At 32.3% G+C, this 57,671-nt stretch carries 47 protein-coding genes (2 of these 47 running past the window's edge); 20 read left to right on the forward strand and 27 right to left on the reverse strand.

All coding sequences use genetic code 11. From position 1 onward, the window contains the following. Positions 1-513 carry the 5' portion of an HAD family hydrolase gene (locus tag NMK29_RS21950; protein ID WP_108804768.1) on the reverse strand. 309 nt of this gene lie to the left of the window's left edge, so only the first 513 of its 822 coding nucleotides appear in the window; it begins with the start codon at positions 511-513; its stop codon lies beyond the left edge, outside the window. Between the two features lie 99 nt (positions 514-612). Here NMK29_RS21950 and NMK29_RS21955 point away from each other — a divergent pair, with 99 nt between their 5' ends. Next, positions 613-1,035: a secondary thiamine-phosphate synthase enzyme YjbQ gene (locus NMK29_RS21955; protein ID WP_108804769.1), complete on the forward strand. Its 423-nt coding sequence runs from the start codon at positions 613-615 to the stop codon at positions 1,033-1,035. Here the strand turns inward: NMK29_RS21955 and NMK29_RS21960 are convergent. From NMK29_RS21960 to uvrC, 10 genes are all read right to left on the reverse strand, one after another. Beyond that, a complete protein-coding gene (locus tag NMK29_RS21960; protein WP_027394708.1) occupies positions 1,032-1,472 on the reverse strand; it encodes a hypothetical protein in 441 nt (146 codons plus the stop codon). The two genes, NMK29_RS21955 and NMK29_RS21960, sit on opposite strands and share 4 nt — an antisense overlap. Positions 1,473-1,565: 93 nt before the next feature. Beyond that, a complete protein-coding gene (locus NMK29_RS21965) occupies positions 1,566-4,790 on the reverse strand; it encodes a TonB-dependent receptor (protein ID WP_108804770.1) in 3,225 nt (1,074 codons plus the stop codon). Positions 4,791-4,967: 177 nt separating this feature from the next. Then, on the reverse strand, positions 4,968-6,605 hold the full coding sequence (gene pgi, locus NMK29_RS21970) for a glucose-6-phosphate isomerase (protein ID WP_108804771.1): 1,638 nt from the start codon (positions 6,603-6,605) through the stop codon (positions 4,968-4,970). Positions 6,606-6,609: 4 nt separating this feature from the next. Continuing rightward, complete coding sequence (locus NMK29_RS21975) at positions 6,610-7,866, reverse strand: peptidoglycan DD-metalloendopeptidase family protein (protein WP_234424315.1); 1,257 nt, start codon at positions 7,864-7,866, stop codon at positions 6,610-6,612. A 6-nt stretch (positions 7,867-7,872) separates the two neighbouring features. Further along, entirely contained in the window at positions 7,873-8,838 is a 966-nt protein-coding gene (locus NMK29_RS21980) for a tryptophan 2,3-dioxygenase family protein (protein WP_108804772.1), read from the reverse strand. Next, on the reverse strand, positions 8,838-9,614 hold the full coding sequence (locus tag NMK29_RS21985) for a DUF3108 domain-containing protein (RefSeq protein ID WP_108805463.1): 777 nt from the start codon (positions 9,612-9,614) through the stop codon (positions 8,838-8,840). Before NMK29_RS21985 ends, NMK29_RS21980 begins: the two co-directional genes overlap by 1 nt. 409 nt (positions 9,615-10,023) lie before the next feature. Further along, the gene (gene hppD / locus NMK29_RS21990) at positions 10,024-11,163 is read right to left on the reverse strand and encodes a 4-hydroxyphenylpyruvate dioxygenase (protein ID WP_108804773.1); all 1,140 of its coding nucleotides are present in this window, start codon (positions 11,161-11,163) and stop codon (positions 10,024-10,026) included. A 154-nt stretch (positions 11,164-11,317) separates the two neighbouring features. Beyond that, entirely contained in the window at positions 11,318-12,475 is a 1,158-nt protein-coding gene (locus NMK29_RS21995) for a homogentisate 1,2-dioxygenase (protein ID WP_108804774.1), read from the reverse strand. 181 nt (positions 12,476-12,656) lie between these two features. Next, a complete protein-coding gene (locus tag NMK29_RS22000; RefSeq protein ID WP_108805464.1) occupies positions 12,657-14,942 on the reverse strand; it encodes a patatin-like phospholipase family protein in 2,286 nt (761 codons plus the stop codon). A gap of 10 nt (positions 14,943-14,952) precedes the next feature. Next, positions 14,953-16,752, reverse strand: a complete 1,800-nt coding sequence (gene uvrC, locus NMK29_RS22005) for an excinuclease ABC subunit UvrC (RefSeq protein WP_108804775.1) — start codon at positions 16,750-16,752, stop codon at positions 14,953-14,955. 165 nt (positions 16,753-16,917) lie between these two features. Here uvrC and NMK29_RS22010 point away from each other — a divergent pair, with 165 nt between their 5' ends. The 5 genes from NMK29_RS22010 (at position 16,918) to NMK29_RS22030 (ending at position 20,238) form a co-directional block, all read left to right on the forward strand. Then, positions 16,918-17,346, forward strand: coding sequence for a RimK/LysX family protein (locus NMK29_RS22010; RefSeq protein WP_108804776.1), 429 nt, complete (start codon positions 16,918-16,920; stop codon positions 17,344-17,346). Next, positions 17,346-18,218 (forward strand): 30S ribosomal protein S6--L-glutamate ligase, encoded by an 873-nt coding sequence (rimK, locus tag NMK29_RS22015; protein WP_108804777.1) that lies wholly within the window; start codon positions 17,346-17,348, stop codon positions 18,216-18,218. Before NMK29_RS22010 ends, rimK begins: the two co-directional genes overlap by 1 nt. A gap of 6 nt (positions 18,219-18,224) precedes the next feature. Further along, on the forward strand, positions 18,225-19,202 hold the full coding sequence (locus tag NMK29_RS22020) for a succinylglutamate desuccinylase/aspartoacylase family protein (protein WP_108804778.1): 978 nt from the start codon (positions 18,225-18,227) through the stop codon (positions 19,200-19,202). Between the two features lie 3 nt (positions 19,203-19,205). Next, a complete protein-coding gene (locus tag NMK29_RS22025) occupies positions 19,206-19,775 on the forward strand; it encodes a 5-formyltetrahydrofolate cyclo-ligase (RefSeq protein WP_027394726.1) in 570 nt (189 codons plus the stop codon). A gap of 61 nt (positions 19,776-19,836) precedes the next feature. After that, positions 19,837-20,238, forward strand: a complete 402-nt coding sequence (locus NMK29_RS22030; RefSeq protein WP_108804779.1) for a response regulator — start codon at positions 19,837-19,839, stop codon at positions 20,236-20,238. Positions 20,239-20,240: 2 nt separating this feature from the next. On the opposite strand, the gene NMK29_RS22035 is transcribed toward NMK29_RS22030, so the two are convergent. The 9 genes from NMK29_RS22035 to NMK29_RS22075 all read right to left on the reverse strand — a co-directional run bounded on the left by NMK29_RS22035 (position 20,241) and on the right by NMK29_RS22075 (position 30,918). After that, entirely contained in the window at positions 20,241-20,858 is a 618-nt protein-coding gene (locus NMK29_RS22035; RefSeq protein ID WP_108804780.1) for a lipoprotein signal peptidase, read from the reverse strand. A 42-nt stretch (positions 20,859-20,900) separates the two neighbouring features. Beyond that, the gene (locus NMK29_RS22040) at positions 20,901-21,473 is read right to left on the reverse strand and encodes a hypothetical protein (RefSeq protein WP_159092314.1); all 573 of its coding nucleotides are present in this window, start codon (positions 21,471-21,473) and stop codon (positions 20,901-20,903) included. A gap of 138 nt (positions 21,474-21,611) precedes the next feature. Continuing rightward, positions 21,612-22,325 (reverse strand): DUF4097 family beta strand repeat-containing protein, encoded by a 714-nt coding sequence (locus tag NMK29_RS22045; RefSeq protein WP_108804782.1) that lies wholly within the window; start codon positions 22,323-22,325, stop codon positions 21,612-21,614. A 33-nt stretch (positions 22,326-22,358) separates the two neighbouring features. Next, entirely contained in the window at positions 22,359-23,117 is a 759-nt protein-coding gene (locus NMK29_RS22050) for a DUF4097 family beta strand repeat-containing protein (RefSeq protein ID WP_108804783.1), read from the reverse strand. Between the two features lie 33 nt (positions 23,118-23,150). Then, positions 23,151-23,942, reverse strand: coding sequence for a HEAT repeat domain-containing protein (locus tag NMK29_RS22055; protein ID WP_108804784.1), 792 nt, complete (start codon positions 23,940-23,942; stop codon positions 23,151-23,153). 4 nt (positions 23,943-23,946) lie between these two features. Further along, positions 23,947-24,480 (reverse strand): RNA polymerase sigma factor, encoded by a 534-nt coding sequence (locus NMK29_RS22060; RefSeq protein ID WP_108804785.1) that lies wholly within the window; start codon positions 24,478-24,480, stop codon positions 23,947-23,949. Positions 24,481-24,604: 124 nt separating this feature from the next. Further along, entirely contained in the window at positions 24,605-24,988 is a 384-nt protein-coding gene (locus NMK29_RS22065) for a TraR/DksA C4-type zinc finger protein (RefSeq protein WP_091406853.1), read from the reverse strand. A gap of 3 nt (positions 24,989-24,991) precedes the next feature. Continuing rightward, on the reverse strand, positions 24,992-28,396 hold the full coding sequence (gene ileS / locus NMK29_RS22070; RefSeq protein WP_108804786.1) for an isoleucine--tRNA ligase: 3,405 nt from the start codon (positions 28,394-28,396) through the stop codon (positions 24,992-24,994). Positions 28,397-28,560: 164 nt separating this feature from the next. Continuing rightward, positions 28,561-30,918, reverse strand: coding sequence for a TonB-dependent receptor (locus NMK29_RS22075; RefSeq protein WP_108804787.1), 2,358 nt, complete (start codon positions 30,916-30,918; stop codon positions 28,561-28,563). Between the two features lie 117 nt (positions 30,919-31,035). On the opposite strand from NMK29_RS22075, the gene NMK29_RS22080 reads away from it, so the two are divergent. The 3 genes from NMK29_RS22080 to NMK29_RS22090 all read left to right on the forward strand — a co-directional run bounded on the left by NMK29_RS22080 (position 31,036) and on the right by NMK29_RS22090 (position 33,096). Next, the gene (locus tag NMK29_RS22080; protein WP_108804788.1) at positions 31,036-31,671 is read left to right on the forward strand and encodes a MarR family winged helix-turn-helix transcriptional regulator; all 636 of its coding nucleotides are present in this window, start codon (positions 31,036-31,038) and stop codon (positions 31,669-31,671) included. 125 nt (positions 31,672-31,796) lie between these two features. Then, a complete protein-coding gene (locus NMK29_RS22085; protein WP_108804789.1) occupies positions 31,797-32,261 on the forward strand; it encodes a hypothetical protein in 465 nt (154 codons plus the stop codon). 46 nt (positions 32,262-32,307) lie between these two features. Beyond that, on the forward strand, positions 32,308-33,096 hold the full coding sequence (locus NMK29_RS22090) for an amidohydrolase (protein ID WP_108804790.1): 789 nt from the start codon (positions 32,308-32,310) through the stop codon (positions 33,094-33,096). Here the strand turns inward: NMK29_RS22090 and NMK29_RS22095 are convergent. After that, the gene (locus tag NMK29_RS22095; RefSeq protein ID WP_108804791.1) at positions 33,083-34,696 is read right to left on the reverse strand and encodes an Ig-like domain-containing protein; all 1,614 of its coding nucleotides are present in this window, start codon (positions 34,694-34,696) and stop codon (positions 33,083-33,085) included. The two genes, NMK29_RS22090 and NMK29_RS22095, sit on opposite strands and share 14 nt — an antisense overlap. A 58-nt stretch (positions 34,697-34,754) precedes the next feature. Further along, positions 34,755-35,435 (reverse strand): ComF family protein, encoded by a 681-nt coding sequence (locus NMK29_RS22100; protein WP_108804792.1) that lies wholly within the window; start codon positions 35,433-35,435, stop codon positions 34,755-34,757. 78 nt (positions 35,436-35,513) lie between these two features. Here NMK29_RS22100 and NMK29_RS22105 point away from each other — a divergent pair, with 78 nt between their 5' ends. Together NMK29_RS22105 and NMK29_RS22110 are read left to right on the forward strand one after the other, a co-directional pair. Beyond that, positions 35,514-36,395 (forward strand): hypothetical protein, encoded by an 882-nt coding sequence (locus NMK29_RS22105; protein ID WP_035086134.1) that lies wholly within the window; start codon positions 35,514-35,516, stop codon positions 36,393-36,395. A 142-nt stretch (positions 36,396-36,537) separates the two neighbouring features. Beyond that, complete coding sequence (locus NMK29_RS22110) at positions 36,538-38,073, forward strand: glycine--tRNA ligase (RefSeq protein ID WP_108804793.1); 1,536 nt, start codon at positions 36,538-36,540, stop codon at positions 38,071-38,073. Positions 38,074-38,176: 103 nt separating this feature from the next. On the opposite strand, the gene NMK29_RS22115 is transcribed toward NMK29_RS22110, so the two are convergent. Continuing rightward, positions 38,177-41,011, reverse strand: a complete 2,835-nt coding sequence (locus NMK29_RS22115; RefSeq protein WP_254097295.1) for a proprotein convertase P-domain-containing protein — start codon at positions 41,009-41,011, stop codon at positions 38,177-38,179. Between the two features lie 424 nt (positions 41,012-41,435). On the opposite strand from NMK29_RS22115, the gene NMK29_RS22120 reads away from it, so the two are divergent. After that, positions 41,436-44,426 carry a GEVED domain-containing protein gene (locus NMK29_RS22120; RefSeq protein WP_108804795.1) on the forward strand — a complete coding sequence of 997 codons (2,991 nt, stop codon included), beginning with the start codon at positions 41,436-41,438 and terminating at the stop codon, positions 44,424-44,426. Here NMK29_RS22120 and NMK29_RS22125 read toward each other — a convergent pair. Together NMK29_RS22125 and NMK29_RS22130 are read right to left on the reverse strand one after the other, a co-directional pair. After that, a complete protein-coding gene (locus tag NMK29_RS22125; RefSeq protein WP_108804796.1) occupies positions 44,423-44,794 on the reverse strand; it encodes a hypothetical protein in 372 nt (123 codons plus the stop codon). The genes NMK29_RS22120 and NMK29_RS22125 overlap by 4 nt on opposite strands. 65 nt (positions 44,795-44,859) lie before the next feature. Further along, positions 44,860-48,276, reverse strand: a complete 3,417-nt coding sequence (locus NMK29_RS22130) for a hypothetical protein (protein ID WP_108804797.1) — start codon at positions 48,274-48,276, stop codon at positions 44,860-44,862. A gap of 160 nt (positions 48,277-48,436) precedes the next feature. On the opposite strand from NMK29_RS22130, the gene NMK29_RS22135 reads away from it, so the two are divergent. The 5 genes from NMK29_RS22135 (at position 48,437) to NMK29_RS22155 (ending at position 54,708) form a co-directional block, all read left to right on the forward strand. Next, entirely contained in the window at positions 48,437-48,865 is a 429-nt protein-coding gene (locus NMK29_RS22135; protein ID WP_108804798.1) for a cytochrome c oxidase assembly factor Coa1 family protein, read from the forward strand. A 142-nt stretch (positions 48,866-49,007) separates the two neighbouring features. Next, on the forward strand, positions 49,008-52,238 hold the full coding sequence (locus NMK29_RS22140) for a CHAT domain-containing protein (protein ID WP_108804799.1): 3,231 nt from the start codon (positions 49,008-49,010) through the stop codon (positions 52,236-52,238). A 119-nt stretch (positions 52,239-52,357) separates the two neighbouring features. Then, a complete protein-coding gene (locus NMK29_RS22145; RefSeq protein WP_108804800.1) occupies positions 52,358-52,744 on the forward strand; it encodes an endonuclease domain-containing protein in 387 nt (128 codons plus the stop codon). A gap of 197 nt (positions 52,745-52,941) precedes the next feature. After that, the gene (locus NMK29_RS22150; RefSeq protein WP_108804801.1) at positions 52,942-53,706 is read left to right on the forward strand and encodes an exodeoxyribonuclease III; all 765 of its coding nucleotides are present in this window, start codon (positions 52,942-52,944) and stop codon (positions 53,704-53,706) included. A 42-nt stretch (positions 53,707-53,748) separates the two neighbouring features. Beyond that, entirely contained in the window at positions 53,749-54,708 is a 960-nt protein-coding gene (locus tag NMK29_RS22155) for an OmpA family protein (protein ID WP_108804802.1), read from the forward strand. 69 nt (positions 54,709-54,777) lie between these two features. Here NMK29_RS22155 and NMK29_RS22160 read toward each other — a convergent pair whose 3' ends face one another. Next, positions 54,778-55,197 carry a hypothetical protein gene (locus NMK29_RS22160; protein ID WP_027394750.1) on the reverse strand — a complete coding sequence of 140 codons (420 nt, stop codon included), beginning with the start codon at positions 55,195-55,197 and terminating at the stop codon, positions 54,778-54,780. A gap of 283 nt (positions 55,198-55,480) precedes the next feature. Here NMK29_RS22160 and NMK29_RS22165 point away from each other — a divergent pair, with 283 nt between their 5' ends. Both NMK29_RS22165 and NMK29_RS22170 read left to right on the forward strand, forming a co-directional pair. Continuing rightward, a complete protein-coding gene (locus NMK29_RS22165; protein WP_108804803.1) occupies positions 55,481-56,014 on the forward strand; it encodes a hypothetical protein in 534 nt (177 codons plus the stop codon). A gap of 106 nt (positions 56,015-56,120) precedes the next feature. Then, on the forward strand, positions 56,121-56,417 hold the full coding sequence (locus NMK29_RS22170; protein WP_211059837.1) for a hypothetical protein: 297 nt from the start codon (positions 56,121-56,123) through the stop codon (positions 56,415-56,417). Positions 56,418-56,751: 334 nt separating this feature from the next. Here NMK29_RS22170 and NMK29_RS22175 read toward each other — a convergent pair whose 3' ends face one another. Next, on the reverse strand, positions 56,752-56,970 hold the full coding sequence (locus NMK29_RS22175; protein WP_108804805.1) for a hypothetical protein: 219 nt from the start codon (positions 56,968-56,970) through the stop codon (positions 56,752-56,754). A gap of 527 nt (positions 56,971-57,497) precedes the next feature. Between NMK29_RS22175 and NMK29_RS22180 the strand changes: the two genes are divergently transcribed. Continuing rightward, positions 57,498-57,671, forward strand: partial view of an aldo/keto reductase gene (locus NMK29_RS22180; protein ID WP_108804806.1) — the 5' end (the start) only. 858 nt of this gene lie beyond the right edge of the window; 174 of the gene's 1,032 nt are visible here — the first part of the coding sequence; the start codon lies at positions 57,498-57,500; its stop codon lies off the right edge, out of view.

The raw sequence follows: 57,671 nt of genomic DNA on the forward strand, positions 1-57,671 counted from the left end.
TTCTAGGTGCTTAAGTGCTGGATATAGATATTTTTCTGCTCCTTTTTCATTGCATATAGCAATTTTTAGATATTGATCATCTATTACCTCCGATAAGTTTTTTACTATTTCGTATCTACCATAAAATTCGTCTAGCATATTTTCAAAATCTTTACCATAGTCTTCTATATATGCTTTTTTTCGTCCACATAGTATTACTTGAGAGCCTTTAAGATCTTTTGTAGCATCTAAGAGTTCTAAATAAGTTTTGCGATCAATCTCTGTGGTTTGTAATTCTTCATCTCTATGCATTGTTAAAGCACCGTTTTCTGCAATAACAATCATATCATCTTTAATCGCACTCAATTTGTGTAGAATGCTATAATATTGTCTGCCACTAGCAGCAACAAATGTAACCCCCAACTCTTTTAATTCATCAAATAAATAAAAAAATGATTGGCTTACGTCTCCCCTTGAATTGAGAAGTGTACCATCCATATCAGTAGCAACGAGTTTTATTTGGGATAAATCCATGTTATAAAAGTTAAGATAACAAAGGTATTAGAGTTTACAGTAACAATGTAAACTCTTCTTGTAAAATTTGTATTAAATTGCTTTTTTAATCTTGATATCATGATATTCTTTCAAAAAGAAATAGTACTGCAGCCTTATTCGAGAGGTTTTCATTTGATTACGGATGTAATTCTTTCCGAAATTCCAGAGATTAGCAAAATTAAAATCGGACAATTGCAGGTATTTATCAAGCATACTTCTGCAAGCTTAACAATAAATGAAAATGCCGATCCAACAGTTCGTCAGGATTTTGAAAGTCATATGAATCAAATGGTGCCAGAAAACCAATCATACTATATTCATACCTACGAAGGTTCTGATGATATGCCTGCCCATATTAAGGCTTCATTAATGGGCGTTTCTGTACAAGTGCCAATTACTGGAGGTAAACTTAATTTAGGAACCTGGCAAGGGATCTATTTATGTGAACATAGAAACTATGGAGGTTCTAGAAAATTAGTGCTAACCTTATTTGGTTCTTAGAACCAGTTTGCCCAAGGAATTCTAGATAGCATTAATAACCATGCAATTGTATAAAAAATTGCCAACATTTTAAGTTTTGGAGTGGAGGTCAATTTCTTTTTATGCTTAGAATATCCAATAGTAATAAAAACAACCATAGCTATCATCATCATAGGGTGTTCTACATTGTACAATCTTAGTAAAGGATCTCCCATGATATCGCTTACAGAAACTCCCTCTGTAAACCACATGATACTTGGAGATACAAAAAAGATTATAATTCCTATTAATAACTGAAGATGCGTAACTATTAATCCAAAAAGAGATATTCTAAAATCTTTTGGAGCATATTCTCTTTTAGTAAAAAAACCAATTAAAGCGTTGAAGGTAGCAAGGGTAACAACAAGAACAACTAGGTATGCCCAATAAGAGTGAACGATTTGTATAGCTTCGTACATAATGATGTGTTTAGTTTATCCAAAGGTAAACATAATGTATAAAAAAAACCTCGCTCAATTTGAGCGAGGTTTTCAATTCTATGTATATAATTTTTAGTTAAAGATATATCTTAAACCAATTTGCATTTGCCATCTTGATGATTGTAATCCAGCATCATCTAATTGTTCTAAACCACCTTCAAAAGAAGCAGGGTTAAAACTAAATTCTGGATCAGGACCAGCTTGTTCTGTTTCTAATAAACGAACATCACTTATAAACTTACGTTTTCCCCAATCTTTATTAAGAAGGTTAGTGAAGTTAAAGATATCTAAAGATACCTGAAGTGTGTTTTTATATTTTCCAGTATTGATATAAAAGTCTTGTAAGAATTTTAAATCGATAGTGTTACTCCAAGGGCCTCTAGATCCATTACGCTCTGCATACTGACCTCTTCTACTTCTTAAGTAATCGTTTCCTTCGATAAATGCATCTAAAGCATCCCACTGTTGTTGAGAACTTAATCCATTTTCTCCATCTCTTAAAACAATTTCGCTTTGATTAGCTGGGATATAGATTAATGCGTTGTCTCTAGAATCATCATTTAATAAATCCGCTCCTTCTCTGTATAAAAAAGAATATGGAGAACCTTGATTAGCTTCGTAGAAAAGAGCAATAGTAGATTTCATGAATCCAAGATATTCTTTTTCATAACTTACATTTGCTGTTATACGAGATCCAGCTGAGAAATCTGATCTTCCTAAAGGTATGTCTGCATTCTTACCGTTTACAGTTTGTATATTTCTCCACTGAGAACTATTCTGAGAAGAAGTTCCATCAAAAATTGATTCTGCTTCTCCGTAAGAATAAGATACACTTCCTTGGAAACCATTAGAGAATGGTTTTCTTAATGTAACAGAAGCGTTATAAGAGAAACCTTCACCTGTATTTGTTCCTAATGTAATTCTTCCATATGTGTTATCGATTAAATCACCAAAACTATCGCTATAGAAAGGTCTGTTATCAGCACCATTCAAGAAACCTTCTGCTTCTGCAATGTTTAAGTTTTCATAATAGATATTTGTAATTACATCAGTATATAAGAAATCTGCGCTAGCAATTAATCCCCAGAATGGTAATTTTTGATCTATCGCGATGTTATATTTCATAAATTGTGGTAATCTTAGGTCAGGACTAAAGATATCAATATTACCTGCTAAACCACCAGTTCCTGGCTCAACCGCTACAGGTTGTTGGTTGATATCAGGATTAAAAGTAATTGTAGAAGGATCTAAGTTAAATCCAGCAGTAAATCCACCTGTAATTCCATTATTGTTGTAAGATCCTCCAGGCCATACTAATGGAATTCTAGAAGTAAACATTCCTAATCCACCACGGATTTGAGTAGTTCTGTCATTTTTTACATCCCAGTTAAATCCAATTCTTGGAGATAAATGTGCTTTAGGATTAATTGCTTTTCCAACTCTAGCACCTTGCAAGTCTTTTCCAGCTGCTTCTAAGATAGGAATCGTTCTATTGTTAAAGTCATCATTTACAGGACCATCTTCAAAAATAGGAACATCAACTCTTAAACCAGCAGTTAATTTGAAGCTTTCAGAAATACTAACTTCATCCTGAACGTAAACACTTGGTTGGTATAATTTAAATTCTGAAGCTCCGTCAGACTCATCACCAACAGCTGTACCTCCAACTAGAGAATAACCTCTTTGGTATTCGTCAATAATTCCTGCATAGAAATCACTAACACTGTTGAAAGTGTAATCACCATAGTTAAAGGCAAAGAAAAGATTCTTTATTTTAGAAAATTCGTGCTGAGTACCAATTGTTATAGTATGTCTACCACTATAAATTTCAAAATTATCAGCAATATTTAAGATGTCTTGATCTAATAAATTAGCTGTAGAGAAAGGTTCTGCACCAAAAGTAATAGTTCCGTTACCATCTCTAATATCTACAGAAGGGAATGGGTCACCTGATGGGTCTCTATCATCTCTTACTGTTTTGTACCCTACCAATAAACTATTAGATGCCCAGCTACCAAATGATGAGTTAAGCTCTAATGTTGTTTCGTTCTTTACACTTTCGAAAAGCTCAGATCCGTTGATGAAACCAATTCTTGTGTTACCACTGTTTCTAGCTTCTAGATTATCTGCACTAACATAATTATGTTTTACACTTAATTGATTGTTTTCATTAATATTCCAATCTAACCTTACTGTAAACTTGTTACTTTCTAGTGTTCTAGTATTGTTGTCAAAACCACCTGGATTAAATCCGTATGTTGTTTGTAAGAAGTTAGAAAGATCTTGAACTTCAGATAAACTAGAATCTCCTTGGTAATTACTAAAGTTAAATGGTTGTGGAGTTTCAGTTTCTTCTCTTTCGTAATTTACAAAATAGAATAATTTGTCCTTTATAATTGGACCACCGATTCTAATACCATAGATATTAGAAGAAAAGTCTGCTAATTTTTCTCTAGACTCTCCATCACCAACTAAACTAGGAGGAGTTTTTCCTGCAAGATCTTGGTTTCTAAAGTATGTGTATGCAGATCCTTCGATTCTGTTTGTTCCAGATCTAGTGATTGCATTAATAGCACCACCAGCAAAACCTGATTGTCTTACATCAAATGGAGCAATGTTAATCTGAAAAGTTTCAATCGCATCAATAGAGAATGGATTTACTCCAGTTTGTCCTCCATCTGTTCCCGAACCAGCTAAACCAAATACATCATTACTTACACCACCATCGATGTATAATGCATTGTATCGGTTGTTTTGACCTGCTAAAGAAACTGAGAATCCGTCATCACCTTCAGTAATCTGTGCTTGCGGAGTAATTCTTACGAAATCCGCTACCGATCTAGATACAGAAGGCAGAGAGTTAATTTGTCTTTCAGTTACTGTAGTTTCAGTTCCAGTTTTACCAGAATCAAATACTCCACTACGATTAGCTGTAATTACAACTTCTTCAAGAGCATTTGCTTCTTCTTTCATTTGAGTGCTAATAGATTTAGAGCTTCCTAATTGAAGAAATACTCCGTCCTGTACGAAACCTAAAAAACCAACATAAGAGATTGTTACTCTATATGGTCCACCAGTTCTCATATTGGCGATTCTATAATAACCGTCAAAATCTGTAATTGCTCCATACTTAGTACCAGATGGTGTATGAATTGCAATTACATTAGCACCCGGAAGTGCGGCACCTGTATTATCTGTAACTTTTCCATTCATGGAAGATTTTGTAACACCTTGTGCGGACATTTCTGCAAACGTCGCCAAAAGAATTACAACAAATAAAAATGTAATCTTTTTCATTATAATGAATTGAGTTAATTGTTTGGCGCAAAAGAACGAATCTTTGTGCAATCTAAGTTTATCTAAACGTTAAAATTTTTCACATAAAAATTTAACGGTTTTAAGGTAACTCTATTTCGTATTTAATTGATTTGTAATCGATTGAAAATATTCAAAAGTTATTAACCAAAAAAATAGTTAGTTTAAATATTTTTTTAACAGTGTTTTTGTAGACGAATCGTGATCAGAAATTTGCGAATTATCGATTTCGTTTAGAATATTTGTAGCTAATTGCTTACCTAATTCTACACCCCATTGATCATAACTGAAGATGTTCCATATAACTCCTTGAACAAATATTCTTTGCTCATACATGGATACGAGCTTACCTAAACTTTTGGGAGTTAGTTTGTTGATAAGTATGGTTGTGGTAGGCTTATTACCTGTAAATATTTTAAAAGGTTTTAACTGATCTAATGTTTCTGTAGGAAGATTTTTAGACTTTAATTCTTGAACAACTTCTAATTCGGTTTTTCCATTCATTAAAGCCTCCGTTTGTGCAAAGAAATTAGCCATTAATTTATCTTGATGGTCTTTATCAGCAAATAAGGACTTTTTAAAACCTATAAATTCCGCAGGAATAAGCTTTGTACCTTGGTGTATTAGTTGAAAGAATGCATGCTGAGCATTTGTTCCTGGTTCACCCCAAATGATGGTTCCTGTTTGATAGTCAATTGTTTTTCCGTTGCGATCTACACTTTTTCCATTACTTTCCATAATCCCTTGTTGTAGATATGCAGGTAATCTATGTAAATATTGAGAATAAGGTATGATGGCTTCGCTTTCGGCTTTAAAGAAATTATTATACCATACGCTTAATAGCCCTAAAATAACAGGTATGTTTTCTTCGAAATCAGTAGTTTTAAAATGCTCATCCATTTCGTGGGCACCTTCTAATAAAGCTTCAAAATTTTTATATCCAACGGATAAGCTTATAGATAGTCCAACTGCGCTCCAGAGAGAAAAACGACCTCCAACCCAATCCCATAATGGGAAAATATTATCTTCAGAAATACCAAATTTAGTAACGTTAGGAATATTACTAGATACTGCAACAAAATGTTTGCCTACAGCTTCTTGAGAAGCTTGTTTTATAAACCAGCTTCTAGCAGTAGTAGCATTTGATAATGTTTCTTGTGTAGAGAAAGTTTTTGAAACTACAACGAATAATGTAGTTTCTGGATCTAGATTTTTTAATTTTTGATGTACATGATCACCATCAACATTGGATATGAAATGTACTTTCAAATGATTTTTATAATATTCTAAAGATTCTGTTATCATAGCCGGACCAAGATCCGAACCGCCAATACCAATATTTACGATATCTGTAAAAGCTTTATTGGTATGTCCTTTTAGTTCTCCATTGATAACTTTGTCACAGAATCCTTCAATTTTGGTTTTTACAGTGACCACTTCCGAAACAACATTTTTACCATTAACAGTTATGGTTTTATCTGATGGTGCTCTAAGAGCAGTGTGTAAAACAGCTCTTCCTTCTGTTTCGTTAATAATATCTCCGGCAAAATAACTTTGTATTGCTTTATCCAGCTTAACTTCTTTTGCAAAATCAATTAGTAATTTTTTAGTTGTTTCATCTATCCTATTTTTAGAATAATCGATATAAAAATCTTCCCATTCAATAGAGAGCTTTTCGGCACGATCTGGAGATCCTACAAAAAGGTCTTTTAGATGAGTGTCTTTAATATTTTTGTAATGGTTTTCTAGTGCTTCCCAAGCTTTTGTGGTGGTGGGATTAATAGTTGGTAATGCCATGTGGTTATAATATTTCTTGTTTTGGTTTGAATACGATACTGTCTAGTCTAGTTTTAAAAGGTTCGATATGTTTGTAAAAAGCTGGTCGTAAACTATCTTTTAAAGGTTTAGAAGCGGGTAAATCTTGCTTAAACGGGTCTACTTCTTTTCCATTTTTCCAGAAACGATAGCAAACATGAGGCCCACTTGTATTCCCTGTCATTCCTATATAGCCAATTACATCACCTTGTCTAACATATTCTCCAACTTTTACTGCTCTTCTACTCATGTGTAAATATTGTGTTTCATATGTAGAATTATGTCTGATTTTTACATACTTACCATTTCCTCCTCTACGTTCGGACTTGGTTACGGTTCCATCAGCTGTAGCTAAAATTTGAGTTCCAATCGGTGCGGCAAAGTCAGTTCCTCGATGCGGTCTTATTTTATTTCCGTAGTATTTTATTCTTCTTTTAAGATTATATCTCGAAGAAATTCTACTAAACTGAACTGGTGCTCGAAGAAACGCTCTTCGAAGATTATTTGCTTCTTGATCAAAATAATCTGAGGTTCCATTGATAGTATCGTCTTCGAATTGGAATGCGTATATAGGTTTGCTTCTATGCTCAAAGTAAGATGCTTTGATTTCTCCAATTCCTGCTGGAATTGTGTCATTTATATATTTCTCAGTATAAATTACTTTAAATTGATCTCCAGCTTGTAATCTTGTAAAATCTATGGTCCATGCGTAGATGTCTGCCATTTTATAGGCAACAAGAAAACTAAGATCCATATCATCAAAAGTTTGTGAAAGGTTGTTTTCTATAGTTCCAGAAGCTATTCGCTCTACAATTTTTACCGGTTTTGCACTTTTTCTTGCAACAATACTGTCTCTAAAATCAACAACAGTGTAATCTATAAGTCCATTTTGGTATACAAATACTTGTGCTTTTTCGGTAGTGTCCTTTGATTTAAGAAGTGTATATGCTTTTCCTGCTGTAATTCTAGCTACATTAAATGTGTCTTTAATTTTATTCGAAATTTCGAAAACTTTGGCTCTAGAAATACCGTGGCTGTCTAAAATAGCTCCAAAACTATCTCCCGGTCGGACAGTGTCCCTAACTACCATAAAATTATTAAGGTTGTATCCGAATTCCTTAACAACTGGCGGCTCTTTTATTTTTTCAATTGTTTCAGGAACTGTAACTACTGGTTCTTTTTTCTCTTGCTGACATGAAATCAATACTACCGACAAAAGTAGTATGTAACCTAAATTCTTCAACTGACTTTATTTTGTGGTATTAAATTGATGGGTTACCCATTGTTGTCCCCAGTTTTCCTGTTCTTCTGCGCTCCAAAGATTCGGAAAAAACATGATCCTTTGAAAACTTGGAGGTAGAAACTTTTTCCAGTTAGTTCCACCTGTAGCCAATACTTCGCCTTTATCTTTATTAAGATACCTGTAGGCGGCACCCATATGCATTAATAACCAATTAATATTTACATTGGTGTCAAAAGTACGCATTGCATTGATAAGCTGCACATTATTTTGCTCTTTTTCCGGAAGTTCCAGGTATTTGTGATAGATCGTACTTTGTTTTACTTGATTTGCAATACGCATCATTCTAGGAGTATAGCGATATTCAAATTGTTTAAGTGTCAATGTTTTTTCGCCGGTTTTAATATCTGTAGCTCCAGATTTCCAGTATAAATGTTCGTATATTTCTTCAAGTGAATCTTTTTCAGAAAATTGATCTCTTTCTTTAGCGTTTACAAGATTTACTAAAGGAGTGGCATATATTTCTATCATTCTGTATTGTACAGATTGAAATCCACTAGCAGGTAAAAGAGACATTCGGTATTTTAAAAATTGATCTCTATCCATTCCTTTGATCATTACATCAAAAGAGTTTATAAGAACTCTAAAATACCTATTAATTCTATCCAATTTTTTTGTAAAAAACTCTGCATTCTGCAGTTTGTCATCAATGATTTGCTTTAGTTCATGGATGATTAGCTTAAAATAAAGCTCAGTAATCTGATGATACATTATAAAGATTTCTTCATCAGGAAAATGTGTTCTCGGAATTTGTAAACTAAGCAATGTATCCAGATGGATATAATCCCAGTAAGTAAGATATTTATCATGAAGTAAACCATCTAAATAGGATCCAAGATCCTGACCGGAATTTTTAAACTTTTTTTCGAGCTGTAATATTTTTTCAGCAATCTCAGGTTTTATGGATTGGTCCATTAATCTATAACAATTTTGAGAGGGTGTTTAAGACCTTTGTAAGCTATTAGATCTGCATTAATAGATCCTACGAGAATATCAGCTTTTATTCTAATTGGCATACGATTATCATCATCACTTACCCAAACAGTCAAACTTTCCTCTTCTTTAAATACTCTTTCGGCTTGTACAATTGGACGAAACTTTAAACAACGAATTTTATTTCCATTCATTTTTATTGTTTCTCGTCCTAAAAAGCGCAATTTGAATAGGTAATTTTCATTGTCAAAAAACATATTGACAAATTGCTCATCACCTTTCTTAAGCGAAGATACATCAATATTATTTCTTAAGTAATAAAATGAAGACATCATATCCTGTATGTTGTCTTTGGTGCTGAAGGTTTCTTTCTTATTGTATTTTTTATTGAATACTTGCGCTTTTTTATTATCGTGATCAAAATTAATTTCGATATCCTTAGTATGTCCTCCCTCATTAATCTTACGAATAAACCTATAAGGTTTTATTTCGTTTTTATCTACGTATGTTTCATAATAATCTTCTACTTTAAAAAACACACTTAAAAGTCCTGAAGATTTACCCGTTCCAATAATATGGTGCACAGGCATTCCATTAAGCATTTCGTCTTTAACTTCTAAGGTAGCATAACTGGCTGTAAAAACTCCGTAACGGATTTTAAATTTAAACCATTCTCCATTTTCAAAAGACTTATGGTTTTCTTGCGCAACCGAGGAAGCTGAGATTAAGATTAGTAATAAAAGAATATATCTTTTCATAACTGTTTTGGGCATTGTTTTGTTAACGTGTATGTTATTATTATGAATATTTACAATATCCATTCCAAAAGTACTATATAATATAAACAGATAAAAATTAGTAGTATTACTTAATATTTAAAAAAGTAATAAAAAAAGAGAGCCACCACAGCTCTCTTTTACTTTTATTAACCAACTAAAAACTTAAATTATGAGAATAATTATTGTTTTTGGTATAAGCAGTAACCACTCCGCTTATAATACAAACATCAGCTTTTTTTGCATAATTATCAAACGAAAACGTTTTTTTATTATGATATTTAACAAAAATTTAGGCAGAAACGCATTATTTTTCAATAATCTCAATTTATTAACAATGCTTGCTTTAATTATTCAAAAGGATTTAAGAATTTTAAATGAAGTAGCTGGTTTACAGTGTACCTCTTTGTTCTTGTTCTCTTTCTATTGCTTCGAATAACGCTTTAAAATTTCCTTTTCCAAAGGATTGAGCTCCTTTTCGTTGGATTATTTCAAAAAACATAGTTGGTCTATCTAAAACAGGTTTAGTAAAAATCTGCAAGAGATATCCCTCATCATCTCTATCAATTAGAATTCCAAGTTCTTTTAAAGGTTCTAGATCTTCATCAATTTCTCCAACTCTATCCAAAACGGTTTCATAATAACTAGCAGGTACCGTAAGAAATTCAACTCCTCTTTGTTGAAGCGCAGAAACTGTTTCTATAATATTATCAGTTGCTAGTGCCATATGCTGTACACCTGCTCCGTTATAAAAATCAATATACTCTTCGATTTGAGATTTTTTTCTTCCTTCTGCCGGCTCGTTTATAGGGAACTTAATTCTACCGTTACCATTACTCATTACCTTACTCATCAAAGCAGTATATTCTGTAGAAATATCTTTATCATCAAAAGAGACTAATTGAGCAAACCCCATAACTTTAGCATAAAACTCACACCATTTATTCATTTCATTCCAGCCAACATTACCAACCATATGATCAATATATTTAAGACCTGTAGATTCGGTGTTATATGGTTTATTCCAAGCGATATATCCTGGTAAGAATACACCGTTATAATTTTTTCTTTCTACAAAAATGTGAACAGTTTCGCCATAGGTATGTATGCCAGAAAATACAACCGTACCATCTTTATCTTCTCTTGTAACTGGTTCCATATAAGATTTAGCCCCTCGTTTGGTAGTTTCTTCATAGCTTTTTGTTGCATCATCTACCCAAAGAGCGACAACTTTGACTCCATCACCATGTGCATTGATATGTCTATTGATGTCTCCATCAGGTTGTAAAGGCGAAGTAAGTATCAATGTAATTTTGTCTTGACGTAGAACATAAGAAACACGGTCTTTAAGCCCAGTCTCTAATCCGGCATAAGCTATAGGTTGAAATCCCCAAGCTGTCTGATAATAGTATGCAGCTTGTTTCGCATTACCGACATATAGTTCTACATAATCAGTACCTAAAAGAGGTAAAAAGTCTTCTGCTTCAGGAATTATTTTTTCTAAATTTTGGGGATTTATATTTGTTGACATAATATCTTATTTTGTTGTTGTGAAAATTATATAATGAGACTATTCATCCAGAAAACTAAAAAAATCATTTTCTGGATAAAATCTACCACATAGCTCTAAGATGTGCCGAAATATCTTTTCTGTAATTCAACATGAATCTATATTTATAAACTGGTTATTCTAACCAGGATTTGTGATAATCTTCATCAGCTATTTTCATTGCCTCTTTAGTAACCATAAGAGGTTTAAAAGTGTCAACCATTACAGCTAATTCATCTGTTTTTGTTTTACCGATGCTTCTTTCAGCTGCTCCTGGATGTGGTCCGTGTGGAATTCCGGCTGGATGCAGGGATATATGACCGGCATCAATATCATTTCTACTCATAAAATCACCATCTACGTAATATAATACTTCATCGCTATCTATATTACTGTGATTATAAGGTGCAGGAATACTTTGTGGGTGGTAATCATATAATCGAGGAACAAATGAACAAACTACGAACGCATCTGTTTCAAAAGTTTGATGTACTGGTGGTGGTTGATGAACTCTTCCGGTAATAGGTTCAAAATCGTGAATCGAAAATGCATATGGAAAATTGAATCCATCATACCCAACAACATCAAAAGGATGTGATGCATAGACCATATCAAAAATTTCGTCTTGTTTTTTTACTTTGATTAGAAAATCACCTTTTTCATCATTACTTTCCAATTCATATGGAGCTCTTAAATCTCGTTCACAAAAAGGAGAATGTTCTAACAATTGACCAAACCAATTTCTATATCTTTTTGGTGTATAAATAGGTCTTCTGGACTCTACAATAAACAAACGATTTTCAGTGGTGTCAAAATCTAACTTATAAATAGTACCACGTGGAATGAGAATATAATCTCCATATTTGAAATCTAAATTACCTAAATGACTTCTAAATTTACCACTTCCTCGATGCACAAAAATTAATTCATCTGCATCTGTGTTTTTATAGAAATATTCTGAAGTAGATTCCTTAGGAGCCGATAAAATAATACTCACATCACTATTAGTAAGTACATTTTTTCTACTATTTAAATAATCTTTTTCTGGTGTAACATTAAAACCGTGTAGTCTATACGATTTAATATTGTTTTTAATTGCAATTTCTGGAGCTACACTATAGCTTCCTTTAATTTCTTTTACCTGAGTAGGTCGCTGATAATGATATAGATTGGTAGACATTCCATCAAAACCAATGGTTCCGAATAATTGTTCATAGAATAGATTGCCATCTGGTTTTCTAAAAATAGTATGGCGCTTAGGTGGTATTTTACCTAGAGAATGATAAAAAGGCATGATTTTTTAAGATTATGGTGTTAACTATTAGTTTTGAAAAAAGTAATGCAATAGTAAACCGCTGCCTTATTCCGGATTTCGCTTAATAAGGTAGTGTAGTAGCAATAATAAATTCTGCCAGTACAAGCTCATAACAATACAAATATCGTAAATATTTCCATCTTTTGGATCATAAAAAGTATTAAAACCAAAAACCAATACTGAAATACCATTCTCCTTCTTTTTGTTCAGGAGAATAAGAATATTTTACTTGTACCGGACCTGCAAAAGTTTCTAGACCATATCCCAAAGCATATCCAGAATACTCAGGGGATTTTAACCAATCTCCAGTATCAAATAATTTAGTGCCAACATTAGCATAATTAGCTGCTAAATTAATATGATTTTTTGGAAAGATTTCATAGTCTAAGGTAACAGAGGCTTTGGCAAAACTATCTCCTACGATACTTAAGAAATCATATCCATAAAATGGAATATTATTGTTGATCATTTTTGCACCAAAACCACCAACAAAGAAATTTAAACTTCTTACATTTTGTTCTTCCCATCTGTTACCAGCACTTACCCCTAAATTAATAGCAGTTTTTTCAAAAACTTTAAAGGCATATCCAAAATCAGCTTTTGCAATAACAAAATTACTATCAGTACTATTGGGATTATCATCGAACAAGTAATAATTAACCTGTCCATCAAAGAAAAACCCTGAAGAAGGAAAATACTTATTATTATAGCTATCAAACTTTAAGTAAGATAGTGCACTCCAATAGTTGCTGTTATCAAATACAACTCTTGGCAATTGATCTTCATCTTCTCCAATGGTTTCAGAAATAAGACGAAATCTTCGATATTCTGCCCCGAGGCCTAAAGAAAAAGTTTGGTTTAATAACGTTTCTAAGTAAAATTGGGTTTTAAAATCTAAGTAATCTAGATTAATCTTATTCACTTCGATATCTGGCAAGCTAAAATCTTCTCTTACCAATTCATATTCTACATTTCGATTAAAACGATTTAGACTATTTTTTAATCCTATACTCCAATAAAATCCTTTGTCAATATAATAGTCCAGATTGTACCTTATATTATCTCCTAAAGCGACATCAAATGAAAGAACATCATTATTAAATAGTAAACTTTTTTTAGTAAAATTGACTAGAGCTGCTGTTTGATATAAATCATCATAATGCAATGCTAAACGTAACAGCATAGTATTCTCTGATTCTTTTACATTAAGCACTAGTTCTTTTCCATCTTTTTTATCAATTAATCGGTGACTTACTCGATCAAAATTACCAGTAGCAGATAAGTTATTTATTCCTTCATATAGTTTCTTGTACGTAGTGGTTTTGGGATTGTTTAATTTTAGTTTTAATTTACCTTTAATATATGATCTTGTGTATCTTTTATTTCCCGAAATGACAAGGCTGTTAATTAGAAGTGTGTCTGAATTTTTAGGAATTTTTATTCTTGGACTAGAAGTTTTTTGAAGCCTTTTTATTTCTCTTAATTTTTCATAATTGGCAAAAGCTGCTTTTTCTCCATTAGCAATAATTTTATCAGCTTGATCAAAAGATATTAAAGAGAATTCCGAAATAGAGGGTTTTATGTATATATCGGTTTCAGGCATTTTAGATTTCATGTCATTAATAGTTCTAAAATTGCTGATCTGCAGCATTATATTAGTTGCAGAGTTTAATTGATCTCTTGGTATTAGACTATCTTGAACATCTATTCCGATAACTATTTCGGCTCCTTTTTCACGTATTTCTTTAATGGGATAATTATTAGCAACCCCACCATCAGTCATTAAAACTCCGTTTAATTCGATTGGACTAAAAATAGATGGTAAAGCTCCGCTGGCTGAAACGGCCTCAGGTAAGTATCCTTTGTCTAATAGAACCTGTTTTCCTGTTGCAATATCTGTAGATATACAGAAAAAAGGAATTGGAAGCTTACTGAAATCGTTAATTTCATGTACATGAGAGGTTAAGCGAGCGAATTCATTAAAAAAGTTCTGACCTTTTGACAACCCTTGTGGTAATCCAACTTTAAAATTATCAAAAGGTAATGTTAATGCATATTTTTCTGAATCTTCGCGTTCATAAAAAGTTTTTGCTTTTCTTGGTAAATCATCTTGGATAAGTACATTAAAATCCACAGCTCTAAATATTGAATCTAATTCTTGAGCATTGTACCCAGAAGCATATAGCGAACCTACAATTGCTCCCATGCTTGTCCCACCAATATAATCTATTCTAATCCCCGCTTCTTCTATAATCTTTAATGCGCCAATATGTGCTAACCCTTTAGCACCACCTCCACTTAGAACTAATCCTACCTTAATATCTCGCTCTTCTGATTTATCGTCAATTTCTGGAGTGCCTTGATCTTGAGACCAACCTGTTTTAAAAGCAAAGAATACCACAATTAGTAATAGTATATGTAAAACTTTGTTCGTGGTAGATCGCATAATAATTGGCTTATTCTTTTTTAGAAAGATAGTAATTATACACTTTGGTTGCGCGTGAATTTCCAACGACTTCTTCTAGTTCTTTTTTTGATGCTTCACTAATTCTTTTCACAGACCTAAAATGTTTTAGTAATTCTACAACGGTTTTTTCCCCAATTCCAGGTATAGAATCGAGTTCTGTATCTAAGGCAGCTTTACTTCTTTTTTGTCTATGAAAAGTTATACCAAAACGGTGTGCTTCATTTCTAAGATGCTGTATAATTTTTAAAGATTCTGATTTTTTATCTAGATATAATGGTATAGAATCTCCTGGGTAATAGATTTCTTCTAGTCTTTTAGCTATTCCTATGATAGTAATTTTTCCTCTTAAATTAAGGTCGTCTAGAGCTTTTAATCCAGAAGATAGTTGCCCCTTACCACCATCTACAATAATTAGTTGTGGTAATGGTTGCTCTTCTTCTAAAAGGCGTTTATATCTTCGATAAACAACTTCTTCCATAGAGGCAAAATCATTCGGACCTTCTACTGTTTTGATGTTAAATTTTCGATATTCTTTCTTACTGGGTTTTCCATTTTTAAATACTACACAAGCTGCTACTGGATTTGTTCCTTGTATATTAGAATTGTCAAAACATTCTATATGCCTTGGTTCTTCTGGTAATCTAAGATCTTTTTTCATCTGAGCCATTAATCGTTTTACATGTCGATCTGGATCAATAATCTTAATCTGTTTAAACCGCTCTTGGCGATAGTATTTGGCATTTCTTAGCGATAAGTTTACAATTTTCTTTTTGTCTCCCAATTGAGGAATCGTAATTTTCAAATCCTCTCCAACATCAACTTTTATGGGAACAAATATTTCTTTAGATCTAGAACCAAATCGTTGTCTTAATTCAATGATTGCTAATTCTAATAATTCTTTATCTGTTTCTTCTAATTTCTTTTTGATTTCTGTGGTATGGGATCTTATAATCGCACCATAAGAAAGCTGAAGAAAATTTATGTACCCATAGGATTCATCTGAGATTATAGAAAATACATCTACATTGCTGATTTTAGGATTAACTACTGTAGATTTTGCTTGATATTTCTCTAAAACTTCAATTTTTTCTTTTATTCGTTGCGCATCTTCAAATTCCATTTTTTCGGCATGCATGACCATTTGTTTCCGAAATCTATTAAGTGAATCTTTAAAGTTTCCTTTAACGATTTCTCTAATTGCTTCTATGTTTTGATGGTATTCCTTTTCGTCCTGTAATCCTTCACATCCACCTTTGCAATTTCCTAAATGATACTCAAGACATACTTTATATTTTCCACTATCAATTTTATGTTGCGACAAGTCGTAATTACAGGTCCTTAATTGGTATAATCCTTTAATAAGATCTAATAATGTATTTACTGTTTTAAAATTAGTGTAAGGACCAAAATATTCAGAACCATCTTTAATAAGATTACGAGTAGGAAAAACTCTTGGAAAACGTTCTTTTTTAATGCAAATCCAAGGATAGGTTTTATCATCTTTAAGCATTACATTAAATCGCGGCTGATGCTTTTTAATTAAGTTGTTTTCTAATAGTAAAGCATCTGTTTCTGTCTCTACAACAATATGTTTTATTGTATTGATTTTTTTAACAAGTACTTTGGTCTTGTAATTGTCATGACTCTTGGTAAAGTAGGAGGTAACTCTTTTCTTAAGGTTTTTGGCTTTGCCTACGTATAGTAATTTATCATCTTTGTCATAATATTGATAAACACCAGGGTCAGTTGGCAACGTTTTAACTTGTATATCTAAAGAAGGTTTCTGCATATTCTAAATGTAAATTTAGTGCTTTACCTGAATTATTAAATATAGTTAAAGGGAATATTATGTTAAAAACAAAAAAAATGAATTTAACTATTAAAAGGTGTTATAGTATAAAATGCATCCGGTTTTTTATTACTTTAGTAATTATATTATTTCAAAGACATTTTTTTGGAAAATCATAAAAAAATAATTGGTAGGACAGATAAGGTGGATTTTCCTCTTTTGGATTTACAAGATATTGATGCGAAAATCGATACAGGAGCATATACTTCCTCTATACATTGTAAGGAAATTAAGGAAGTTGGTCAGATTCTGGAATGTCGTTTTTTGGACCCTACTCATCCCGAATATAATGGCAAAAAATTTACTTTCAAGAACTATGATATAACAGCAGTTAAGAGTAGTAATGGAAAGGTAGAAGTTAGGTATGCTATTAGAACTAAAATCACATTATTTAATAAAACTAATTCTATAACACTTACATTGTCTTCTCGTGATGATATGCGTTTCCCTTTATTAATTGGACGTAAATTTCTTAGCGGAAAATTTTTGGTAGATCCACAGTTAGAAGATCAGTCTTATAATTTAAAATCCTAATGAATATAAAAATTCTATCTCGCAGTGCGAGTTTGTTTTCTACTGATGCTTTGGTTCAAGCTGCGGTAAAACGTAAACATAATGTACAAGTTATAGATCCACTAAACTGTGATATTGTTATAGAGAAAAAAAAACCGGAGATCTATTATAAGGGGAAAAAGCTAGATCATGTGGATGCTGTAATTCCTAGGATAGGCTCTTCTATTACTTTTTATGGTACGGCTGTGGTAAGACAGTTCGAAATGATGAATGTTTTTACTACGGTTCAATCCCAAGCATTGGTAAATTCTAGAGATAAACTAAGAAGTCTTCAGATTTTATCAAAAGCAGGATTAGGATTACCAAAAACAGTGTTTACGAATTACTCCAAAGACGTTTCTGAGGTGATTTCACATGTAGGTGGCGCTCCGCTTATTATAAAATTATTGGAGGGAACTCAAGGATTAGGTGTAGTTTTAGCAGAGACTAAAACGGCAGCAGAATCTGTATTAGAAGCTTTTAATGGATTACAGGCTAGAGTTATTGTTCAGGAATATATTAAAGAAGCCAAAGGTGCTGATATTAGAGTGTTAGTAGTAGATGGTCAGGTGGTTGGAGCGATGAAAAGACAAGGAAAAGAAGGAGAGTTTCGATCGAATTTGCATAGGGGCGGGAGTGCTAAGATTATCGAATTATCAGATGAAGAAGAGAATGCTGCAATAAAAGCTGCGAAAGCCATAAAACTAGGGGTTGCAGGAGTAGATATGCTACAGAGTGAAAGAGGTCCTTTAATTTTAGAGGTTAATTCTTCACCAGGACTTGAAGGTATACAAACTGCTACAGGTAAAGATATTGCCAAATCAATTATTCGCTTTATAGAAAGAAGTGTATAAAACAATATGACGAAAACAGGAGAAAATGATATTCTAAATATTTTAGGAGAGGATATCCCATTAGGTGCAAGCAAAATAATTAATTTCAATATTGCTAATTTATATACTTCAACTAAAGTAGAAATCCCTATTATTATTGAACGATCAAAGAAGATTGGGCCAACGGTATTAATAACAGCAGGGATTCATGGAGATGAGATTAACGGAGTAGAAGTTGTACGCCAGATTATTGCAAAAAAAATTAATAAACCTGCAAAAGGAACGATTATTTGTATTCCTGTTCTTAATGTATTTGGTTTTCTTAGTATGAATCGTTTTTTTCCGGATGGTAGAGATTTAAATAGAGTGTTTCCAGGAACAAAAAGTGGGTCATTAGCAAGCCGATTTGCATATCAATTTGTAAATGAAATTTTACCAGTTGCGGATTTTTGTTTAGATTTTCATACAGGAGGAGCAAGTAGATTTAATGCTCCACATATAAGAGTAGATGGTAAAAACGAAAGGTTAGTAACATTAGCTAAAGTTTTTAATGCTCCTTTTACGCTGTTATCAAAAAATTTGGATGGATCATATCGTGCTACTTGTACTAAAAAGGGAGTAGATATTTTATTGTTCGAAGGCGGAAAATCTCAGAATAGTAATAGAGATATTGCAAAAGAAGGTGTTCTAGGGGTGATGCGAATACTTAGATATTTAGAAATGTTAGGAGCTTCTTTTTCAATACCTGAACCAGAACAAGACACTATTGTTGTAGAAAAGAGTTTCTGGATTAGGGCTAAATATAGTGGGTTACTTCATATTAAAATTCCTTATGGAAAACTTGTGGAAAAAGGAGAAATTCTTGCAACTATAACAGACCCTTATGGTAAAATGAGACATGAGGTAAAGGCAACCAATCCGGGATACATAATTAATGTAAATGAGGCTCCAATAGTATATAAAGGTGATGCTATTTTTAGAATTACTACACAATTAGTTTCGTAGAAAATGAATAAAAAAGAGTTGAGGATTAAGTATAAAAACGTGAGATCACATCTTAATGAAGAAGAGATTGATGATCTGAGCATGGATATCGCTAATAATCTACTGAGTTTGCCAATTTGGGAGCAATCTTTCTATCATATTTTCTTATCTATTAAGAAGCAAAGGGAAATAAATACAGAGTTTATACTTCATATTCTTCAAGGAAAAGATAAAAATATTGTGGTGTCGAAAAGTGATTTCGAAGAAAATACTTTAGAACATATATTGCTTACTGATGGCACTATTCTTAAAACAAATCGCTATGGAATTCCAGAACCCACGGATGGAATTCCTATTCCTGAGTCTAAAATTGATGTCGTTTTTGTTCCCCTATTAGCTTTTGATAAAAAAGGAAATCGCGTCGGGTACGGAAAAGGTTTTTACGATAAGTTTTTGTCTAATTGTAATCCGGAAACGATAAAGATTGGTCTTTCTTTTTTTTCGGTAGAAGAAGAAATAGGGGAAATTTCACAGACTGATATTAAGCTAGACTATTGTGTGACTCCAGTTAAAATTTACAGTTTTAACGATTGATGAACCCTTATTAATTGGAAGAGTAGTTATATTGCATTAAGATTTTAAATATTACCCCAGCATGCCCCAGAATACTAAGAGTGTTTGCATCATAGATGATGACAATATGTACATTAATTTAGTGAGTAAAATTATCGAGTTAAAAAAATTATCAGAGAATGTTATAGTATTTAAAAATGGTAAGGAGGCTTTAGATTTTTTTATAACATCTATTAATGATGATATCAATAATAGGATCCCTCAGGTCATATTCCTTGATCTTAATATGCCTATTATGGACGGTTGGGAGTTTCTTCAAGAGTTTGATAAAATCAAAGATAAAATAGAGGAATCAATAGATTTATATGTGGTAAGTTCGTCTATTGATAGTAGGGATATTAATAAGGCTAAATCAATTGATTTAGTATCAGATTATTTAACCAAACCTATTAAGTTAGGTGATTTCGAAAAGATCTTAGTTTAAAACTACGATACTTCTTCTTCTTTCTTAGGGAAAGCTCTTTTATTAAAAACAAGTAATAAGAAAACACCAATACTAATTGCAGAATCAGCAATGTTGAATACAGGATCAAAGAATGAGAAATGTTCTCCTCCCCAAAAAGGTATCCAATCTGGTAAGATGTCATCATAAAACGTAAACTGAATCATATCTACTACTTTTCCGTAGAATACACTTTCATATCCACCACCTTCTGGAAGAAACTGAGCTATCTGTGTAGATGTACTTTCGTTAAAAATTACTCCGTATAGAATAGAGTCAATAATATTTCCGAAAGCTCCTGCAAATATTAAAGCTATACAAAATGTAAGGATTCTAGAACTATTTTTGCGAACAGAATCATACAACCAATATCCAATACCGGTAATCGCTACCAGCCTAAATAATGTAAGTATGAGTTTGCCATAATTTCCTGGGAGTTCAAAACCCCAAGCCATTCCTTTATTTTCTACAAATACAATTCGAAACCAGCTAAATACAGGCACTTCTTCATGTAATGAAAAACTAGTTTTGATATATATTTTGGAAATCTGATCAATTAGCAGAACTACGATTATAACTAAAATAGACTTCTTGAGGGACATAAATTTCTCTTATTTCATACAGTGACGGACAAAAATAGTGTTTTATTTTGTTTTGTAGACACTTATATCTCCACTTATAGATTTTAACTCAACGAGATGTTCTCCAAAAATTTTTTCGGCGAAAAGAATCCCCTTTTTTGTTGATGCTTTTATTGTAGCATTTTTTGTGTATATGGTAATAGATCCGTCTAAAGTATTGATCACAGCATTGCCTATAAAATTGTTTAAGAAACAATCCCCAGAATTAAGTTCTACAAGCAAAGATTTAGTTTTAGCGTTTAAATTTAATGATGCCAATCTAGAAGTGATAATAACATTTAGATGTTTAGGTAATTGTATTTTTACCTTTAATACAATAAGTTTATGAGCACTTAATTTATCATTGTGATTTTCCGAAAATGGTTGGATATCATCAATTATAGAAAGTGAATTTTCCTCTCTTTTTGTGTTGATAAACACCTTATTTTGATATTCTCCCTCAGAAACGGCAGTTACTATGATTTTGTTTTCTGAAGTATTTGTAACTTCTATTTGAAATGTGTTATCTAGAGTTATGAAAATTTCGGTTAGATCCGTAGCATCAATACTTTTGTTAAAACTTGATTGTGATTGCACCCATTTAAATACAAACAAAAAAATTAAAAAGAAAAAAGACTCCCTCATATTTTCTAAGGTAGCCTTTTTCCTGATTTTAATTTATATTTTAAACTTGATTTTTTAGAATAGAAGGTTAAATTTATAAAGAGTGTTTCATTATTGTTTTCTTATAAAAATGTCACCACTTACTGTTTGGAGTGCTAATTGACTTTTAGTATCTCCAAAAGTACCAGTTACCTTACTTCCTACTATTCTGTTTTTTCCTTGATCAAACTCTAGTTCTTTGTCAGAATAGATCATTCCTGTAACAGTTTCTGCTTTTAGTTTAGATTTAGCGATATGGATATCGATAGTCCCACTTATTGTTTTAAGACTTAAATCTCCTTGATACTTTTTAATATCAATATTACCGCTTATGATATCAATTTCCAGTTCTCCTTGATAATTCTCTGATGCGACACTTCCTGATATGCTTTTAACTCTTAGACTCATGTCTTTTGGCAAGTATAATGTGTAGTTGGCATCCATATCTAAATTATTACATGGTCCCCAGTTATTGTTTTTGTTTGATCCTTCCTTTTTATTCCATTTTTTGAATAAATCACCATAACTCGATTCGATATCCAGAACAGATGAAGAGTTGTTTATTTTTAGATTAAAATAGTTGTCAAATTCTCCATCATTAATACTTACTTCGGCTTTAAGGTAGACGGTGCTTTTATCCCAAGTTTTGATAACGATATCTTCGGCAAATTTAAACTCTACTCGAACATCATTGGAAGATGGAGTGATTTCTTTTTCTATTACTTTTTGTGCACTTACTTGAGATAAAGTGAAGCATACTGCGATTAGGTTTACTAAAATTTTCATGATTTTCTTGTTTTTGATTGATGATTGACCTCTTTATTGTTTTCTTAGATATATATTACCGGTGGCTGATCTTAAGCTAATTTCTACTCCACCATTGTTAAGTTTCGTTTCAATTGTTCTACGTGCACCTACTATCTTCATATCCTTTTTTTCTTCAGGAAACTTAAGTTCAAAGTCTGTAAAAATTTCTCCCATTGTTGTTTTTAACTCTAGGTTTGTAGGAGTGTTAGAAGGAAGACTAACGTCTATTGACCCCGCTGCCGACATTAAAGAAATTGGAGATTTTTGACTTACTTTTTCAAAAATAACATTGATTTCACCGGTTGCCGTTCTGGCAACTACTGGACCAGTAACATCCTTTAATGTTATAGCTCCTATATTTGTAGAAGCTTCAATTTCTGAAGAAAACCCTTTAACTTTTATGTCTCCTAGATTAGTTCTGTCTATTGAGATATTTACATCTTTTGGGAGGTTTAATTCTAAGGTGTTACTATGCATGTTTTTTAGGTTCTTTACAATCAGTGTTTCTCCTTCTCTTTTTATAAAAACACCGATACCTGTATTATCAGAGCCTCCAGCGTATACTGCTTTTAAACCTTTTGCTTTTTCTGGGAGTTGGCGACCTTCTCCCACAATAGATATTTCATTTTTATTATGTGCTTTAATCCATACGCTTGATTCTGAGCTAATTTTTACTTTTTTAACCCCTTGTAATGATTGCGTATAATTTTCTTGGGCTTTTAGATGTCCGATAGTAATAAAAAGTACTATGGCGATTGTTATATTTTTCATCTGTTCTTTTTTAAGGTTTTTTGATTGAAATTTTTAAATTAAATTAGGTAGTCCAATTGTTACTTGGTCTTTTACGTAATTTGGTGTTTCTTCATTCCGAAGTAACTTTTCCATAGAAGGAACTGCGCGTTTTTCCTGTATAGAAACTAATATTTGAATTAATTCAATTTGCATGCCTGGATCTTTTTCTATTTCCAGTGCATTTATAAATGATTTACGTACTATTTCTAAATCCGAAAATTTAGCAAGTGCTTCTGCTGCAGCTAGTCGCACGTTGATGTGGTCATCGTAAAACATTTTATTAATAAGAGCTTTTAGTATCTCATTACCTGGTTTATCAAATTCTTCAGCATAGTTTACAGCTTGTAAACGTTTACTTGCCGATTCATTTTCTATTAATGAAATCGTAACCTCTTGTTTTAATTGTATTTTTTCTTTCTCTAATACGGCCATTTCTTTAGAAAAAGATGCATTGTTTTGTTGTTTTCCATAGAAATAAGAAGAAATAATTAATGCAATTGTTGCTGCTATCTGTAATGCGATTCTCCAATATTTTTTTGAAGAATTATGAAGTGATACTACTTTAGGTTCTGATAACAATCTTTTTTCTTGCTCAAGCATTTCTTCAAAACCTTTTTTAAGGGTTATATTTGGTAATTCTTGGTCAGTATTGCCTATTCCATCAAGAATGATACGTAATTCATTTATTGATTCTTTACAACTACTGCAGTTTGATAAGTGAACTGTAATAGTTTCATGTTCTTGTCGATCTAAGTTGTCATCAAGATAATCGATGAGTTTTTCCTCTATTTGTTTACAGTTCATAATACTATATGTTTTGTAGGTAATGATCTTTTAATTTATGAATTGCTCGATGTACTTTGGTTTTTACTGCTCCTGCAGTTGAACCAGTAATTTCAGCAATTTCTTGATATTTAATTCCTTGATATCTACTCATTATTACTAATTCTCGATCATTTTGATTTAGTTCTTTTAATGCGTTATCAAGTTGTTCTTTAATCTCTTCTTTTTCTAGATGGTTCGTTTCTTGTCTTTCTACTTTATATTCAATTTCATCTAGTCGTTGATCTTTATTTTTTTGACTTTGATAATGATCAGAAAAGATGTTTCTAGCAATTGTATATATCCAAGAGGAAAACTTACCTTTTTTATACGATTTTCTATATTTTATCGCTTTGTAAAAAACCTCTTGAGTAATATCTTGACTGATGTTTCGATCTCTAGTCATCTTCAATAAAAAATTGAAAATTCTTATATGGTATCGATCAAACAGGATACTCATCATATCTAAATTGTCATTAGATACCAGAATCATTAATTCTTCGTCAGTTAGATTTTTCAAGATTTCACTCTTTTTGGTTAGTCTCTATAAGTAATACCAGAATTTTTTAAAAAGGTTACATTGGGATATAAAAAAAGTGCTTTCCGATCTGGAAAGCACTTTAAATTTACAATATTTTTGGTATTTATTTCTGCATATTCTTAGCTTCAATACTAAGTGTGGCGTGCGGAACTAATTTCAATCTTTCAGGATTAATAAGTTTTCCAGTTACACGGCAGATACCATATGTTTTATTTTCGATGCGTAAAATCGCATTTTTCAAATCACGTACAAACTTTTCCTGTCTAATAGCTAATTGAGTGTTTGCTTCTTTGGACATGGTTTCACTTCCCTCTTCAAAAGCTTTGAATGTTGGTGAAGTATCATCTGTACCATTGTTACCGTCGTTTTTGTAAGCACTCTGAAGTAACTCTAAATCCTTCTGAGCTTTTTCCATTTTTTCAACGATGATTTCCTTAAACATCGCTAAATCGGCGTCGCTATACCTTACTTTTACATCTTCTGCCATACTTTATTGTTTTTTTATTACCAATTGTGTTGCAATGTCGTCAAACGCAATTTCTGTACCATTTATTACATCTGTTGCAAATTCAATTGTATCGGTTAAGGTTTCATTCTTGATGTATGTTTCATTAGTTGCAACAGCTTCTTGTATAGATTTGTTTTCCTTTATTACAACTTCTATACGATCAGTCACTTCTAATCCACTATCCTTACGAATATTTTGGATTCTATTTACAAGTTCTCTTGCGATACCTTCTTTTTTGAGCTCTGGGGTTATGGTTATGTCCAAAGCTACAGTAAGTGATCCAGAATTCGCAACTAACCAACCCTCTATATCTTGAGAACTGATTTCCACATCATCGGTACCTAATGTAATAATTTTATCATTAATTTCTATGTCAAAATTGCCAGTTTGTTCAAGAATTTTAATTGTTTCTTGATCAAAAGATTGTATCTTATTGGCTATCAGTTTCATGTCTTTTCCGAAACGAGGACCTAAATTTTTAAAATTTGGCTTAATTTGTTTTACTAATATACCAGAAGCATCATCTAGGAGCTCAATTTCCTTAACATTAACTTCACTTTTAATCAAGTCTGCGATGTCATTTATCTCAGCTTTGTCTGCATCGTTTAATACAGGAATCATAATTCTCTGTAATGGTTGACGTACCTTTATTTTTTCTTTTTGGCGTAAAGAAAGTACTAAAGAACATACAGATTGAGCTTTTTGCATTTTGTGTTCTAGCGCTTTATCTACGTATGAACTATCATATTTCGGGAAATGCGAAAGGTGAACACTTTCAAAAGATTCTTGATTAGAATTAGAAACAAGATCTTTATATAATCGATCCATAAAAAATGGTGCAACCGGAGCTCCTAATTTGGCTACTGTTACCATACAAGTATATAGCGTTTGGTACGCTGATATTTTGTCTTTCTGGTAATCACCTTTCCAATATCTTCTTCTGCTCAAACGAACAAACCAATTACTTAAATTTTCTTGAACAAAATCGGATATAGCTCTAGAAGCCTTCGTAGGTTCGTATTCATTATAATATTGATCTACACTTTTGATCAGTGTGTGCAGTTCACTTAGAATCCAGCGATCAATCTCTGGACGTTCCGCTAATGGAATATCAGCTTCGGCATATGAGAAATTATCGATATTGGCATATAATGTGAAAAAAGAATAAGTGTTGTATAAAGTTCCAAAGAACTTACGACGAACTTCACCGATTCCTTCCGTGTCAAATTTTAAGTTGTCCCATGGATTAGCATTACTTATCATATACCATCTTGTGGCATCTGGTCCATATGTTTTTAGTGTGTCAAAAGGATCTGCAGCATTACCTAATCGTTTAGACATTTTCTGACCATTCTTGTCTAATACCAAACCATTAGATACCACATTTTTATATGCAACATCATCAAAAATCATTGTTCCGATGGCGTGTAAAGTATAGAACCACCCACGTGTCTGATCTACTCCTTCTGCAATGAAATCTGCTTTTCTTTCTCCAGATTCTACTTTTTCTTTATTTTCAAAAGGATAATGCCATTGTGCATAAGGCATAGAACCTGAATCAAACCATACATCGATCAAATCACTTTCACGTTTCATTGGTTTTCCTGATGGAGAAACCAAGGTGATTTTATCTACTACGTTTTTATGAAGATCTATTTTGTCATAGTTCTCTTCACTCATATCTCCAACGATAAAATCTGCGAAAATATCGGCTTCCAGAACTCCAGCATTAACTGCTTTTTGCATTTCAGCTTTTAATTCTTCTACAGAACCGATCATTATTTCTTCTTTGCTATCTTCCGTTCTCCAGATAGGTAAGGGGATTCCCCAGAAACGAGATCGAGATAAATTCCAGTCATTAGCATTTGCTAACCAATTTCCGAAACGACCTTCTCCAGTTGCTTTTGGTTTCCAGTTGATACCTAGATTCAATTCATGCATGCGATCCTTAAAATCGGTCACTTTTATAAACCAGGAATCTAATGGGTAATATAAAATAGGTTTATCTGTACGCCAGCAGTTAGGGTAACTGTGTACATATTTCTCAACCTTAAAGGCTTTGTTCTCTATTTTTAACTTGATAGCAATTTCTACATCTATAGATTTCTCTGGAGCTTCGCCATCATTGTAATATTCATTTTTTACATATTTCCCACCAAATTCACCCACATGTTTTGTGAATTTACCTTGTAGATCAACCAACGGAACAAGGTTATCATTATCGTCTTTTACAAGTAGTGGCGGAACTTCAGGAGTTGCTTGTTTAGCAACCAGAGCATCATCTGCACCAAATGTCGGAGCGGTATGAACGATACCTGTACCATCCTCTGTAGTTACAAAATCACCAGAAATTACTCTAAACGCATTTTCTGGATTGTTGTAAGGTGTAGCATAATTCAATAATTGCTCATATCGGATCTCTACAAGATCTGCTCCTTTAAACTCTTTTAATAAGAAATAAGGGATTTTTTTATCTCCTTCTTTAAAAGCATTTAAATCTTCTTCGCTTTCTGCTAAGATAAATTTTCCGCCAAACTGTTTTCCAACTAGATTTTTAGCCAGAATCACATTAATCGGTTCGAATGTATACTGATTGAAAGTTTTTACAACTACATAATCAATCTTGGGCCCAACGGTTAATGCAGTATTCGATGGTAATGTCCATGGAGTAGTTGTCCAAGCTAAGAAATAAATATCACCAACCACATCTGTTAAGAAAGAAGGCAGTGTTTCTTTTTTAGCTTTAAATTGAGCAACAACTGTAGTGTCTGTAACATCTTGATACGTTCCTGGTTGATTAAGTTCGTGTGAACTTAATCCAGTTCCCGCTTTAGGAGAATAGGGTTGTATCGTATATCCTTTGTATAATAATCCTTTCTTATAGATTTCAGCAAGTAACCACCATACCGTTTCCATATACTTGGGCTTATAGGTGATATACGGATCTTCCATATCTACCCAGTAGCCAATTTTTTCGGTAAGGTCATTCCAGATATCTGTATAACGCATTACTGCTTTTTTACAAGCTTCGTTATATTCTTCTACAGTAATTTTCTTGCCGATATCTTCTTTAGTGATACCTAATTCTTTCTCGACACCTAGTTCTACAGGAAGCCCATGAGTATCCCATCCAGCTTTTCGCTTTACTTGGAATCCTTTTTGAGTTTTATAACGACAAAAAATATCTTTAATAGCACGAGCCATTACGTGGTGAATTCCTGGTAATCCATTTGCTGATGGTGGTCCTTCAAAAAATATAAAAGGAGTTGCATCTTCTCGCTCAGAAATACTCTTTTCGAAAATATTATTCTGCTGCCAGAATTCTAGTATATCGTCTGCCACTTTTGGCAAGTCAAGTCCTTTATATTCAGGAAACTTCGTGCTCATTTGATCGTTCTTTCTGTTAAGTCTGCGAAAATAAGGATTTTCTATAAAAAAGAAGAGCGAAACAATACATCGATATGAATTATTTCGCATCGATGTATTGTTTTTTAACACCACCTTTACTATTTGTTAAAAAAGCAGGATGTATTTATGATCTTTTTAGTCTTTTAAAAATCTATAACAATTCCAAGACTAGGTATGATTTGGCCGGTTTCTGTTTCTATCTCGGTTAAACTTCTGGGCTCTACAATAGTTCCATTTGTATTACGAGTAAGCCCAAATTGAGTGGGTTGTGGAGCTTGCTGGGCTAATATGTTTTGTGCCTCTATAAATACATTCAGGGATAAGTTTTTAAAATTCCATTTTTTATCAATTCGTAAATCAAGTTGACTAAAGATATCTAACTTTTCCTCACCTAGCCTATCATAATCTAATATAACTTCTGGATAATTGGCAAGTGTGGCATCTTGATCTGTGGGCACAAAAGGAGTTTTACCTGCAAAACGATATCGGGCACTTATTTCCCAATTTCGTTTTAGTTTATATCCTCCTGTAAATGAAACTAGATGACGACTGTCCCATACCGAGGGGAGATATACATCTCGGTTGAAACCTGTAAATTCGCTATGAAACCAGGTATATGCAAAAATTCCGTAAAAATTGTTAGAAAGCTTTTGCTGAAATTGAAGTTCTGCCCCATAGCTTCTTCCTCTACCAACTGTAGCAACATCTTCACTTCCTAAAATCTCAAAATCTGCTCCCTTGTTAGCAAGTGACACCCCGTCTAAAACAGAAACTGGATAATCATCATAACGCTTGTAAAAACCTTCTAAAGAGATGCTTGAAGAAGGACTAAAATCGTGTTGAAGTCCTAAAACATAATGATCGCTTACTGTATATTCTACATCTTGATTTATAAGTGTATTGTCATTGTTTCTAAAGCCTAAGATGGTATATGGAGGTATTTTATAATATCTTCCTAAAGAACCATTTAGTCTCCAGTTTTCTTTAAATTGGTATGAAAAAGAGAATCTGGGAGAGAATGTGGAGAGTAAATTATCCTCTTTCGTAAAGCTATCATCATCCATTCTAAAACCAAGCGATAGATCTAACTTATCATTAAAAAATGATTTCGTCATATTTGCAAATAGACCATATTTAAAGAAGTCAATCTCTGTATTAAAAATATTATTGTCTGTTAGATTTATTGTTTCGTTACTGTAATCAGAGTATTGTGCGTTAAATCCTGTGGTTAATTTCCAATCACCAAAAAATTTCGTTAATTGATATCTAAGTTTTGTTTCAGATTCAGTAGCATTATTACTAAAAATTACACCCGTTTCGTTTTCAGGATCTTCATATCGGGTAAACTTATTGATTAATGTATTGTTACTTAGGGTGGTTTCCATAAAACCAGAACCATCTTTAAATCTATTTTTCCAGGATAACCCAATCGCATTAGTGCGTTGGTCAATAAATGGAGCTTGTTCTAATTGAGCTTGTTGTTCAGCATCAAAATCTTCAGGTGATTCTACAGAGAAGTCATCGATTGATCCTAAACCGATAAGACTGATATCATTGTATTTATTAATCTTATGGTTTATTTTATATTGATAATCCCAATAATTAGGTCTAAAAGGAAGTCCAATCACTTCGAATAAAAATTGAAGATAACTTCGTCTTGCAGATACTAAAAATGTAGTTTTTGATTCTTCATTTTTCTTTCCTTTAAAAAGAGGTCCCTCTAGAGTTAGTGCTGCCTCACTAGCACTTATTCTAAAATTACCACTAAAATCCTTGTTGTTTCCTTTGCGTTGACTGAATTGTAATACGCCAGAAAGCGGGTTGTCATACTGAGCGCCAAAGGCAGAAGTAGATAAGGTGACATTGTCTATAAAAGATACATTAATAAGCCCCACTGGACCTCCAGAGCTTCCTTGTGTGCTAAAATGATTAATATTTGGTACTTCCATTCCGTCTAGATAGTAAACAGTTTCATTTGGAGCACCACCGCGAATTATCAAATCATTACGAAAACCACCAATGGAAGGAGAAACACCTGGAAGTGTTTGAGCAACCTGCACAACATCATTATTACTTCCTGGATATGTAGCGATTTCTACTGCTGAGAGCGTTTGAATGGAAAGCGGTGTTTCTTTTGGTCTACTAATTCTATTTATGTTGCTGATTACAACTTCATCTAAAGCTTCTGCAGACTCCTTTAAAACGAAGTTATAAGTAGGAGTTCCTTTTGATTTAACAATGATATTAAATTTTGTTTGTGTTTGAAACCCAATATAACTGACGGTTAGGTTATAGGAACCAGGAATAATGTTTTCGATGCGATAATTACCATCAAAATCTGTTTGTGCACCTTTTTCAGTACCTTCAATAAGAACAGAAGCCCCTAGAACGGGTTGACCTGTTTGATCTACAACATTACCAGATAGTTCTCCATATACCTGAGCTCGTATCTGATTTATAAATAGTAAAGAAAGTATTAAAGCAGTATTTTTGATATTCATGACAATAGGTTTAAAGTGTTTTAAAATACATTTGTTTAATTTTTTAATGCAAATATTAAACAAATAGGTGTTATATAATAATAATTTTACACAATTTGGTGTTAAAAAATAGTTTTAATGAAGGTTTACGAATTAATTAAGCAGTTGATAGATCTAGTAGGAGAGTTTGTAAATGAGCGAAAAAGCAATGATATACATCTAAAATCCTTTATGAATTGGTTATCTAAGCGTATGGATCAAACTAGTGCTTCGGAAAATTATACTATTACGGGGCATAGTAGAGAAGCAGAAATAGCCGCACACATTGGTAGATTAAGTAGATATTCTAACACGTATATTAAATCGGCATTAGTTGATTTGCCATTTACTACTGATATGGATTTTGCTTTTACTGCTATTCTTCATCGATCAGGAAAGATAGGAAAAACGGATTTAATAAGAAAAATGGTGTATGATAAATCTTCTGGAATGGAGGTAATTAAGAGACTTCTCAAAAATGAAATCATAGAACAATTTCCAAATCCCGATGATAAAAGAAGTAAACTTTTGCGTCTTACAAAAAAAGGAGAAGAATATGTAATTATGGCATATGGTGAAGCAAGTAAAGCTGCAAATGTAGTAAGTGGTTGTCTTACAGAAAATGAACAGATATCATTATTGAATACTTTGAAAAAATTAGATGATTTTCATTTACCTATCTATCTGGAAGAAGAAAAGGATTTAGAAATAATTAGGGAAAAGTATTTTTTATAAAGTAAGATAAATCTAATCTTTAAAAATCTTAGTTGTAATATTCTAATTAATTAAATGTGTAAAATCTAAATCAGTATGTTTATCGTTCCAAATGAAAAGTTATTTTTGGTATCTAAACCTTAATTATGAATTTAAAACACTCTATTCTAAAAGTGCAAGCAGCTCTTGGTAATGTAAGAGCTATGGAAAAATTACATGTTGATACTTATACAGAGGATATAATCATTAAAGTTGAAGGTACTCGGGTTGCTACCTCACAATTAAATGAAATCTATATGGATATTGTGGAGTTGGCAGGTTATTATTATATAAAAACTATCGTTTTAGGTAGTTTTCATATTAAAACTTGGAAAGGAGTTAATCTGTTAATTGGTGGTAGTGATTTTGAGTTAAATTTGGTTTCAGATATGCAGGAGATAGAGTCCGATTTTTCAAACGTATCAAATAGAAGTATTACCCAAATAGATTTTATTATTGAAGAACAGGATCTTGATAAAATCAAACCATCGAAAATAAATTCAATAACGTTAACCTCAAAAAAGAAAACTGCTCATTTTGAAAACATTGTAATTCACGATGAAGAAGAATAGTTCGTTAAATCTTTTTTGAAAAATGTGATTTCACTATTTTTAAACTATGAATGCTACCTTAAATGTTGCTTTAATCCAATCTCATTTGGCGTGGGAAAACCCAGTACAAAATAGAGCTGTTTTTGAACAAAAAATCAATACTATAGATACCGAAGTAGATTTAATTATTTTGCCAGAAATGTTCACTACTGGATTCACAATGAATGTTATTGATGTTGCTGAGTCTATGAAAGGAGAAACAATCAATTGGCTTCAGAGATTAGCTAAAGAAAAGACTTGTGCAATTGCAGGGAGTATTATTGTAAAGGATGGTGAAAATTATTTTAACCGTTTTTTGTTTGTAAGTTCTGATGGAACTATTGAGAAATATGATAAGCATCAATTATTTACGCTGGCTAAAGAACAAGAAGTTTTTACAGCAGGTAATGATGAGGTAATTATCACATATAAGGGTTGGAAGATTAAACCACAAGTATGTTATGATCTTAGATTCCCTGTTTGGGCCAGAAATACTTCAGGATATGATGTGTTACTTTATGTAGCCAGTTGGCCAAAACCGCGAGTAAATGCTTGGGATGCTTTATTAAAAGCTAGGGCGATCGAAAACATGTCATATTGTATAGGTGTTAATAGGGTAGGTCTTGATGGTAAAGGATATGAATATAATGGACATTCTGCAGTTTATGATGTGTTAGGACATTCTGTTTTAGAAGAAAACCCTGTTGAAAAAGAAGCTATATTATATACAACTTTAAATAAATCTTATATAGAAAGAGTGCGCGAAAAACTACCGTTTTTGGCGGATGCAGATTTGTTTCAGATTACTCCAAAATAAAGGTTTGTTTTAACTCCCAATTAGCTCGTACTTCTATTGCTTCTGGGAAATAAACCACTTTTTCTGGTTGGATTCCTTTAAGGAAATTACCAGTATCCCATATTCCATTTTTATTGGAATCTAAAATCACACGTAAGTTATATTTTCCAGGGTCTAAGTTATCAAAAACAGTAGTCTCTTGTTTTGCAACTATTTTTTCAGATATAAATTTTCCTTGTTCATCAGTAACCTGAATCAATACGGGATATTCCTTTACATTTTCTAATGTAAAAAATATAGTACCATAATCTGCCAATTTTTTAGTTCTGAAATTAATACTGATAGTGTCGTTTACATTTCCTATAAAATCTTTAACAGCTTCTGGTAGTAATTGAATATTATATGCATTGCTCTCTGTTCTTTCGAAAGAAAATCTCGCCTCATTATTAATTTTATCTACTTCCATAGAAAATGGAACTTCTAAAGTATCTTTATCGGTTAACTTAATTAATTTCTCATTAACGGTTTCTATAGGTGTGCTAGAATAAAGCGTAAAATCTTGGTTAAAAGCTAGGTTTCCTTTAACATTACTGCTAAGCTTTATAGAATCTTTATATTGATCTTTAAATCTTGCAACAAGGGTATCTCTGTAATTTCTGGTATTAGTCACTTCAAAAATTAAAGAATCGGCTTGAAAAAAAGGTCTAAACCAGTAGTTCATTGTATCCTTTACTTTATCAGGGAAAATTCTAGTTTCGAAATTTTCTGGTGCCTTACTTATTAGATTAATTTTCATGTCTTCTAATTCACCTTCATATCCAAAGATAAATGCGTTTTTAGAAACTTGTTTTGGTTTAAGTGCTTTGAAATCCAAAACTTCTTCGAACAAATTTATCTTAAAGGTTTTTGCTGTATCTGCAGGCAGCGAAATAACATCATCATAAAAACCAATTTTATCTTGCTTAGGTTGATAGGTATAATTAGTAGCCGCGTCTTTAATCGCAATCAATTTATATGTTCCTTCTTTTAGGTTTTCTAAATCAAAATTAATGCTATCTAGAGTACTTGTAATATATCTTGGAACCTCATTAAAAACTAAAGAATCAGAATATTGTTCGTTTACTTCATACAAGGCGACCGTAATAAAAGGGTCTGCTTTTTTTTCTAACGCATCTGCAATAACTCCTTTTATACTAAGTGAATCTAAAGAATCTCCTGTAGAGAATACATATTTAAAAAAAGGATTAGGATTTCCCTCGTTATTGTCAACGATACTTTGACCAAAATTGATACTATATGTTGTGTTTTCTAATAAAGTATCTAAAAATTTAATTTTAAGGTATTTACTAGCACCTCCTAAAGGTGTTATTTCCGGTTTAGGATCCATAGGAGGGGATATGATGATTTGTTTTTGTGGGTCCTTTAGTTTTACATACTCATCAAAATAAATTCTAATTTCATTTCTATTAAAATTGGTTGAGTAGTTTGGAGGAATGGCTTTTACAAATTTTGGAGGGATTTCATCCTTTTCTCCACCTGTTATGGTACCCTTTTTGGCACAACCAACGATCAATAAGAAAGAAAAAGCAGTTAGTAATAACGTGTGGGATCTTTTATACATAGCTCCGTTACAATTTTTAAAGACACAAAGAAACGACTATTTATAACAAACAAAAAATCTATAGAGTGATAGCCATAGTCGCAATGCTTATTTTAATACCAGGTATTGATTTAAGAGCTTGTATGCAAGCTTCTAAAGTAGCACCTGTAGTTACAATATCATCAACAATCAAAATATGTTTGTTTGCCAATAAAGACTCATTTTGTATTCCAAATGTTTCAGAAGTGTTTATCCAGCGTGTAAGACGACTATTTTTCGATTGTTTTTTATTGTAGGAATTTTTTTTCAAAACAAAATCAACGTATTCTGCGTTCAATTTTTCTGCAATCTCTTGTCCAAACTTTTCCACCTGATTGAACCCTCTTTCTCGTAATCTCTTTGGGTGAAGAGGTACTGGTATTACAGTATCAATATTCTGATAAACAGAAGATTGACTTAGTTCTTGACCTAACCAAACACCGAGTTCTTTTCCTATTTCTTCTCTACCTCTATACTTAAGATTATGAATCAAATTTTGTACTAAACTATCCTTCTCAAAGAGCAATAAAGAGGTTGCATTTTCTATTTTAGCACGCCCATAAAATACTTTTTCGATCTTTTTAGCGTTAACCTTATGGAAATTACCTAAAGGAAGTTTATGTCTACAAGAAGTACATAAAATTCTTTCGTTTTTGTATAACGGGTTGTCACAGGCAGCACAATATATAGGATAAAATAAATAAGCTAAGTCGCTTAACATATTAGGTGAATTAACATTAATTATTATATTTAACTAAATTTACTATTTAACGTAACCATCAAAAATTAGAAATTTATTATGACAACTCAAAACAATAACTTGACCCTTAAGATACTAATCGGTGTTCTGGGAGCTCTTTTATTAATTCTGGGGATCTTCACGTATAAGTTTTACAACGAAGAAAAGAGAGAAAAAGCAATTTTGCAACAGGAAAAGGATTTAATTGAGAGTGAGCTTGGGGAATTAATTACAAAATATGATAATGCTATTGCTCTAAATGAAGTAATGGATGATCATTTATTAAAAGAAAAACAGCGTGTTGTTGTTTTGCTAGATAGTTTAAAAGACTATGATGCTAACGTAGCTTTGATCGCAAGGTATAGAAGAGAAGTTAGTAAGTTGAAAAAAGAGCGTGAAAGATTATTTAAACTAGCGGATAGTTTAACAACTGCAAATGCGCAGTTAGCTACAGATTTAGATAGTACTTCTACAGCATTGACAGAAAGAATTGTTTTTTCTGATTCTTTAGCAACACAGAATAGTAAATTAGCTGAAATAGTAGAAAGAGGTTCTGCTCTTCAGGCTTCAGGAATTAAAGCCGAAGGAGTTAGAGTTCGTAATAGTGGAAAAATCACGACTACTTCTAGATCTAGTAGAGCAGAAAAGGTAAGAGTTTGTTTTACACTTTCACCGAACAAGTTAACTGAAAAAGGAGATAAGGAATTATTCGTTCAGGTAATCAACCCAGAAAACAACCTAATTGGAGATAAAATTTCTGTAAATTTTGACGATGCTGTATTAACATATAGTGGTCGTAATAAGGTGTTTTATGAGAATGATGCCTTAGATGTGTGTGTTTTAGTAGATACTGCAGAAGGTGAATTGATGAAAGGTAATTATGTAGTAAATTTATTCTCTGGACCTAGAATGATCTCTAATACACAGTTTGAATTGAAATAAGATAGTTTAAAATATAGAAAATGAACCACCATGTCATTATTGATATGGTGGTTTTTTTATGTTTTTGTCAGAAATTACTTTATACAGTCATTAATTAAATAAATTCGTTTTCAATTCTTGTAAATTCAGTTATTTTTGCGCAATGGCAAATCAAGAAGATAAATTTAAAAAAGTTATAGCCCACGCTAAGGAGTATGGGTATATTTTCGGTTCTAGTGAGATCTATGATGGATTGAGTGCGGTATATGATTATGGACAGAATGGAGCAGAACTTAAAAAAAATATTAGAGAATATTGGTGGAAAAGTATGGTGTATATGCACCAGAATATTGTAGGTTTAGATGCAGCCATATTTATGCATCCTACAACATGGAAAGCATCAGGACACGTAGATGCATTCAATGATCCATTAATAGATAATAAAGATTCTAAAAAAAGATATAGAGCTGATGTATTGTTAGAAGATTATGCAGAAAAACAATATCAAAAGGCTCAAAAAGAGATAAATAAAGCTAAAAAGCGATTTGGAGACTCTTTTGACGAAGAACAATATGTTACAACGAATCCAAGAGTTGTAAAATATCTTTCGGAACAACAAAGAGTGTTAAAACGTATGGCGAAATCTTTAGAAAGCGAAGATTTAGCTGACGTAAAAGCATTGATAGAAGAGTTAGGTATTGCAGATCCCGAAACAGGATCTAAGAATTGGACAGATGTTAGACAATTTAATTTAATGTTTGGAACAAAACTAGGAGCATCTGCAGAATCTGCTACGGATTTATTTTTAAGACCTGAGACTGCTCAAGGTATTTTTGTGAATTTTTTGAATGTTCAGAAAACTGGTAGAATGAAGATTCCTTTTGGAATTGCACAAACAGGTAAAGCATTTAGAAACGAAATAGTAGCACGACAGTTTATCTTTAGAATGCGTGAGTTTGAACAAATGGAAATGCAGTTTTTTGTGCGTCCGGGAGAAGAAATGAAATGGTATGAGTACTGGAAAGAAACACGTTTAAACTGGCACTTATCATTAGGGTTAGGAAAAGAAAATTATCGTTTTCATGATCATGATAAATTAGCGCATTATGCAAATGCAGCGGCTGATATAGAATTTAATTTTCCATTTGGGTTTAAAGAATTAGAAGGTATTCATTCCAGAACTGATTTTGATCTAAAAGCACACGAGGAATTCTCTGGTAAAAAATTACAGTTTTTTGATCCTGAATTAAAAGAGAGCTATGTGCCATACGTGGTAGAGACTTCTGTAGGATTAGATAGAATGTTCTTGGCTGTGTTTTCTACCGCTTTGCAAGATGAACAACTAGAAGATGGATCTAGTAGAGTAGTATTAAAATTACCTGCTGTTGTTGCACCTGTAAAGGCTGCAATTTTACCACTAGTTAAAAAAGATGGTCTACCAGAGGTTGCAGAGCAAATTGTAAAAGATCTTAAGTGGAAATTTAATGTTGCTTACGATGAAAAAGATGCGATAGGACGACGTTATAGAAGGCAAGATGCTGCAGGAACTCCAATATGTATTACTATAGATCACGATACCTTAAATGATCAGACAGTAACTATAAGAGATAGAGATACTATGGAACAGAAACGCGTTCCAATTTCAGAACTTAAGTCTATTATTTCTGAAAAAGTAGATGCAGAAAACTGGTTGAAATAAGAGTTTCAATATAAGATATTTCGATACTGGAATTAAATACATAAAAAGAGGTCTAAAAATTCAATTTTTAGACCTCTTTTTTTAGTTTAGAATTTAACTACAATTATCTAACTATAAATCTTTTTATTTTAGATTTGTTTTGTTGGTCTTTAATTCTTACCAAATATATACCAGCAGAAGCATAAGACATATCAAGGTCATATGCATAACCGATGTTGTTTATTTTATTTAGTCTATAATTCAGTAGTCTTTGACCACTTAGATTAAAAATATCCATTTCTAATTGATCAGTAACAGAGTCAGAATCAAATCGTATTTCAAACTGATTATTTTCTCTATAAATGATTTTTAATTCAGAATTTGGATCTAGGTTTTCGTTAACCCCAAGTGTAATATCTTCAACCTCACAAAATTCAATAGACCAATCTAATAGTTGTCCACCATCAAAATTTGCACCATCTGCAATGGTAAGTGTCCAGATTCCTTGAGTAGATAATCCGTTAAACTCGGCAAGGCTTCCTTCTGGTTGAAAGGTTCCTGTAAATGGACCTGTCCCACCTGTAATTGGATTAGCAGCTTGATCATCAAATACGGTATTGGTATAATTATCAGTATCACCTCCATTACCACTTGTTAATTCAACTATAGTCGTGTTATCTGGTGCTGTTAATGTAATAGTAAGATCGTCATTCCAAGTATGTTCTATGTTAAGTGATATATTTATATCAGAAATTATAACACTCTCCGTGATTTCTATTTCAGAAGTTATCGTAGGAGTACCATTTTCACTTATCGCAACAGGAGTTGTATTGTTTTCCGAGTTACAGGTAAAATTTTCTACTGTGGCAGTAAAACTATCATTACTTGTGTTAGCATCATTTGATAATACCGTAGTGGCAACTATTTCATAAGACCCTGATTGTGATAGATCTGCCGTTTGTGTGAAAGTATAATCTACTGTGCTGTCCGCTGCAATTGGACCTGTTACTGTTTCTATAACTGCTGTTCCTCCATCAACACTATAAGAAACATCAAAATTCGATTGTTCTTGCGTACCAAAATTCTCAATAGTTATTGTTACTGTTTCTGCTCCCAATCCATCACTGGATATAGGTGTTGGTATAGCGATAATTCCTATATCGTTTTGCGCTAAGTGATTAACTACAATAGAAACTTGATCATTTGTATCTAATTCATCATTCGTTAAATTCGTAGATGCAGTGATAGTGTAAGTCTGGCCTTCAGTAGATAAATCTGCTGTTTGCGTAAATGTATAAGTAGCGATATTAGAAGATTCAATAGTACCAGTAAATGTTTCAGTTATTATAGTGCCACCATCCACTTGATAGGTTACATCGAAATTAGAAACTGGAGCACTTCCGAAATTACGAATTTCAATAGTGATATCTTCTGCGTTAGTGAAACTTCCTTCCTGAGGTATATCAATTGAAACTACACCAACATCATTTGTATTGCTAGGAGCAATCTGAAAAACACCTGCAACATTAGCTCTATTACCAGCGGTATTTACATATTCCGTAACAAACCAGAACTTTTCTCCATTAGATGGATCTAGGTCAATTTTACTGTAATCCCCATATCTTTCGGAACCAGGTATGTTTCCACCACCAGCTGCAATTAATGTTTCATCTATGGTCATCGTCCCTAAGGGATCATTTGCAAATCTTCCGGTGTAATATGAGCTGACAAAGGTGTCGGTAGTACCACCCATACCAGTGTACCCCATTCCTATATTTCCATTATCATCCATAATCAAACTAGCATTCCAAGCATTTTTTCCATCTGGAGAAGTATAAGTTCCTTCTTGATAAATGGTCCAAGGTTGACCATCACCAGATTGTCTTAATTCGAACCATCGTACTCCAGCGATTTCTCCAGCTCCACCATCTGTATCAACAACAAAATTGAATAAGGCCGAGTTGTGAGTAGGGAATTTTCGAAACTGTGCTTGATTCATGATTGTATTTTGTAAAGCATCGATATCTTGTCCTCCAGGCTGAGTAAGGTTTGCAAAGGAGCCTCCATCAAAAGCTCCAATGAAAGGTGTAGTAGTTAATTCTGTGGGTTGAGAAATGGCAGAATTGGCAGGAGTCGTAAAATCTACATTAATAGTCCATATTTTGATATGATCTTCTGTAATTCCATTAAAAGCATCGTCCTGCATATATACGATTGGTGCATTTCCAGTTGCAGGTAAGTTATCATCACTAATATTGAAAGCTTGAGGAGCGTAAAAACCATCAGTAGCTATTCCTGGTAAAGGGAAACCAATAATCTGTGCACTAGCTGCTCCTGCTAACATTGCATCTCTTTCTAAAGCAAAAACTGAATTTTGAGTATCTGCAGAACCTGAGTTTACGTTAGCAGTCATATAATAACCATCCGACCATACAGATACTTTTTGGTAATCATCAATACCTGCGAATGAATATACAGACCAAGCGTCATTAATCGGATCTGGTCCTTGAGATACAGCAACTTCTACTGATCCATCAAAAAATAGTATAGACATAACCCATCGATCAGCTGCATTGTCATAGGATATAGTAAGGTCACAACAAACATTAGCTGCGGTAAAAATATTATTAGAGGACAAGTTGCCTGTAAGTGGGTTACCATCTTTATCAAAAATTCTGTAACCAGTATTAAATACAGCAAGTACATGGTTAGGCCCAACTGCTAGAGATGGGTCCGTAGGTTGACTATTTTGTTCTGTGGTATCAAAAACAATCTCAGGATCAAATCCGGGAACACGTGTTGTGTTTGATTTTTGTGCTTTGGCTAAGATGTCATCTCCTGTAGATCCTTTACCAATAATAATTTTACCTTTAGAAGATCTATTATCCTTGGAATATCTACCATCTCTAATTTCTTCATTTGAGTCTTTAGCTGGGATAAGTGTTTTTTTTTGATCCAATAGGTGATACCACTCTCATAGAGGTGGATTTTGAATAAAAGTTAGGTTTTACACCAGGCTTTGTTTGTGCAAAAGTCCCAAAACTAAAAAGTATGAGTAATGGGATTAATAAGAGTGAATTTTTAAACATGATTTGTATATCGTTTGATTTGTTATATAATAAACACGTATGTTGTTAAAATCCCTACCCCAGTTTCAGTTTTCATTGAAAAAATATTCTTATTCTATAATATTTGAATATAATTATTGGGGATATGATTATTACGAGTTTTTTATATTGCTAATGTAAGGTGTTGCAAAAATATTTGTACTAATGTATTCGTTAAATAAAATAGGTACATTATATTATTAACATCAAATATTGTAGTATTAGTTGTATTTTGCCTTAAAAATTAGGATATTCCGTCATTCAAATCTTGTTATTATGCTATTGAAAAGGATCATTTTCTTTTCTTTTTTATTTTTTTGCGTAGTTGGTTTTTCTCAAAAGAAAAAGACCGCTAAGGCAACTTTGGTTACTTCTTCTAATTATATGAAAGAAGTAGAGCCTTTGATCGGTAAAAAGCTAATTCCAGAGATACCAAGAGAAGGAGAAGTAAATCCTAAGAGAACGGATGCAAATAAAATTGTTCCGGGTAAAGGACTTCCAAAAGGACTAGATGCGCTAATAGTAAACCAAAAAAGTGCGCGTAACACTAGAAGTAATAGAACACCTTCACTAGTTTTTGAAACCAATTCTAGTACGACTTCGCCATCAGATCCTACGGGGGCAATCGGCCCTAATCACTATATAAGTGCTAAAAATTCTGCTTTTGCTATTCACGATAGAAATGGAAATGTGTTAGTTCCTTCTACTTCGTTAGCAAATATTTTTCCGGGAGAATCACTCGGAGACCCAATAGTATTTTACGATAATTTTGCCGATAGATTTGTTATTACTCAGTTTAGTGATACACCTAATGGTTTTTTGGTTGCAGTCTGTAGAGGATCAGATCCAGTAAATGATGGTTGGTATACTTATCGTTTTAATACCGGTAGCTTTCCTGATTACACGAAATTTTCAATTTGGTCTGATGGATATTATATAACAGCTAATAAAGATCAAGGTCAGCAAATGACAAGTGAAGTAGTATATGTTATAGATAGAGAACAAATGCTTGCTGGAGTTGATACGGCACAAATGGTTGGATTTCCTCTTCCAGGAGCAAGAATAGGTGGTTTTTATAGTCCGGCGTCATTCAATGCCATAGGAAGCACACTTCCTCCAGTTGGAGATGCTAGAATTATTTATTTTCAGGATGATGATTGGCAAGGAGTAAATGAAGATGCATTAAAGTTATGGACTATTAATGTGGATTGGATTAATCCACAACAATCTACAATCTCAGAGGCCGAAGAGTTAACCGTAAGTAATGGTAATATCACTTCTTTTGATTCTACATTTGATGGAGGTTCCTTTGCAAATCTTCCACAACCAGGATCAGATGGTCAAAATATTGATGTATTACAGGGAACTGTAATGTTTGCTACTAATTATAGAAGATTTTGTGATTATAATTCAGTAGTATTAAATTTTCCAGTAGATATTGATAGTCGTCAGGATTCAGATAATATATCTGGGATTAGATGGTATGAACTTCGCCAGAATGGCGATAATCAACCATGGTCTGTTTACCAAGAAGGAACTTATACTTCTCCAGATGGTAAAAGTGCTTGGTGTGCGAGTATGGCGATGGATATTTTTGGGAATATCGGGATGGGATATACGACTATGGGTACTATCGATAATGGAGCAAACCAAAATAGTTTTGCCTCTATTAGGTATACTGGTCGATTGGCAGATGATCCTTTGGGAACGATGACTTTTGCCGAAGAAACAATCGCCATAGGTACCGATGTAGATAGAACCACAAGAAATCGTTATGGAGATTATGCACAGATGACAGTGGATCCATTAGATGATCAAACTTTTTGGCATATTGCAGAGTATTTTGAGAATTCAGGAAACAATGCAAGAAACATTGTAGGAGTTTTTAAAATTGCAGAAAACATACCAAATGATGTTGGAGTTGTGAGTATTGATGCTCCAGAAGATGCTACTTTTACCACATCTGAAGTTATTACAGTTACAATTAAAAATTTTGGGACAACGGCACAAAGTAATATTCCAGTAAGCTATTCGATTAATGGAGGAAGTACAGTGGATGAAATTTTTACAGGATCTATTGCAGCAGGACAAACTGCATCATTTACATTTAGTACTATGGCGGATTTAACAGTAGGAAATAGTTCTTTTATTTCAGCAGAAACGAATCAAGTAGGAGATGTAACTCCAGAAAACGATTGTACAACTAAAGAAGTCTCTAATTTATTTTTGAATGATGTTGGAGTTGTAAGTTTGGTTTCTCCAGTGTCAGGAGGAGGTCTTTCTTCTACAGAAACTGTTACGGTTTTAATAAGAAATTATGGAGGTTCTCCGCAATCTAATATTCCTGTTTTTTATGCACTTGATGGAGGGACTCCAGTTAATGAGGTTTTCTCAGGAACTATTGCGGTAGGAGAATCAGCAGAATATACATTTACAGTTACCGCTGATTTGTCAGAATTTTCAAATTATTCATTTGAGATTGGTACTGCTTTAACTACAGATGAGGATGCTCTTAATGATGTCATTACAAGAGAAGTTGTCCATCAGCTATGCTCACCAACATCGGATTGCTCACGATTTGGAGATGGTTTGTCTTCTTTCGAGCTTTCTAACATATCAAACCAGAATATTGAATGTGGAGATGGTTATGAGGATTTTACCAGTATGATAATTAATCTTGATAAGTCTATCGGAGTATACGCGCTTACTGTTCAAGCAGGTTTTGCAGAAGGTGATGCGGAACAATTGTCATTATGGATAGATTTTGATGATGATACAGTTTTTGAAGATGAAGAATTGGTTATTAGTAATCAGGTGATTTCTGAAGAAAACGTAAATCAGACTTTTCTTTTTTCATTAAATAATGATGCGCCATTAGGCACCCATTTATTAAGAGTTAGAGCTGGAGATACGAATACAAATAACGGATCCGATCTTAATGACCCTTGCGGATCCATGCAATTTGGTACAACTCACGATTATACTGTAGAAATAGGAGAGAATACAAACCCTAATTCAGATCTTGTAGTAATTAGTCAGCCAAATAATCAATTTTTGATTACGATGAGCGATGCTAATGCGGATGATATCCTTAGGCTCAGTATTTTTACAATTACAGGAAAAACCGTAGCCTCTAATTTAGTAGAAAAAGATGCTAATAGCAGATTTACATATTTATTGGATATGTCATATGCTAGCACCGGTATTTACTTTGTTAGATTAGGAGGTGGTAAAACTGGAAAATCTGCTAAGTTTTCTGTAAACTAATCAGTACGATTACTTATTTCTTGTATTGATACAGGTCTTGCTTCTTTGCATCTACTATTCATTCTTAGGTTACTATATTTAACCCATACCTTTTCTGGCATGTCATCGGTTTTAAAGAAATCTTGAATATTGATTGGATCTAATTTATCTGCATATTTTTCTACTGTAAGAATATATGAACAGTCTTTTGATTTATTAATAGACAATGTTCCTTTGATAAAACCTTTTTCAATCATTTCTTTAGAATCTATAATTTGAGCACTTTCTTTTCCATTTTCACCTTTTTTTCCATCGGCTCCTTGAGTAGTTATGCAACTATAAGAAATTAATGAAATTAGTACAAAACAAGTTTTAAGAATATTTTTCATCGTTATATGGTTTGAGTTTTAAGAATTACAAATTATATTTTTTTATTTAAAAGATGCGCAAAAAATTAGAAATATGCTCTAAGTTGTACGCTTCCTGTATGAATTGTACTGGTTGTTTCACTTTTTCTACCTAAATAAGATATATTAAGATCTAAATACTTAGTTAATTTTTTTTGTGCTAAGATAGACCAAGTATAATTATCTCCTGGTTGTAAACCATTAAGTAATTGATAGCCTACCGGAGAGAAAGCATTTCCTGTAAAATCGTTATTGAAATAGTTAAATTCACCAGAAATAGATATTTGCTGTTTATTTGCATATGCAAAAGAAACACCTAATTTCTGTTGTGTTAACACTTCTTCTCCAGATATGTTTTCTTGATCATTTAAAAGATAGAAGATACTAAACTGTGTTTGGGGAGATAATAAGTATGATAATTTTGGTTCTATTTTATAACCTTCGAGAAGGTAGTTTCTATTAGTAAAGTTTTCTGAGATACTCTCAGTTTTAATAAGTTCATTCTTTAAATCAAAAAGCCAAGTCTTTGCCATTTTATGTGCAAATGTTAATTGATGGCTATCGATTATATTCTCCTGTAGTCCGGTAACCTGTAAATTCGTGTTTTTTGTGGAAAGAAAAGTATACGAGGTTGTGTAACGTTGTTTTCCTCTATTAAAGAATAATGTATTCCTAAAACTTAAGTTTAATGCTAATTCATCATCATTTTTTTTAAATGGATTGAGATCAAAAGAACTGTCATCTCGAAGGTTTTTTCGATCAATGATATAAGATGTTTGATTATAAAAATGTGATAATAACTTCTTTGTTTTGTTATCTGATCCAGACCAAGAAAGAGGATTTAGAGTTATAATCTGGCTTAGTCGATTTTGGTGAGTTTTTATAAAGAGCTGGTTAGGAAGTAATACTCTTAGGTAAATGGCTTCATCTGTAAACTGAGCAATTTCAAACTCTTCTAATTCTTGTATGCCATTATTGTTGTAATCATTCCACGTATACGTCCCTTGTCCTGGATCTACTTGGACATACGTAAATTCTTGCTGAGGTAAAGTTCCGCTATTTGTTTCGAAAACCGTATTCCAATTTACTTTACCATTAAAAAATTTCTGATTGTATAGCAACCTTGAGTTTAGAGACTCTTCATTTTCTCTATTTTGATCTTCATTATTTAATGTTCTATAGTTAATAAATAAAGATAATTGAGTGTTTGTTGTATTTAGTAAGTTGGATTTAAGAAAATAGGTATTAGAGGTACTTACTTTATCTAAAAGATTATTTCTAACACTATCATTAATACGATGTCTATATCCAATTTCTGTATATATTTTTGTGCTATCGCCTACTCCACTGTAGATCTCGTATGATTTAAACCGTTGTGTATTTAATGTAAAAGTTTGATCACTTAGATTGATTTCTTTATTTTCCTCGATTCCTATTTTGGTTCCTATCCAATTTTTTGGAAAGCTATAGGTTAGAATGTTATAGATTCTGAAGAATCTTGAATCTAAGTTCGAATTCTTACTATTTAATAAACTAGAATATAAAGAAACACCAAGTTTATTTAATTTTAGTTCGGTACTTAAGAGATGTCGATTTCCATTATAATTTTCAGAAAAATTAAGATGCTGAAATGAGTATCGAGTAAACCCTTTTTGGGGATGAAGTAGCTCCAAACCAGATGTAAAAAACTGCTGGTCTCCTAGAGGGTTGTTTAAATTCCAATCACGGTTAAATTCTACATTATAAATTCTTTCTATACTCTTAAACTCTTTCTGGATATAATCTCCATTTGCAAACGCATTCATGGTCCAGCTACTATCTCTAGAAAAAATATTTTGCCTTAGTTGTAATCTCCCTGCTACTCCATCATTATCATTATCATCAATATCAGAAAATAGATTCAAATCATTTTTACTTCCTGAAATTTCAAATGCTACAGATGTTTTTTCGTTTGGAGTATAAGAACCTTGAACCACAGCTGTCTGAAGTTTGGTAGGAGCGACTAATTGAATTATTGGTGCATAATTACCTTGACGTATTCCATTAACAGGTGCAACGTATTCAAAAATTCTACTAATTGTGGTTACATCTCCTACAATATAATCACCTTGATTATCTCCAACCAAAGAGAACCTAACATTAAATAATTCATCCTCTGGATTACTAGAAAACACAAAAACTTCTTGACCATCTATCATATCCCTTCTATAAAGAATTTTGTTTTCACTAAAAACATCTGGAACAGCAGATGGTGAAATCATTTGAGAAGTGTCATCACCAGCATTGGATAGCGTTTCTTTTTGTTGATCGCTTAAGTTTTGCTGTAGTGGTTGGTTTTTAGCATCATTTTCTGAGTATACAAAAGCCCCAATTTTTAGTTTGTCACTTTTGTGTTCGCCTCCACCATAAACGATGATTCTAGAGTAATTACGTTCTGTGGTCTGATATTCTATAGATATTCTCATATCTGATGTAATAGGATATGTAGGATTAAATCGAACTTCTCCGGCATTGTAATCAATAATATAATCTTTATTCTCACCTCTTTCTAGGAGTAATCCATTTACATATACACGTTCACTTCCAGAGACTATGAGAATAAATAATTCTCCATTAGGACCAGTTAATTTATAAGGTCCTTGATTACCTTCTTGGCCAGTAAATTGACTTCTGGTAAAAACGCCTCGTACCAAAGCTCCAGAGGCAAATAAATCGGTCTTAGATTCGGGATGATTTAAAGTTCCATTAATGGATATACCTTGTACGTTTTTAGTGAATCTATTAAAATAACTCGTAGTGTTTTGCAGTTGCACATCACCTGCTCTTACATTCCAATTTTTGCTATATAATTCTATAAAAACTTGATCAAATTCATCTAAATTTTGTGAATATCCACTTTGCTGTACTGGTACGTTTGCGTCTTGTATTGATGCACGTAAGGATATATTATCACTTATTTTACCAGAAATCTGTAAATCTAGTTCAGAGTTTAAAACGGTATTTTGATTACTACCTACGGTAACACCTCTTGATATACTTCCGTTGGTGGTAAGTCCATCAAAAGGAGTGAACTCTTTTTTGTTATTGGCTTCTGATAAGCTATATAGTTTTTGTAGGTTACCATTTTCTTCAACAATTATAGAAGGATCGAATTCAAAATACTTTTTAGTTAAAAAATCAGGATAGCGAAAATATTGTATGGTAATTGAATCATTTTGTGATTTTACTTGTGATGATAAGACAACAGAGGCATCTTTAAAACTTACGTCATATAATGTACTGTCTATAGCAATTCCTTTGTTGGAAAGTAATTTGAATTTAAATGAGTTGATACTTACAGAATCAATACGTATAGTATCAGTAACACGTACCTTCTTACTTCTGAAATTACCAAAAGTATCTTGAGCCAATAAACTACTGGTACCGAAGAATAATAAAAAACCTAAAACCGTAAAAATACGCATCAATACAAAACTAAAGTTTTTCGCCTACAGAAGCTTGCTAAGCTTCTTAAATTACTATGATTTATGCAACAACTATTGATTGGAAAGGTTTTTATAATAGCAATAACGATAAAAGTAAGATTAAGTTTTATTAGTCCGAAATAATTTAAATAAAAAATTTATGACTGATTATATAGATAAAAAAAGTTGGTGGCATAAGAATAGAAGTTGGTTTTTAGGGCTTTTAGCATTGATTAGTGGATTTGTCCTGACCTTATTGGTGCTTTTAGGGAAACCAATAGGTGATTTTACTAAAGCTATGGTAGATCCATCTATATATGATAATGCTTTTGATATGGTACAAGACGACGAACGTGTTATTGCACTCTTGGGAGAAGTACAGCCAATTAGTGTTTTTGAGCTTCTGGAAGGAGAAGTTCGATATGCCGAAGAAGGTAAAGCCATTATAACGGTTGGGATAAAAGGATCTAAGCAAAAAGGAAAAATGGATGTCGTAGCAAATAAAAGAAATGATGGTTGGCAATACCAAACGATAAGAATACGAACTAAAAAACCAAAGAAGACTATTGAGGTATTGGATAGCGAATAAATTCTGATCACCCTTTCGAGAGAAAAGCTTCGTAAAGTAAAAGTATCATATTCCCCTCTTGAGAGGGGTTAGGGGTGTGTTGTTTATAGTATATTTGTTTCTGTAAAAATGATTTAGTATCGTAAGCTTTAATCTTACCCACATGAACTCTCTAAAAACCATCGTCTTTTTTTTATTCTTTTCGAGTCTTTCTTTTTCGCAGACTAAGATTGTAAATGATACCATCTTAGCTTTTCAATATTTTAAGAAAGCAGATTCATTGTTAGCTGATAGGAAGTTAGATAGTTCGATTGTTTATTTTAGAAAAGCATTACCTATTTATGAAAAAGCAAAGGCTTGGGAGCGAGTGGCCACATGCTATAACACTATTTCGGAAAGTCAAATAAGAAAATCTCAATATGAGGAAGCTCTTAAAAGCGCAAAAAAAGCTTTGGAAATATGCAATTATTATCTTATCCAAAATCATAGGGAAGAGGGAGCAGCATATAACTATATTGGAGAAAGTTATGTAAGAATGTCAGATTTTGATAATGCACTTAAGAATCATAAAAAATCGTTAGAAGTAAAACAAAAAAACACACCGCTAGATTATAAAAGTATTGCAGTTTCATATAGTAATCTTGGATTGTTATACAGGGATTTATCAGATTATAGAAAAGCTATAAGTTTTCTTGATAAAGCTTTAGCTTATGATCTAAAATTTTTTGGAGAAAATCACGAAAGAGTAGGAAATGATTACCATAATCTTGCAAATGTTTATATCCAAGATGGTAATTATTTCAAAGCTGGACTTTATTTTAATAAAAGTCTAAACATTGTAATAAAGAATAAAGGTAAGAATCACTTATCTACTGGTTACAGTTATTATGGTTTGGCCAGTTATTATTCAACATTAAAACAATACGACACTAGTCTAGAATATTATCAAAAAGCTTTATCGATTTTTAAGAAAAATGAAAGTCTTTATCCTCTTTTTGCAGTTTACACTAATATAGGACTTGTTTTATCTAATAAAGGAGAATATAATAATTCTATTAAATTCCATAAAAAAAGCTTAGAAATAGGTCGTAAAATTCTGGATGAAGAAAATGTTAGTCTGGGGTTTGTTTATTGGAACATGGGACTTGATTATGAGAGGAAAGAAGAATATGACACTGCACTTAATTATTATGAAAAAGCGTTGAAAATTTGTAAGAAAAGTTATGGGGAAAATCACTCTGACATAGCTGATTTGTATAAGAATATAGGAAACGTTTATCGAGCAAAAAAAGAATTGAATAAGGCGTTGAATTATCAAAATAAATCTTTAAAAATTTATAAAAACGTATATAAAGAGAATAATCCAAAGATATCCACTTCTTATACAAGTATTGCAAGTATTTTTTTAGAGCAAAAGAAATTTTCAGAAGCTCTTACATATTCTAAAAATGCTTTAGAATTAATAGAAAATTCTTATGGAAATAGAAGCCCACTTATAATTGAAGCTTTAAATCAAAATGGTTTAGTATATAAAAAACAAGGGGATTATAAAAAAGCTATAATGTTTTTTGAAAAGGCCGTAGTGGCAAATACTAAACATGATCAAGAATATTTTAATCCAAAAATGTTAATAGAAAGTTATAGAAGGAAAGCAGAGGTATTACAGTTACTTTACTATAAAAATAAATCAAAAAATGATTTGAATGAAAATATCAAAATTTATTCTAATTTGAATGTTTTGATAGACCATTCTCGACAGTCTTTTCAAGAATATGAAGATAAACTTCTTTTTGCTAAAGAAACTAAAGAAATTTTTACAAGTGCTATAAAGGGAAATATTTTGTTGTACAAAGAAAATAAAATGAAAGAATCTTTATCAAATGCTTTCTATTATGCTGAAAAAAGTAAATCAAATACGTTAAAAGATATACTAAATCATTCCAATGCGAAAAATTTTTCAGGGTTGTCCATCAAAATCATCAAATTAGAAAAAAAATTAAGAATTGATAAGGCTTTTTGTCAATCTAAAATAAATGAAGAAATTTCTAATAAAAAAGCCTCTACTAAGCTATCAAATTATGAAAGCAAATTATTCGACATCTCCAGAAGACAGGACTCTTTAACCGAAGTCATAGAAAAAAAATATCCTAAATATCACCAATTAAAATATACTACTGAAGTAGTTTCCGTAGCTGATGTTCAGGAAAAACTAGATGAAGAAACTACTTTGTTGGAGTTTTTTACGACAGATAGTATCACCTATGCTTTTACGATTTCAAAAAATAAGATAGCTGTAAAAGAATTATTGACGCCAAAGCTAGAACAATATATTGAAGAATTCCAAGGTGCTATCACGAAAAACTATGAAGTTTATAAAGAAGTCTCCCATCGACTATATAAAAAATTAATAGCTCCCGTAAAGGATGAATTCGTAGGAAATCAATTAATTATAGTTCCTGACGGATCATTATGGCACCTTAATTTTGATTTGTTATTAACTGCAGAAGACACCTCTGATAATCCAAAAACTTGGCCATATCTTCTTAAAGAGTATGCGATTTCATACGCTAATTCTGCTACATTGTTGTTCAGAGATGAGATAGATGAAGGTGAAGCTCCAAAAGAATTACAAGAATGCCTAGCGTTTTCTTTTTCTAGTGGAGATAATATTTCTAATACACGAAACGTAAGTTTAAAAGCTTTTAGAAATTCGAGTATGGATTTACCCGGAACTCGAGAAGAAATTAAAGCCATTTCTAATATTGTAGATGGGCAATATTTTTATGGATCAGAAGCTACAGAGCAAAACTTTAAAAAACATGTAGGAGCCTATAATATTTTACATCTAGCATTACATGGCGATGTAGATAATGAACGACCAGAAAACTCTAAATTATACTTCACTAAAAGTAAAGATACAATAGAGGATAATTATTTATACAGTCACGAGCTATTTGCGTTAGATATCCCTGCAGAACTTACCGTACTTAGCGCTTGTAATACCGGAACTGGTAAAATTGCCAAAGGCGAGGGGATTATGAGTTTGGGGAATGCATTTCAGTATGCAGGAACAAAAAGTTTATTATTGACCAATTGGGAAGTTTCTGATGAAACTACGCCTAAGATTATGGAGTATTTTTATACCAGCCTTAGGGATGGTAAAAATAAAGCAGAGGCTCTGCAACAAGCAAAATTACAATTTCTTACTACTACCAATCAGGAAACTGATCATCCTTATTATTGGGGAGGATTTTATTTATTAGGAGATACAGCCGCAATCCAACTTGAGAGTAATAATTATGGATATTGGTTCATTGGCGTTGGTATTTTAGTATTGATCTTAGTAAGTTTGTTGTGGTATAGAAAAAGAAATTCCCCTCTCGAGAGGGGTTAGGGTGTGTTAATTTGAAAATAGCAAATGAATTAGGTAAGTGACACACCCAAGAATTTCTAACTTTAGCCTTTTGGCAAAAGCTGAAATACTATCCCTCTCTAGAGGGAAGCCTATTATTTATGAAAAAAAGAAAAATCATTCCATATAATCCTAAGCTAAAAGAATATGCAAGACAATTGCGAAATAATAGCACAAAGTCAGAAATATTGTTATGGCAAAAATTAAAAAGAAAGCAATTATATGGGTATGATTTTCATAGACAAAAACCAATAGATAATTATATATTAGATTTCTTTTGTTATGAGTTGATGTTAGGAATAGAGATTGACGGATATTCTCATCAATTAGTTGAAGTTTACAACAAAGATATTGTCAAAGAAAAGGCAATGAACAGACTTGGGGTTAATATTCTGAGATTTACAGACCAACAGATATTTAAAGATATGTTTAATGTATTATTAGCTATAGAAGATTATATTCAAAGTTATGAAAATGAAAATATCTAATTTAATATTTAGTTTCCGTCTTGAGACAGGGACTAAAGCAGTCCCCTCTTGAGAGGGGCTAGGGGTGTGTTATTCAAAAAGGGTTTAAGTTTTCGGTTAATACACCCAAGAATTTCTAGCTTTTGTATTTGGCGCAAGCTAAAATACTATCCCTCTCATAAGGGAAGTTTAATATGAATACATAAAATAATAAATAAGTGAAAATAATATCATACAACGTAAATGGAATCCGTGCAGCACTAAAAAAAGGGTTTATAGAATGGTTGATACAAGCAGATCCGGATGTGATTTGTTTACAAGAAATCAAGGCAAATAAGGAACAATTAGATCTAGATGTTTTTGCAGATGCAGGATACAAATATAATTATTGGTATAGCGCACAGAAAAAAGGATATAGTGGTGTCGCTATTTTATCTAAAACAGAACCAGATCATATAGAGTACGGAACAGGTATCGATTATATGGATCATGAAGGTCGTAATCTTAGAGCCGATTTTAATGGTGTTTCTATTATGAGTTTATATCTACCAAGTGGAACGAATATAGAACGTGTAGACCATAAACTTAAGTTTATGGATGACTTTCAGGAATATATTAATGAGTTAAAAAAATCATATCCTAATTTAGTAATTCTAGGAGATTATAATATTTGTCATCAAGCAATTGATATTCACGATCCGGTACGTAATAAAAATGTATCAGGGTTTTTGCCAGTAGAGAGAGAATGGATCGGTAATTTTATAGAAAGTGGATTTATAGATTCTTTTAGGTATTTTAATGCAGATCCTCATAATTATTCGTGGTGGAGTTATAGAGCCAATGCTAGAGCTAATAATAAGGGTTGGCGTTTAGATTATGGTATGGTCGCGAAACTATTGCAAGATAAATTAGAAAGAGCCGTTATTTTATCAGAAGCAAAGCATAGCGATCATTGTCCGATTATGGTAGAATTGAATATGTAATAGGCGTACTTTGCCTTAGTAGACATTAATAAAATAAGAATTATGATAAAAAGAATTGCGATACTAATATGTATAGGAACATTTGCTACTTCGTGTGTTTCTTCTAAAGTACATAAGGAATTAGAAGGTAAATATGCTCGATTAAAAAGAGATAATAGAAAGTTGCAGGATACTTATAAAGCTTTACAAAAAACTAGTGATGCGGATAAATTGGCATTGGATCGGCTCAATAAGGAGTATGAAAAGACAAGGGTAGAAAGAGATGAATTACGAACCAAATATGATGCGCTTTCTACGAATTATGAAAATCTAAAAAACTCCTATGATGCATTAGGAAAAAATAGTGCAGAAGCTCTAAATGCAAATAATAAGAGAAATAGAGAATTATTAGCGCAACTAGAGGAAAAAGAAAAAACCTTAGCTGCAGAACGAAATCGATTAGAAAAACTGCAGAGAGATTTAGAGAGTCGTTCTAAACGTGTAGATGAATTAGAAGGATTGATTGCAGCAAAGGATGCTAAAATGCAAGCTCTAAAAAGTGCTATTTCTAAAGCTTTACGAAATTTTGAAGGAAAGGGATTAACGGTCGAAGAACGAAATGGTAAAGTGTATATCTCTATGGAAAACAAACTTTTATTTGCTTCTGGTAGTTGGGCGGTAGGAACGCAGGGAAGACAGGCGGTAAAACAATTAGGATCTGTTTTAGGAGAAAATAATGATATTGCTGTACTTATAGAAGGTCATACGGATAATGTACCATATACGGGTAATGGCCAGTTAAAAGGAAACTGGGATTTATCTACAAAGAGAGCAACGGCGATTGTAAATCTTTTATTAGAGAATCCACAAATAGATGCACAGAATCTCACCGCTGCAGGAAGAGGAGAATTCTCTCCAGTAGCATCTAATGAAACATCAACAGGTAAGGCAAAGAACAGAAGGATAGAAGTAATCTTAACTCCTAAGTTAGATGAAATATCTAAATTGTTAAACGATATATAATAGTAAATAGAATGTATAAAAAAAGCGCTCAAGTGAGCGCTTTTTTATATTTTATAGAGCTAATTTTTGTTAATTACTAAATAATTCAGATAAGATGCTATCAACTTCTTTACCATTATTAGCTTTTAACTGTTCTTTTAAGATTAAGAGTTTACTTCTAAAACTATCTATTACATCACTTGCTGTGTCTTTTCCAAGTCGAATTTGTTTACCAGCGCTTGTTAATAAAGTATAATTATAAAACTCTTTAGCTTTAGATTTATCTTTTTTCGTTTCTAGTGAAATAGTACCTGACTTTAGAACAAAAGAGATTATGTTGTCTTGAGCTGTTACTTTATCTGTTATTTCTCCAATATCAGAAGCTAAAGCATATAACTCTTTTTGCTCTTCATAAAGTTGAGACCAATCAGTATCCTTACCATTTTGAACCTGAGCTTGGGTGGTTAATCCTGCGCCTACCATAAGTAAAAGTAGAAATAATTTTTTCATAATATTTGGGTGTTATAATAATTTAGTATCAAAACTACGTATTTGATTTCACGTATTCCAAAACGGAATAAATATAAATTTAGTATTAAAGTTATCTTAAAAACTGCTTTAAATTAACTATTTTAATTTGAAGTTTCCAAAAAGTATGCCACGAATTTAGGAAACAAAAATAAAATCCTTAATTATGCATAGCGTAAAATTCTTAAAAATAAAGGAGATAGATAACAAAAGAACATTCTCGTACGTTTATAATACCCAAAATTAATTTAAAACCATACAGCAAATGAAGAGGTTATCCATTTTTATAATAGTAGTATTATCTGTGATTAAAGGTGTGAGTCAGGAAAGCGAAGAGGAGTACTACGAAGAAGAAGAAACGCAAAGTGATGAGTACTCAGAAGATGGTGAAGAGGAGGAAGAAGACCAAGGTACTTATTTTGATTTTTACAAATATTTTGATTTCACCAACGATCAGTATTCCAATGTCTTAGATAAAGTAAGTGATATGGATTCTGAAGAAGAGAATTTATTATATGAGTTTGTGGTAGCAGTTAATCAAGATAAAGTACTAAAAGGTCGTTTATTTGGCGAATTGGTTACGAAGCCTAAAAAAAAGAGTCATTATAAAGGTAAAGACAGTCCTGGTTTTATTTGTGTTTTACGTGGTCTTATAGAAAATAAAACTGTGTATGATGCAATAATTAATGATGGTCGCGCCTCTGAGAATCAGGCAAGAAATGCAGCGGCACTTTCCGAAAGAACGGTTCGCAGAAAATGCGGTGTAACCAAAAAAGTAAATGAAGTAGAAGAGCAATAAGGATTATTAAAAAACACCTATCTTTGTGATGTACTTAGGTATATGTTCTTTGTAAAGCCATACTCCATAGTTTTTGAATTAAATATTAATTTTTAAAACTATGATTATGAATTGGAAAATTCAAAAGCTATTGAATGGAGAGACGATTGTCTCCAAAGAACCAGGTAATTCTATGTTACCAATCTTACGATCAAAACAACCCGTTGTATTGGAACCCGTAAACTGGGAAGATTGCGAAGCGGGAGACATTGTTTTCTGTAAAGTAAGAGGAAACTGTTTTACACATTTAGTCAAAGGCAAAAATGTAAAACGAGGATTATTGATCGGTAACAATCGAGGTCGCATCAACGGATGGACCAAAAATGTATATGGTAAAGTAATAGAGATATTACCGATATCATAAGAGCAGCGCGGTAAGCGCTTTTTTTGTTTGTAAAAACAACCTCTATAAAATATCCTAAAAGTCATTTTCAATTAAAATTAGAGTTTGATTGTTTTCTAAAATCGATTTTAGAAATACTAGCTTCTTTTCACTACGACATATATTACTGCATAATAAAACTGACTATTTCCCTCAACAAAAGCCTTGCTTCCCTCATTCTTGCTTTTATCAATCACAGAAAGACAATACTTTTATATCAATCTAAAGAATAATAAGTGTTGGATGTGTGAGGAATTAATTTTTAGGTTGGTTAGTTGTGAAACGGATGTAGTAATGGGGTAACTGCATCCGTTTTTTATTTGGCTAGGAGATGTTCTTTACGTATTTCTCGAATAAGTTTTTGGTAAGAGTTACGATTAATTACAATTCTGTTTTGTTGTATTTCCATTAAGGGATTATAACGTTGTAATACTTTTTGAACGATTTCTATTGTAAAGAGTGTTTTGGTGGCTATTCTGTGGATTGCAAATTGTTTATTTTCTTTACTAAGATCTTTATAATGTGTGTTTAACATGAATTTATATTAATGATTATGTGTGAATTACATTAAAATGTATATAAAAATATATAAAATTTGTTTAATGTATATAAAAATATATGATTTCTTTCCAAATTTGTTAGTTTAAAAATAATTTTATAAAAAAAAGAGCTCCTGTTATAGAAGCTCTTTTTCCGGTTAAAAAAGTATAGGGTGACAAAAATTGACCCTTATTTTGAGGTTGTCAATAAACCTCATTTTTGGTTGGCGTAAATTTGTTTAGTTGTTTTGTTCATCATCTCAAGAATTTATTGCTTTCTTGGATATATAATCTACTGGAATAATTATACCACAAAACAAAATTTAACATAAATATTTGATAATCAATGTATTGATGCTTTGTAAGATATTTTTTAACATATAGTTGTGTAGATGTTTTAAGTCACTACTGTGGATAATGTTCTCGCATTGGAGTTTTATTAAGATAATTTTTTGAATAACTAAAAAGAGAGTTTTTATTTTTGAATCTTTATGTATTTAGAAAATTAGCCACAATTTAGACAATGAAGTATACAACATTACCAAATACGGATATTAAAGTTAGTAAAATATGTTTAGGTTCTATGACTTGGGGCGAGCAAAACACTGAGTCAGAAGGTCATCAGCAAATAGATTACGCAATTAATCAAGGAGTAAATTTTATAGATACTGCCGAGCTTTATTCTGTACCTGCCAAA

It is taken from the genome of Aquimarina sp. Aq107, from assembly GCF_943733665.1.
In the GTDB taxonomy this organism is placed as follows: Bacteria; Bacteroidota; Bacteroidia; order Flavobacteriales; family Flavobacteriaceae; genus Aquimarina.

What these genes read in the sequence shown, in the direction of transcription:
- NMK29_RS22025 (WP_027394726.1), top strand. Translation starts at nt 19,206, where the DNA reads ATGAATAAAAAAGAGTTGAGGATTAAGTATAAAAACGTGAGATCACAT.
- NMK29_RS22050 (WP_108804783.1), bottom strand. Translation starts at nt 23,117, where the DNA reads ATGAAAAATATAACAATCGCCATAGTACTTTTTATTACTATCGGACAT.
- NMK29_RS21980 (WP_108804772.1), bottom strand. Translation starts at nt 8,838, where the DNA reads ATGGACCAATCCATAAAACCTGAGATTGCTGAAAAAATATTACAGCTC.
- NMK29_RS22155 (WP_108804802.1), top strand. Translation starts at nt 53,749, where the DNA reads ATGATAAAAAGAATTGCGATACTAATATGTATAGGAACATTTGCTACT.
- NMK29_RS22090 (WP_108804790.1), top strand. Translation starts at nt 32,308, where the DNA reads ATGAATGCTACCTTAAATGTTGCTTTAATCCAATCTCATTTGGCGTGG.
- NMK29_RS22020 (WP_108804778.1), top strand. Translation starts at nt 18,225, where the DNA reads ATGACGAAAACAGGAGAAAATGATATTCTAAATATTTTAGGAGAGGAT.
- NMK29_RS22160 (WP_027394750.1), bottom strand. Translation starts at nt 55,197, where the DNA reads ATGAAAAAATTATTTCTACTTTTACTTATGGTAGGCGCAGGATTAACC.
- NMK29_RS22030 (WP_108804779.1), top strand. Translation starts at nt 19,837, where the DNA reads ATGCCCCAGAATACTAAGAGTGTTTGCATCATAGATGATGACAATATG.
- NMK29_RS22135 (WP_108804798.1), top strand. Translation starts at nt 48,437, where the DNA reads ATGACTGATTATATAGATAAAAAAAGTTGGTGGCATAAGAATAGAAGT.
- NMK29_RS22145 (WP_108804800.1), top strand. Translation starts at nt 52,358, where the DNA reads ATGAAAAAAAGAAAAATCATTCCATATAATCCTAAGCTAAAAGAATAT.
- NMK29_RS21965 (WP_108804770.1), bottom strand. Translation starts at nt 4,790, where the DNA reads ATGAAAAAGATTACATTTTTATTTGTTGTAATTCTTTTGGCGACGTTT.
- NMK29_RS22170 (WP_211059837.1), top strand. Translation starts at nt 56,121, where the DNA reads ATGAATTGGAAAATTCAAAAGCTATTGAATGGAGAGACGATTGTCTCC.
- NMK29_RS22035 (WP_108804780.1), bottom strand. Translation starts at nt 20,858, where the DNA reads ATGTCCCTCAAGAAGTCTATTTTAGTTATAATCGTAGTTCTGCTAATT.
- NMK29_RS22000 (WP_108805464.1), bottom strand. Translation starts at nt 14,942, where the DNA reads ATGCGATCTACCACGAACAAAGTTTTACATATACTATTACTAATTGTG.
- NMK29_RS22100 (WP_108804792.1), bottom strand. Translation starts at nt 35,435, where the DNA reads ATGTTAAGCGACTTAGCTTATTTATTTTATCCTATATATTGTGCTGCC.
- NMK29_RS22075 (WP_108804787.1), bottom strand. Translation starts at nt 30,918, where the DNA reads ATGAATATCAAAAATACTGCTTTAATACTTTCTTTACTATTTATAAAT.
- NMK29_RS22140 (WP_108804799.1), top strand. Translation starts at nt 49,008, where the DNA reads ATGAACTCTCTAAAAACCATCGTCTTTTTTTTATTCTTTTCGAGTCTT.
- NMK29_RS22110 (WP_108804793.1), top strand. Translation starts at nt 36,538, where the DNA reads ATGGCAAATCAAGAAGATAAATTTAAAAAAGTTATAGCCCACGCTAAG.
- NMK29_RS22045 (WP_108804782.1), bottom strand. Translation starts at nt 22,325, where the DNA reads ATGAAAATTTTAGTAAACCTAATCGCAGTATGCTTCACTTTATCTCAA.
- NMK29_RS22120 (WP_108804795.1), top strand. Translation starts at nt 41,436, where the DNA reads ATGCTATTGAAAAGGATCATTTTCTTTTCTTTTTTATTTTTTTGCGTA.
- NMK29_RS21960 (WP_027394708.1), bottom strand. Translation starts at nt 1,472, where the DNA reads ATGTACGAAGCTATACAAATCGTTCACTCTTATTGGGCATACCTAGTT.
- NMK29_RS22095 (WP_108804791.1), bottom strand. Translation starts at nt 34,696, where the DNA reads ATGTATAAAAGATCCCACACGTTATTACTAACTGCTTTTTCTTTCTTA.
- NMK29_RS22055 (WP_108804784.1), bottom strand. Translation starts at nt 23,942, where the DNA reads ATGAACTGTAAACAAATAGAGGAAAAACTCATCGATTATCTTGATGAC.
- NMK29_RS21985 (WP_108805463.1), bottom strand. Translation starts at nt 9,614, where the DNA reads ATGAAAAGATATATTCTTTTATTACTAATCTTAATCTCAGCTTCCTCG.
- NMK29_RS22065 (WP_091406853.1), bottom strand. Translation starts at nt 24,988, where the DNA reads ATGGCAGAAGATGTAAAAGTAAGGTATAGCGACGCCGATTTAGCGATG.
- NMK29_RS22105 (WP_035086134.1), top strand. Translation starts at nt 35,514, where the DNA reads ATGACAACTCAAAACAATAACTTGACCCTTAAGATACTAATCGGTGTT.
- NMK29_RS21995 (WP_108804774.1), bottom strand. Translation starts at nt 12,475, where the DNA reads ATGCCTTTTTATCATTCTCTAGGTAAAATACCACCTAAGCGCCATACT.
- NMK29_RS21955 (WP_108804769.1), top strand. Translation starts at nt 613, where the DNA reads ATGATATTCTTTCAAAAAGAAATAGTACTGCAGCCTTATTCGAGAGGT.
- ileS (WP_108804786.1), bottom strand. Translation starts at nt 28,396, where the DNA reads ATGAGCACGAAGTTTCCTGAATATAAAGGACTTGACTTGCCAAAAGTG.
- rimK (WP_108804777.1), top strand. Translation starts at nt 17,346, where the DNA reads ATGAATATAAAAATTCTATCTCGCAGTGCGAGTTTGTTTTCTACTGAT.
- pgi (WP_108804771.1), bottom strand. Translation starts at nt 6,605, where the DNA reads ATGGCATTACCAACTATTAATCCCACCACCACAAAAGCTTGGGAAGCA.
- hppD (WP_108804773.1), bottom strand. Translation starts at nt 11,163, where the DNA reads ATGTCAACAAATATAAATCCCCAAAATTTAGAAAAAATAATTCCTGAA.
- uvrC (WP_108804775.1), bottom strand. Translation starts at nt 16,752, where the DNA reads ATGCAGAAACCTTCTTTAGATATACAAGTTAAAACGTTGCCAACTGAC.
- NMK29_RS22165 (WP_108804803.1), top strand. Translation starts at nt 55,481, where the DNA reads ATGAAGAGGTTATCCATTTTTATAATAGTAGTATTATCTGTGATTAAA.
- NMK29_RS22125 (WP_108804796.1), bottom strand. Translation starts at nt 44,794, where the DNA reads ATGAAAAATATTCTTAAAACTTGTTTTGTACTAATTTCATTAATTTCT.
- NMK29_RS22175 (WP_108804805.1), bottom strand. Translation starts at nt 56,970, where the DNA reads ATGTTAAACACACATTATAAAGATCTTAGTAAAGAAAATAAACAATTT.
- NMK29_RS22080 (WP_108804788.1), top strand. Translation starts at nt 31,036, where the DNA reads ATGAAGGTTTACGAATTAATTAAGCAGTTGATAGATCTAGTAGGAGAG.
- NMK29_RS22130 (WP_108804797.1), bottom strand. Translation starts at nt 48,276, where the DNA reads ATGCGTATTTTTACGGTTTTAGGTTTTTTATTATTCTTCGGTACCAGT.
- NMK29_RS22085 (WP_108804789.1), top strand. Translation starts at nt 31,797, where the DNA reads ATGAATTTAAAACACTCTATTCTAAAAGTGCAAGCAGCTCTTGGTAAT.